Origin of the sequence: Thiomicrospira pelophila DSM 1534, from assembly GCF_000711195.1 — a bacterium.
In the GTDB taxonomy this organism is placed as follows: domain Bacteria; phylum Pseudomonadota; class Gammaproteobacteria; order Thiomicrospirales; family Thiomicrospiraceae; genus Thiomicrospira; species Thiomicrospira pelophila.
This window is the reverse complement of the sequence record NZ_JOMR01000001.1, coordinates 865,071-922,521: the sequence shown is the minus strand read 5'-3', so window position 1 is coordinate 922,521 and position 57,451 is coordinate 865,071. Positions and strand designations below refer to the sequence as shown.

Annotated in this window: 59 protein-coding genes and 1 riboswitch (2 of these 60 only partly in view); of the genes, 23 read left to right on the top strand and 36 right to left on the bottom strand. The window is 44.7% G+C overall.

Annotation, left to right across the window (positions count from 1 at the left end; translation table 11 throughout):
* The 4 genes in view from rsxC to N746_RS0104410 are tightly spaced (each overlapping or abutting the next) and all read left to right on the top strand, a layout consistent with a single transcriptional unit that may run on beyond the window.
* Positions 1 to 1,393, top strand: the 3' portion of a protein-coding gene (rsxC, locus tag N746_RS0104425) for an electron transport complex subunit RsxC (RefSeq protein ID WP_029934272.1). It extends 605 nt beyond the left edge of the window; only the last 1,393 of its 1,998 coding nucleotides appear in the window; its start codon lies off the left edge, out of view; its stop codon occupies positions 1,391 to 1,393.
* On the top strand, positions 1,390 to 2,424 hold the full coding sequence (locus N746_RS0104420; protein ID WP_038125881.1) for an RnfABCDGE type electron transport complex subunit D: 1,035 nt from the start codon (positions 1,390 to 1,392) through the stop codon (positions 2,422 to 2,424). The genes rsxC and N746_RS0104420 overlap by 4 nt, the downstream gene beginning before the upstream one ends.
* Entirely contained in the window at positions 2,421 to 3,041 is a 621-nt protein-coding gene (rsxG, locus tag N746_RS0104415) for an electron transport complex subunit RsxG (protein ID WP_029934268.1), read from the top strand. The genes N746_RS0104420 and rsxG overlap by 4 nt, the downstream gene beginning before the upstream one ends.
* A complete protein-coding gene (locus tag N746_RS0104410) occupies positions 3,034 to 3,741 on the top strand; it encodes an electron transport complex subunit E (RefSeq protein ID WP_051678508.1) in 708 nt (235 codons plus the stop codon). The genes rsxG and N746_RS0104410 overlap by 8 nt, the downstream gene beginning before the upstream one ends.
* A 36-nt stretch (positions 3,742 to 3,777) precedes the next feature.
* On the opposite strand, the gene N746_RS0104405 is transcribed toward N746_RS0104410, so the two are convergent.
* Positions 3,778 to 4,686, bottom strand: coding sequence for a hypothetical protein (locus N746_RS0104405; protein ID WP_029934263.1), 909 nt, complete (start codon positions 4,684 to 4,686; stop codon positions 3,778 to 3,780).
* Positions 4,687 to 4,980: 294 nt separating this feature from the next.
* Here N746_RS0104405 and nth point away from each other — a divergent pair, with 294 nt between their 5' ends.
* The 7 genes from nth (at position 4,981) to N746_RS10630 (ending at position 13,906) form a co-directional block, all read left to right on the top strand.
* Positions 4,981 to 5,622, top strand: coding sequence for an endonuclease III (gene nth, locus N746_RS0104400; RefSeq protein WP_029934261.1), 642 nt, complete (start codon positions 4,981 to 4,983; stop codon positions 5,620 to 5,622).
* A 39-nt stretch (positions 5,623 to 5,661) separates the two neighbouring features.
* Positions 5,662 to 6,276 carry a LysE family translocator gene (locus N746_RS0104395; RefSeq protein ID WP_029934259.1) on the top strand — a complete coding sequence of 205 codons (615 nt, stop codon included), beginning with the start codon at positions 5,662 to 5,664 and terminating at the stop codon, positions 6,274 to 6,276.
* Between the two features lie 71 nt (positions 6,277 to 6,347).
* Positions 6,348 to 6,779, top strand: coding sequence for a DUF1841 family protein (locus N746_RS0104390; protein WP_029934257.1), 432 nt, complete (start codon positions 6,348 to 6,350; stop codon positions 6,777 to 6,779).
* Positions 6,780 to 6,790: 11 nt separating this feature from the next.
* Positions 6,791 to 7,000: a hypothetical protein gene (locus N746_RS0104385; protein ID WP_029934256.1), complete on the top strand. Its 210-nt coding sequence runs from the start codon at positions 6,791 to 6,793 to the stop codon at positions 6,998 to 7,000.
* A gap of 47 nt (positions 7,001 to 7,047) precedes the next feature.
* A riboswitch (cobalamin riboswitch) is annotated at positions 7,048 to 7,256 on the top strand.
* Between the two features lie 159 nt (positions 7,257 to 7,415).
* The gene (locus tag N746_RS0104380; protein WP_029934254.1) at positions 7,416 to 9,221 is read left to right on the top strand and encodes a TonB-dependent receptor plug domain-containing protein; all 1,806 of its coding nucleotides are present in this window, start codon (positions 7,416 to 7,418) and stop codon (positions 9,219 to 9,221) included.
* An 11-nt stretch (positions 9,222 to 9,232) separates the two neighbouring features.
* Positions 9,233 to 10,714 (top strand): cobyric acid synthase, encoded by a 1,482-nt coding sequence (locus N746_RS0104375; RefSeq protein WP_029934253.1) that lies wholly within the window; start codon positions 9,233 to 9,235, stop codon positions 10,712 to 10,714.
* 426 nt (positions 10,715 to 11,140) lie between these two features.
* On the top strand, positions 11,141 to 13,906 hold the full coding sequence (locus N746_RS10630) for an EAL domain-containing protein (protein ID WP_051678507.1): 2,766 nt from the start codon (positions 11,141 to 11,143) through the stop codon (positions 13,904 to 13,906).
* A gap of 33 nt (positions 13,907 to 13,939) precedes the next feature.
* On the opposite strand, the gene N746_RS0104365 is transcribed toward N746_RS10630, so the two are convergent.
* From N746_RS0104365 to N746_RS0104345, 5 genes are all read right to left on the bottom strand, one after another.
* Positions 13,940 to 14,488, bottom strand: a complete 549-nt coding sequence (locus N746_RS0104365) for a DUF2058 domain-containing protein (protein WP_029934251.1) — start codon at positions 14,486 to 14,488, stop codon at positions 13,940 to 13,942.
* 142 nt (positions 14,489 to 14,630) lie between these two features.
* Positions 14,631 to 15,383 (bottom strand): slipin family protein, encoded by a 753-nt coding sequence (locus tag N746_RS0104360; protein WP_211245123.1) that lies wholly within the window; start codon positions 15,381 to 15,383, stop codon positions 14,631 to 14,633.
* 17 nt (positions 15,384 to 15,400) lie between these two features.
* Complete coding sequence (locus tag N746_RS0104355) at positions 15,401 to 16,834, bottom strand: NfeD family protein (protein ID WP_029934247.1); 1,434 nt, start codon at positions 16,832 to 16,834, stop codon at positions 15,401 to 15,403.
* A 73-nt stretch (positions 16,835 to 16,907) separates the two neighbouring features.
* Entirely contained in the window at positions 16,908 to 17,687 is a 780-nt protein-coding gene (locus tag N746_RS0104350; RefSeq protein ID WP_029934246.1) for a M90 family metallopeptidase, read from the bottom strand.
* Positions 17,688 to 17,740: 53 nt separating this feature from the next.
* The gene (locus N746_RS0104345) at positions 17,741 to 17,992 is read right to left on the bottom strand and encodes a GlsB/YeaQ/YmgE family stress response membrane protein (RefSeq protein WP_029934244.1); all 252 of its coding nucleotides are present in this window, start codon (positions 17,990 to 17,992) and stop codon (positions 17,741 to 17,743) included.
* A 329-nt stretch (positions 17,993 to 18,321) separates the two neighbouring features.
* Here N746_RS0104345 and N746_RS0104340 point away from each other — a divergent pair, with 329 nt between their 5' ends.
* On the top strand, positions 18,322 to 19,263 hold the full coding sequence (locus tag N746_RS0104340) for a patatin-like phospholipase family protein (protein ID WP_029934242.1): 942 nt from the start codon (positions 18,322 to 18,324) through the stop codon (positions 19,261 to 19,263).
* 22 nt (positions 19,264 to 19,285) lie between these two features.
* Here N746_RS0104340 and N746_RS0104335 read toward each other — a convergent pair whose 3' ends face one another.
* Positions 19,286 to 19,576, bottom strand: a complete 291-nt coding sequence (locus tag N746_RS0104335; protein WP_029934241.1) for a DUF6172 family protein — start codon at positions 19,574 to 19,576, stop codon at positions 19,286 to 19,288.
* Between the two features lie 158 nt (positions 19,577 to 19,734).
* On the opposite strand from N746_RS0104335, the gene cobO reads away from it, so the two are divergent.
* From cobO to N746_RS0104315, 4 genes are read left to right on the top strand one after another with little or no spacing between them, the layout of a single operon-like run.
* Complete coding sequence (gene cobO / locus N746_RS0104330; protein WP_029934239.1) at positions 19,735 to 20,343, top strand: cob(I)yrinic acid a,c-diamide adenosyltransferase; 609 nt, start codon at positions 19,735 to 19,737, stop codon at positions 20,341 to 20,343.
* A complete protein-coding gene (locus N746_RS0104325) occupies positions 20,343 to 21,425 on the top strand; it encodes a pyridoxal phosphate-dependent aminotransferase (RefSeq protein ID WP_029934237.1) in 1,083 nt (360 codons plus the stop codon). Before cobO ends, N746_RS0104325 begins: the two co-directional genes overlap by 1 nt.
* Positions 21,412 to 22,338 carry an adenosylcobinamide-phosphate synthase CbiB gene (gene cbiB / locus N746_RS0104320; protein WP_038125880.1) on the top strand — a complete coding sequence of 309 codons (927 nt, stop codon included), beginning with the start codon at positions 21,412 to 21,414 and terminating at the stop codon, positions 22,336 to 22,338. The genes N746_RS0104325 and cbiB overlap by 14 nt, the downstream gene beginning before the upstream one ends.
* A gap of 10 nt (positions 22,339 to 22,348) precedes the next feature.
* Positions 22,349 to 23,188: a cobalamin-binding protein gene (locus N746_RS0104315; protein WP_245603337.1), complete on the top strand. Its 840-nt coding sequence runs from the start codon at positions 22,349 to 22,351 to the stop codon at positions 23,186 to 23,188.
* On the opposite strand, the gene cobS is transcribed toward N746_RS0104315, so the two are convergent.
* The 4 genes from cobS to cobU are packed head-to-tail and all read right to left on the bottom strand — an operon-like array spanning position 23,159 to position 26,094.
* Positions 23,159 to 23,908, bottom strand: a complete 750-nt coding sequence (gene cobS, locus N746_RS0104310) for an adenosylcobinamide-GDP ribazoletransferase (RefSeq protein WP_029934233.1) — start codon at positions 23,906 to 23,908, stop codon at positions 23,159 to 23,161. The two genes, N746_RS0104315 and cobS, sit on opposite strands and share 30 nt — an antisense overlap.
* Positions 23,905 to 24,510 carry a histidine phosphatase family protein gene (locus N746_RS0104305; RefSeq protein WP_029934231.1) on the bottom strand — a complete coding sequence of 202 codons (606 nt, stop codon included), beginning with the start codon at positions 24,508 to 24,510 and terminating at the stop codon, positions 23,905 to 23,907. The genes cobS and N746_RS0104305 overlap by 4 nt, the downstream gene beginning before the upstream one ends.
* Entirely contained in the window at positions 24,507 to 25,556 is a 1,050-nt protein-coding gene (gene cobT, locus N746_RS0104300) for a nicotinate-nucleotide--dimethylbenzimidazole phosphoribosyltransferase (RefSeq protein ID WP_029934229.1), read from the bottom strand. The genes N746_RS0104305 and cobT overlap by 4 nt, the downstream gene beginning before the upstream one ends.
* Positions 25,557 to 25,587: 31 nt before the next feature.
* Positions 25,588 to 26,094 (bottom strand): bifunctional adenosylcobinamide kinase/adenosylcobinamide-phosphate guanylyltransferase, encoded by a 507-nt coding sequence (cobU, locus tag N746_RS0104295; protein WP_038125878.1) that lies wholly within the window; start codon positions 26,092 to 26,094, stop codon positions 25,588 to 25,590.
* Between the two features lie 192 nt (positions 26,095 to 26,286).
* Here cobU and N746_RS0104290 point away from each other — a divergent pair, with 192 nt between their 5' ends.
* Positions 26,287 to 26,667, top strand: coding sequence for a DUF6746 family protein (locus N746_RS0104290; RefSeq protein WP_029934227.1), 381 nt, complete (start codon positions 26,287 to 26,289; stop codon positions 26,665 to 26,667).
* 76 nt (positions 26,668 to 26,743) lie between these two features.
* Here N746_RS0104290 and clpA read toward each other — a convergent pair whose 3' ends face one another.
* Genes clpA through N746_RS0104275 form a run of 3 tightly spaced genes read right to left on the bottom strand, consistent with a single transcriptional unit; the run spans position 26,744 to position 30,140 of the window.
* Positions 26,744 to 28,990, bottom strand: a complete 2,247-nt coding sequence (clpA, locus tag N746_RS0104285) for an ATP-dependent Clp protease ATP-binding subunit ClpA (RefSeq protein ID WP_029934226.1) — start codon at positions 28,988 to 28,990, stop codon at positions 26,744 to 26,746.
* A 19-nt stretch (positions 28,991 to 29,009) separates the two neighbouring features.
* A complete protein-coding gene (gene clpS / locus N746_RS0104280; protein ID WP_029934224.1) occupies positions 29,010 to 29,324 on the bottom strand; it encodes an ATP-dependent Clp protease adapter ClpS in 315 nt (104 codons plus the stop codon).
* 30 nt (positions 29,325 to 29,354) lie between these two features.
* Positions 29,355 to 30,140, bottom strand: a complete 786-nt coding sequence (locus N746_RS0104275; protein ID WP_029934222.1) for a DnaJ domain-containing protein — start codon at positions 30,138 to 30,140, stop codon at positions 29,355 to 29,357.
* A gap of 262 nt (positions 30,141 to 30,402) precedes the next feature.
* Here N746_RS0104275 and N746_RS0104270 point away from each other — a divergent pair, with 262 nt between their 5' ends.
* The 3 genes from N746_RS0104270 to hflD are packed head-to-tail and all read left to right on the top strand — an operon-like array spanning position 30,403 to position 32,794.
* Complete coding sequence (locus N746_RS0104270; RefSeq protein ID WP_029934221.1) at positions 30,403 to 30,960, top strand: rRNA large subunit pseudouridine synthase E; 558 nt, start codon at positions 30,403 to 30,405, stop codon at positions 30,958 to 30,960.
* A 28-nt stretch (positions 30,961 to 30,988) separates the two neighbouring features.
* Positions 30,989 to 32,116: a tRNA 2-thiouridine(34) synthase MnmA gene (gene mnmA, locus N746_RS0104265; protein WP_029934220.1), complete on the top strand. Its 1,128-nt coding sequence runs from the start codon at positions 30,989 to 30,991 to the stop codon at positions 32,114 to 32,116.
* Between the two features lie 9 nt (positions 32,117 to 32,125).
* Positions 32,126 to 32,794: a high frequency lysogenization protein HflD gene (gene hflD, locus N746_RS0104260; protein WP_029934219.1), complete on the top strand. Its 669-nt coding sequence runs from the start codon at positions 32,126 to 32,128 to the stop codon at positions 32,792 to 32,794.
* A gap of 66 nt (positions 32,795 to 32,860) precedes the next feature.
* Here the strand turns inward: hflD and N746_RS0104255 are convergent, their stop codons facing one another.
* On the bottom strand, positions 32,861 to 34,756 hold the full coding sequence (locus N746_RS0104255) for a SurA N-terminal domain-containing protein (protein WP_029934211.1): 1,896 nt from the start codon (positions 34,754 to 34,756) through the stop codon (positions 32,861 to 32,863).
* 142 nt (positions 34,757 to 34,898) lie between these two features.
* On the opposite strand from N746_RS0104255, the gene N746_RS0104250 reads away from it, so the two are divergent.
* Entirely contained in the window at positions 34,899 to 35,258 is a 360-nt protein-coding gene (locus N746_RS0104250; protein WP_029934209.1) for a response regulator, read from the top strand.
* Positions 35,259 to 35,326: 68 nt separating this feature from the next.
* On the opposite strand, the gene N746_RS0104245 is transcribed toward N746_RS0104250, so the two are convergent.
* The 9 genes from N746_RS0104245 to mutL form a co-directional block, all read right to left on the bottom strand.
* Entirely contained in the window at positions 35,327 to 36,646 is a 1,320-nt protein-coding gene (locus N746_RS0104245) for an adenylosuccinate synthase (protein WP_029934207.1), read from the bottom strand.
* Between the two features lie 11 nt (positions 36,647 to 36,657).
* A complete protein-coding gene (locus N746_RS0104240) occupies positions 36,658 to 37,839 on the bottom strand; it encodes an ATP phosphoribosyltransferase regulatory subunit (RefSeq protein ID WP_029934205.1) in 1,182 nt (393 codons plus the stop codon).
* Positions 37,840 to 37,856: 17 nt separating this feature from the next.
* Entirely contained in the window at positions 37,857 to 38,045 is a 189-nt protein-coding gene (locus tag N746_RS0104235; protein WP_029934204.1) for a DUF2065 domain-containing protein, read from the bottom strand.
* Positions 38,046 to 38,095: 50 nt separating this feature from the next.
* Entirely contained in the window at positions 38,096 to 38,953 is an 858-nt protein-coding gene (gene hflC, locus N746_RS0104230; RefSeq protein ID WP_029934202.1) for a protease modulator HflC, read from the bottom strand.
* Between the two features lies 1 nt (position 38,954).
* Entirely contained in the window at positions 38,955 to 40,205 is a 1,251-nt protein-coding gene (hflK, locus tag N746_RS0104225; protein ID WP_029934201.1) for an FtsH protease activity modulator HflK, read from the bottom strand.
* A gap of 99 nt (positions 40,206 to 40,304) precedes the next feature.
* Positions 40,305 to 41,603, bottom strand: coding sequence for a ribosome rescue GTPase HflX (hflX, locus tag N746_RS0104220; RefSeq protein ID WP_029934199.1), 1,299 nt, complete (start codon positions 41,601 to 41,603; stop codon positions 40,305 to 40,307).
* 11 nt (positions 41,604 to 41,614) lie between these two features.
* Positions 41,615 to 41,890, bottom strand: a complete 276-nt coding sequence (hfq, locus tag N746_RS0104215) for an RNA chaperone Hfq (RefSeq protein WP_029934197.1) — start codon at positions 41,888 to 41,890, stop codon at positions 41,615 to 41,617.
* A 71-nt stretch (positions 41,891 to 41,961) separates the two neighbouring features.
* Entirely contained in the window at positions 41,962 to 42,936 is a 975-nt protein-coding gene (miaA, locus tag N746_RS0104210; protein WP_029934192.1) for a tRNA (adenosine(37)-N6)-dimethylallyltransferase MiaA, read from the bottom strand.
* A complete protein-coding gene (gene mutL / locus N746_RS0104205) occupies positions 42,936 to 44,774 on the bottom strand; it encodes a DNA mismatch repair endonuclease MutL (RefSeq protein WP_342662258.1) in 1,839 nt (612 codons plus the stop codon). The genes miaA and mutL overlap by 1 nt, the downstream gene beginning before the upstream one ends.
* 98 nt (positions 44,775 to 44,872) lie before the next feature.
* Between mutL and N746_RS0104200 the strand changes: the two genes are divergently transcribed.
* Positions 44,873 to 45,058 (top strand): hypothetical protein, encoded by a 186-nt coding sequence (locus tag N746_RS0104200; RefSeq protein ID WP_029934187.1) that lies wholly within the window; start codon positions 44,873 to 44,875, stop codon positions 45,056 to 45,058.
* Between the two features lie 85 nt (positions 45,059 to 45,143).
* Here the strand turns inward: N746_RS0104200 and N746_RS0104195 are convergent, their stop codons facing one another.
* The gene (locus tag N746_RS0104195; protein ID WP_245603336.1) at positions 45,144 to 46,769 is read right to left on the bottom strand and encodes an N-acetylmuramoyl-L-alanine amidase; all 1,626 of its coding nucleotides are present in this window, start codon (positions 46,767 to 46,769) and stop codon (positions 45,144 to 45,146) included.
* 212 nt (positions 46,770 to 46,981) lie between these two features.
* On the bottom strand, positions 46,982 to 47,476 hold the full coding sequence (gene tsaE, locus N746_RS0104190) for a tRNA (adenosine(37)-N6)-threonylcarbamoyltransferase complex ATPase subunit type 1 TsaE (RefSeq protein ID WP_211245122.1): 495 nt from the start codon (positions 47,474 to 47,476) through the stop codon (positions 46,982 to 46,984).
* Here tsaE and queG point away from each other — a divergent pair.
* The gene (gene queG / locus N746_RS0104185; RefSeq protein ID WP_051678505.1) at positions 47,468 to 48,685 is read left to right on the top strand and encodes a tRNA epoxyqueuosine(34) reductase QueG; all 1,218 of its coding nucleotides are present in this window, start codon (positions 47,468 to 47,470) and stop codon (positions 48,683 to 48,685) included. The genes tsaE and queG overlap by 9 nt on opposite strands.
* On the opposite strand, the gene N746_RS0104180 is transcribed toward queG, so the two are convergent.
* The 10 genes from N746_RS0104180 to flhA form a co-directional block, all read right to left on the bottom strand.
* Positions 48,615 to 49,823 carry an EAL and HDOD domain-containing protein gene (locus tag N746_RS0104180; RefSeq protein WP_029934180.1) on the bottom strand — a complete coding sequence of 403 codons (1,209 nt, stop codon included), beginning with the start codon at positions 49,821 to 49,823 and terminating at the stop codon, positions 48,615 to 48,617. The genes queG and N746_RS0104180 overlap by 71 nt on opposite strands.
* A 178-nt stretch (positions 49,824 to 50,001) precedes the next feature.
* The gene (locus N746_RS0104175) at positions 50,002 to 50,511 is read right to left on the bottom strand and encodes a chemotaxis protein CheW (protein ID WP_029934178.1); all 510 of its coding nucleotides are present in this window, start codon (positions 50,509 to 50,511) and stop codon (positions 50,002 to 50,004) included.
* Positions 50,512 to 50,525: 14 nt separating this feature from the next.
* Complete coding sequence (locus N746_RS0104170; protein ID WP_029934172.1) at positions 50,526 to 52,631, bottom strand: chemotaxis protein CheA; 2,106 nt, start codon at positions 52,629 to 52,631, stop codon at positions 50,526 to 50,528.
* A 112-nt stretch (positions 52,632 to 52,743) separates the two neighbouring features.
* Positions 52,744 to 53,415 (bottom strand): protein phosphatase CheZ, encoded by a 672-nt coding sequence (locus tag N746_RS0104165; RefSeq protein ID WP_029934167.1) that lies wholly within the window; start codon positions 53,413 to 53,415, stop codon positions 52,744 to 52,746.
* 139 nt (positions 53,416 to 53,554) lie between these two features.
* On the bottom strand, positions 53,555 to 53,965 hold the full coding sequence (locus N746_RS0104160; RefSeq protein ID WP_029934165.1) for a chemotaxis response regulator CheY: 411 nt from the start codon (positions 53,963 to 53,965) through the stop codon (positions 53,555 to 53,557).
* Positions 53,966 to 54,001: 36 nt separating this feature from the next.
* A complete protein-coding gene (locus N746_RS0104155; protein WP_029934163.1) occupies positions 54,002 to 54,727 on the bottom strand; it encodes an RNA polymerase sigma factor FliA in 726 nt (241 codons plus the stop codon).
* Between the two features lie 14 nt (positions 54,728 to 54,741).
* Complete coding sequence (locus tag N746_RS0104150) at positions 54,742 to 55,641, bottom strand: MinD/ParA family protein (protein WP_081835977.1); 900 nt, start codon at positions 55,639 to 55,641, stop codon at positions 54,742 to 54,744.
* Positions 55,631 to 55,819 (bottom strand): hypothetical protein, encoded by a 189-nt coding sequence (locus N746_RS10915; protein WP_245603335.1) that lies wholly within the window; start codon positions 55,817 to 55,819, stop codon positions 55,631 to 55,633. The genes N746_RS0104150 and N746_RS10915 overlap by 11 nt, the downstream gene beginning before the upstream one ends.
* The gene (flhF, locus tag N746_RS10400; RefSeq protein ID WP_245603334.1) at positions 55,813 to 56,805 is read right to left on the bottom strand and encodes a flagellar biosynthesis GTPase FlhF; all 993 of its coding nucleotides are present in this window, start codon (positions 56,803 to 56,805) and stop codon (positions 55,813 to 55,815) included. Before flhF ends, N746_RS10915 begins: the two co-directional genes overlap by 7 nt.
* Positions 56,806 to 56,825: 20 nt before the next feature.
* On the bottom strand, positions 56,826 to 57,451 hold the end of the coding sequence (flhA, locus tag N746_RS0104140) for a flagellar biosynthesis protein FlhA (protein WP_029934161.1). Its footprint extends 1,465 nt past the window's final position; 626 of the gene's 2,091 nt are visible here — the last part of the coding sequence; the start codon falls outside the window, past its right edge — the gene reads right to left on this strand; it ends in the stop codon at positions 56,826 to 56,828.

Genomic DNA, 57,451 nt, shown 5'->3' with positions numbered 1-57,451 from the left:
GCCAGAAATCGTACGAGCCGCGCTATTTATGGCCGATCTATTTGAGGTTGAAAACGTCATTTGTGGCATTGAAACCAACAAACCCCAAGCGATTTCGGCCATGCGTCAAGCCAGTGAAGCTACTCGAATTCGAGTGGAAGAAGTCGCCACGGTTTACCCGATGGGTGGACAAAAACAACTGACCCAAGAACTCGTCGGGCTAGAAATTCCCAGCCAACTTCATAGTATTGATATTGGTGTCGTTATGATGAACGTCGCCACCTTACGTGCGATTACTCAAGCGCTCGAACTCGGTCAACCGTTAGTTTCACGCTTTGTCACCGTCTCTGGCATGGGTTTAAAACAACCGTTTAATATCGACGCTCTGCTTGGCACGCCATTTAATGAACTCGTTGAACTCGCCCAACCCGAACCGAAACTAGATTACCCGCTCTTAATGGGTGGACCAATGATGGGCTTTGCGGTGGCGCACAATGATGTACCTGTGATCAAAACCACCAACTGCATTCTAGCGAACCCTCCCGAAACTTCGGATGAACCCATGGCCTGTATTCGTTGTGGCGAATGTGCCGAAGCCTGTCCGGTGAACTTACTACCCCAACAACTTTACTGGCATGCACGTGCGCATGAATACGATAAAACCGAACAGCTCAACCTATTCGACTGCATTGAATGCGGTTGCTGCTCATTTGTTTGCCCCAGTCATATTCCGCTGGTGCAATATTATCGTCACGCCAAAGCTGAAGTGAGAGAAATCAAGCAGCAAGCGAAATTAACCGAAATTGCAAAACAACGATTTGATGCCCGTGAAGCACGTTTAGAACGTGACAAAAAAGAGCGCGAAGCCAAGCTTGCCGCCAAAAAAGCGGCGGTAAAAAAACAAGCCGATGAAGCCCCAAAAACTGAAAAACCAGCCGCCGATGCGCCCAAATTGAGCGCGCGCGAAAAAGCCATTCAAGCGGCCAAAGCTCGCCAAACCGCCGCTAAAAAGACGAGCCCAGAAGACTCGAAGAGCACGAAAAATTCTAGTACAGAATCCTCTAAGTCAGAAATGTCGGCGGAAGACAAACGCAAAGCCGCGATGGAAGCGGCTAAAGCCCGCGCCGCCGCTAAAAAGACGAGCCCAAAAGAACCGAACAACACCAAAGACTCTGACACAAACTCCCCTAAGCCAGAAATGTCGGCGGAAGACAAACGCAAAGCCGCAATGGAAGCGGCTAAAGCCCGCGCCGCCGCTAAAAAGACGAGTCCAAAAGAACCGAACAACACCAAAGACTCTGGCACAGAATCCCCTAAGTCAGAAATGTCGGCGGCAGACAAACGCAAGGCCGCGATGGAAGCCGCCAAAGCAAAAGCCGCCGCGCGTAAAGCCCAACAGGAGACAAGCCAATAATGTCGACCTTTAGCAGTTCCCCATTTGCACACAACAACAGCTCGGTGCAAAAAATCATGTTACAGGTTCAGCTGGCCGCTTTTCCGGCGTTGCTAGCGCATATTTTGCTGTTTGGCTATGGCATCGTTATTCAATGGTTTTTGGCGGTAGCGACTGCCCTATTGGTCGAGTTTGTGATGCTCAAGCTGCGCGACCGCCCGGTTATGCCCAATATGACTGATTTCAGCGCACTCATTACCGTAACAGGCCTGGTGTTCTGTATTCCACCCGAATCGCCTTGGTGGGTGATTGTGACCGGCTGCACATTTGCACTGGTTTTCGGCAAACATTTATACGGTGGTTTAGGTTACAACCCTTTTAATCCGGCCATGTTAGGTTATGCCTTTTTGCTCATCTCCTTTCCAGCCGAAATGACACAATGGACCTTGCCCAAAGATTTAGCGGGTTACACCTTAAGCTTTTGGGACTCCTTCAATCATATCCTGTTTGGCGTGATGCCCAATATGCCCATCGACAGCTTTACTGGCGCGACCCCACTCAGTACCTTACAAACTGGTTTGCAGCAAGGTCTGTCCAGCCAAGACATGCTACAAGCGGCCTACTTTGAATCCAGCTGGTTAAACCTCACCGCTTGGGGTTGGATTAATGTCGCCTTTTTAATCGGCGGCTTATGGTTACTCTACACGCGCACCATTCGCTGGCAATTTCCGGTCGGGTTTTTGGGCACCTTAGCCTTCATGGCTTGGCTATTCCATATGATTAATCCCGCACTTTACGCACCGATCAGCTTTCACCTTTTATTTGGTGGCACCATGTTGGCGGCGTTCTTTATCATCACCGATCCGGTCAGCTCCAGCACCACCCCAATGGGGCGCTTAATTTATGCCGCAGGCATTGGTATTTTGGTGTATGTTATTCGTAACTGGGGTGCGTTCCCCGACGGTATTGCGTTTGCGATTTTATTAATGAACATCGCCGTGCCGATGATTGATCGCTACACTCAACCTCGCGTGGTAGGGCATATTCGATGAAACCAGAACTTAAACTAGCCATGTTTCGTGCCGCAGGCTTACTTAGCCTATTTGTGGTGATTAGCGTCGCCTTATTAATCGCTATCAATGCATTTACTCAACCTAAAATAGAACAAGCCGAACAAGCCTCTTTAATTCAACTGCTTAATCAGGTCATGCCGGCGTCTCGGTATGATAACAATCTATTAGAAGACACCAAGACCGTGACCGAACCCGACTACCTGGGCTCAACCGAACCCATGACGATTTATCGCGCGCGCCTAAATGGTGAACCAGCAGGCCTGGTGGTTGAAACCGTCGCCCCCAATGGCTATAACGGCAATATCCGTCTTATTGTCGGCGTATTTGCAGATGGCCGTGTGGCCGGTGTCCGGGTTGTAAGCCACCGAGAAACGCCGGGCTTAGGCGATAAAATAGAACTGCGCAAAGACGATTGGATTTTAAGTTTTAATGGCAAGGAACTGACTGAAGACAATGTGAATCGCTGGGCGGTCAAACGAGACCGAGGCGAATTTGATCAATTTACCGGCGCAACCATCACTCCACGCGCAGTCGTGGGCGCGGTCAAATTAACACTCGACTATGTCAATCGACACCAAGAGGAACTGTATGACTAAAGCATCCTTTAACCAAACTTGGCGCGACTACCAAGAGATTGCGCAAAAAGGTCTTTGGAACAACAACCAGGCCTTGGTCGCCCTACTCGGCTTATGCCCATTACTCGCGGTGACAAATAACAGTGTGAATGGCTTAGGCTTAGGTTTAGCGACCATGGCCGTTTTGCTGACCTCGAACATTTTGGTTTCGCTGATTCGTCACTGGGTACCGTCTGAAATTCGCATCCCGGTCTTTATTGCCATTATTGCAGCGGCGGTCACCATTATCGACATGCTCATGCACGCCTACTTTTATACCTTACACGGCATTTTGGGCATCTTTATTCCATTGATCGTCACCAACTGCGCGATCTTAGCGCGCGCTGAATCCTTTGCCTCCAAAAACTCGTTGGATAAGTCGATTGTCGATGCTTTGTTTATTGGGATTGGGTTTACGATTGTACTGGTCATTTTGGGCAGTCTGCGAGAGCTGATTGGCAACGGCACGCTATTCGACCAGGCCTGGTTGCTATTCGGCGAAACCGCCCGCAACTGGACATTGCATTTAAGTAGCGATTATACCCCTGTGTTGCTCGCGATTTTACCGCCAGGTGCGTTTATTGGCTTAGGCTTATTGATCGCGCTGAAAAATTACGCCGACCAAAAACTCAAAAAACCAGGCCTGGTGAATATTCCGGTTGAAGTGCAAAGTGCGAGTTAATATAGTTTTGGGTAAGACTCATTTAGGAAGCAAACTTCACTTTAACGCTACATTTAAAGCATTTAACGATAAAACTTTTTCATATCCAGATTTCAATTCTTGTCGCTGTTCGCAGTTTTTCATAATCGCAAGCTGTATCACGGCGTAAAGAGACCAGCAATCTTTTTCTATAGCAGATTCAGAAACCTTTCCTTCTTTAAAAAGATCGCACCTTAGCTTAAATAATCGATAAACTTCCTTATTTATAGCATCAGACCCTAAATCATCTCTAAAAAATTTTTTACGTTTATCGCCATTGCTTTCATCACCGGGGAAGGCGCTGATTATAGCCTCAAAAGCCAGCCACATTAGAACAAAACGTTCAACAGGATAAGTTTGCGAAAATGCTTTATCGAGAAGAATCGTTGACTCCACAGGTACTTCTATAATCTTAGCTTTTTCAATGGCAGGTTCATTAAACATATTCAATGATTGAGTATCAAACATTGATGCAAAATCTTTATCAGATTCACAAGAAGGATCATTGCTATCATTAGAGAAACGTCTAATAAGAATAAGTTCACGTGCAACAGGAACACCAAACACAAGCCTAAGTATATTCACCACGTAAATTGACTGAGTTTCATTATTTTGCTCCTCCTCCTTGCTGCAGTAACAAAAAGTTAGTTTCAAATTATTACTATTTTCAGGAATAAACTCTTCCCTTATTTTCGATATACATTGCCCTGACCTCTCATAGTATTTTGTCCACCTCATACGGGGCGTATCATTGTTATGAGGAATTACTATCGAAACATCTACATTCTTAATATGATTTTGGCTTAAAAAACGTCTAATTCTAGACAAATCCGCTTGTTGTAAAGACGAACTCCATATAGTTTCTTTAAATTCAGAAAATCCATACTTAGACCATTCCTGAATAATTGTGTTTTTAAAGTTATCCATAGAGTATGTATTCCTATTCATTTCCTGTTTCTTTTGGTAGCTTTTCACATTCAAATGAGCACTCATGTGTCAGTCAATGAGTTAACATTTTGGCATATTACTTTAACCCGCTATCCTTTGCTATACACCAGCGTATTAAATCCCAGAGTAAACAACCAGGCCTGGTTGTCATTTGTTTGTGCTATTATTTCAGCCGGTTTATGCGTGGTATGGCCTTGCTGCTAGCTAAGTAACATAAACCAAGCAAAGACTGTTTTATAACTAACCCTAAATCATGACCTCAAGACTCATCTAATGAATAAACTCAAACGCCAACAGATTTTTGACCGCTTAGCCGAAGCGATTCCGGAGCCGGAAACGGAGTTGAATTATTCGACGCCGTTTGAGTTGCTGATTGCGGTGATTTTGTCGGCGCAGGCGACGGATAAGGGTGTGAATATTGCGACGGCGAAGTTGTTTCCGGTGGCGAATACGCCGGAGGCGATTTATGCGTTGGGGGTGGATGGGCTTAAACACTATATTAAAACCATCGGGCTGTTTAATTCTAAAGCGGAAAACGTGATTAAAGCCTGCAAGATGTTAGTTGAATTGCATAACAGTGAAGTGCCGCAAACGCGTGAGGAGCTGGAAGCTCTGCCCGGCGTGGGGCGCAAAACCGCAAATGTGGTGTTGAATACCGCGTTTGGTCAAATTGCGATGGCGGTGGATACGCATATTTTTCGGGTGTCGAATCGCACCAAAATCGCGCCCGGTAAAAACGTGCTGGAAGTTGAACAGAAGTTACTCAAGTTCACACCCAAAGAACATTTAATGGACGCCCATCACTTGCTTATTTTGCATGGTCGCTACACTTGCATGGCGCGTAAACCACGTTGCGGCAGTTGTGTGATTTTTGATCTGTGCGAGTTTAAAGACAAAGACAAGTATGTTGATTAACGCCCGAACCTTGTTAACCACCAGGCCTGGTCGTGCGTTATGTTAACGTTGTACCTAATATATCTAGCCGCTTCCGCTGCCGCGATTATCAGCCCCGGCCCGGGTGTGGTAATGACACTTTCGAATGCGTTGCGTTTTGGTTTTCGTCCTGCGTTTTACGGTATTTTAGGCATTAGTATCGGCACGATTATTGTCGGTTATTTGTCCGTCACCAGTTTAGGTTTGCTACTCGCGGGGTCAGAAACGGCATTTCTGTTGGTGCAAGCGCTGGGCGCGGCTTATTTAATTTATCTTGGGATGAAGCTTTGGCGACGCGGTATTGCGGATATTCAGACTGACCAAGCTCACCGCGGCAAACCCTTGCAACGCTTTATAGAAGGCGTGCTGATTCAATTTACCAACCCAAAACTGATCTTGTTTTTTCTGGCGGTTTTTCCGCCGTTTATGTTGCAATCGCAACAGTTAGGCCTCAGTTTGCACCTGTTTGTGTTAAGTTACGGCGGCTTGTTGATTTTAGTTCACCTAGGTTATGCGCTGTTGGCGAATCGGGCACAACGCTGGTTGCATTCTGATGTTGGGCGTTTGCGTTTAGGCCGAGTCAGCGGCAGCATATTTATCTTTTTCGGCTTGCTCATTGCCTGGTCTGCCTTTTAAAATGACCCATCCCGATCGCCAAAGGTCACCAGGCCTGGTGCTTTTGAATTTAGTCTAAGGAAACGCTATTTATGTTCACATCCGAACGCGACAAACTGCGCCAACATTATGCGGATATTTGGCAAAAAGCGCGCGCCAATCAACCCTTGGATGCGCTGGAACAGCAAATTGCCCAGGTGATTGATCAGCATCCCGAGTATCATCAAATGCTCGAAAACAAACAACATTTAAAAAACGAATACCTGCCGGAAATGGGCGAAACCAATCCGTTTTTGCACATGGGTATGCATTTGGGTATTCGTGAACAAGTTGCCACGGATCGCCCGGCTGGCATTGCGCAGGTGCATCGCGTGCTCACACTTAAGCACGGTAACGTGTTAGAAGCCGAACATGAGATGATGGAATGTTTAGCAGAGGCGTTATGGCAAAGCCAAAAGAATCAGCAAGCGCCTGACGAGCAGGCTTACGGTGATTGTTTAAAACAATTAATTCAACAAAAATAAGGAACGACCTCATGTTATTTAACCCAAACAAACGTGCATTACGTAATGGCCTGCTGTTAAGTTTGGCCGTGGGTGCGGTGGTACTTTGGCAAGGTGAAGGTTGGTTAACCGCTCTGAGCAGCTTTGCGTTTACGTTTGCGATTATCACGCCGGCCTTTTGGTTGTCTTATAAATGGGCGAATCATCTCGCCGCTAAAAACCGCGACCAGTCTGATCAATAACGCCTGAGCACCAGGCCTGGTGCTTGCAATAATTCTTTATGCCACTACAATATACGGCTTCGTTAGGTGCGCGGTTTCAATACCGCGTTAAACGGGAAGAGTCGTACGAACCTCGATTAAATCGGGTTCAAATCGAACGCTGCCCCCGCAACGGTGATGGAGAAGACAGATTAATACACCATTGGAAGCTTGCTTCTGAGAAGGTAATCTGAAATCGCTCCTCAGCCCGGATACCGGCCTAGTGAACTGGCTAATTAAGTTTGGTCAACAACCTATTGCGGTGGGCAATACGGAGTGCTTGTAAAATTTTCGTCCTCCTTGTGAACACGAAAACCCGCTGATTAATGCGCGGGTTAAGTCCGTTTTGCCTTCGTTCATAACAGATATTAAAATCTATGAATTGAAGGAAATTTCCATGAAAACCTATGCTGTTCGTTTTAAACCCAACCCCCTCATTGTCGCCCTATTTACCCTAGCACCAGGCCTGGTCGCACAAGCCGCTGAAACCGATCTTAATAAGATTGTAGTGACTGCAAACCAAGTAGAGCAACCGCTCGACAGTGTGGTTGCCGATGTCAACATCATCACGGCCGCTGAGTTACGTGCCAAACGTTTCGTCAGCGTAAGTGAGGCACTGAATCAGGTCGTGGGGTTAAGTGTCACGCAAAGTGGCCCTTTAGGCGCGGCCACCAGTCTTTATACTCGCGGCTCGGATAACAGCCGTACCTTGATTCTTGTAGATGGTGTGCGCGCACAAAACCCAGGTAATACCAGTGGTGCTAACTTATCTGATCTCATGGTCGCCAATATTGAACGCATTGAAATTATCAAAGGTGCTCAGTCTGGGGTATGGGGATCGGATGCGGCCGCAGGCGTAGTCAATATTATTACTAAACAATCCACTGAAACCCATTTCACAATCGAAAACGGGGCTTATAACACGGCCAAATCTTCGGTTGCTACTGGCTTTAAACTGGGTAAAGCCAAGTTGTTTATTAGCGCTCAACGCTTAAAATCTGAGGGCTTCAGTGCCCAAGCACCGGTAAATGAAAACCCAAACCAGTATGAAAAAGATGGCTATGAAAACACCAATATAGCGACCAAAGCGGTGATGCCGATTGGCCATAATCAGCAACTTAGCTTGTCGTATAACTACACCGATGCATTATCAAATTATGATAGTTTTGGTGATGCCGATGCACTTAAACGCAGTGACAATCAAAGCCACTTAAGCCAGTTAACTTACCAAGCAGCCGATACTCAATTAACCATCGAACAGTCGTTATTTAGAAGCGAACAACTGGATGAAGGCACGCCGGACATTGTGAAAGGTCAAACACGATCCGTTCAGCTTAGCCAGCAAATAAATGGCTTACTCATTGGCGCAAACTACAGCGAAAACATGGCGAGTTCAGACAAATATTCTTGGGCGGCATCCGACAATGTATTTTTGGAAAAACAAACCCAGACTCAATCGGTTTTTGCGACAAACACTCACCGCTGGAAATATCTCAATTTTAACGAAGCCTTGCGTTATGACGACTACAGCACGTTTGGTTCAGAGCTAACAGGTAAGATTGGACTAAAACTTAATATCACCGAACAGCAATCTTTAGCCTTTAATTATGGCACGGCTTATAACGCGCCCAATATTATCCAAATGCTCAATCCATGGGGGTCGCAAAATTTGGATTTAACACCCGAAAAATCAACCGAAGCCAGTTTAACTTACCGTCTACAAGGCTTAAGATTGACCTATTTTGATAAAGAAATAACCGATTTGATCGACTGGGATTTGGGCACCAGTCAATATCAAAATATCGAAGGCACCACTCGTATTAAAGGACTAGAAGCCGAATACCGTCGGTCATTTACTCGCGGCAGCTATGCCTTTAACTACACGCACCTTAACACCGAAGACGCAAATGGTGAGGCTTTGGCTCGTCGTCCAGACAATCAACTTGGCATGGAACTTAACTGGTATGCCAGCGATAAACTGGATTGGAATGTGAACGGCCAATATATCGCTACGCGCGGTGGCGATATGCATAGCGCAACCGAAAACTACAGCGTTTGGAACACGGTGATTAACTATCAATTTGAGCCGTCAATCAGTGCTTATTTAAAGGTAAATAACCTCACCAACGTGTATTATCAAAATATTGAAGGCTATGCCACCGCCGAACGTAGTGCTTACCTTGGTTTAAAAGCCACATTTTAGGTGAATAACCCATGACCCAATCCGCCACGTTGATGATACAAGGCTGCACATCCGATGCGGGCAAAAGCACGCTGGTGGCGGGTTTGTGTCGGGTGTTGGTGCGGCGCGGTTTTACAGTGGCGCCGTTTAAACCGCAAAATATGGCGCTCAATAGCGCCGTGACCGCCGATGGTGGCGAGATTGGTCGTGCACAGGCGTTACAAGCCCAAGCCGCCAACATCGCCCCCACGGTTCACATGAACCCGGTGTTGCTCAAACCCAATAGCGATACCGGCGCTCAGGTGATTCTACAAGGTCAGTCGATCGGCAATTTGAATGCGTTCGACTACCATCAATATAAACCGAAAGCCGCGCAAGCGGTGTTCGATTCTTTTCAAATTCTGTCAAATCAATACCCGATTATTCTGGTCGAAGGCGCGGGCTCACCCGCCGAAATCAATTTACGCGAAGGCGACATCGCCAATATGGGGTTTGCCGAAGTGGTGGATTGTCCGGTGATTTTGGTTGCCGACATCGACAAAGGCGGTGTGTTTGCGCATATTGTCGGCACGCTGGCGTGTTTGTCAGAATCTGAAAGGAATCGTATTAAAGGCTTTGTGATTAACCGTTTTCGCGGTGATATTGCATTATTGCAAGACGGCTTGGATTGGTTGGAGCGCGAAACCGGCAAGCCCGTGTTGGGTGTGCTGCCCTACTTACATGGTCTACATTTGGATGCGGAAGATGCGGTAAGCGTGAATGACGCTCAGCACAAAGCACATGAAGATCACAAAGTTTTGAAAGTGGTGTGTCCGTTATTACCGCATATTTCTAATCACACCGATCTTGATCCATTGACTCAGCATCCACAAGTCGATTTTCAATGGGTGAAACATAACAAGCCGATTCCACCGGCGGATTTGGTGATTTTGCCTGGTTCTAAAAGTGTCGCGTTTGATTTAGATTGGCTCAAGCACCAGGCCTGGCTGCCTTATCTACATAAACACCTGCGCTATGGCGGCAAGCTGATCGGCATTTGCGGTGGCCTGCAAATGCTAGGGCAAACAATTTTCGATCCGCTCGGCATTGAATCCGATCAAGCCAACATACCAGGCCTGGCGCTGTTGGATTACACCACCCGTTTTTCCCCAGACAAACAACTAATTAACCGCACTGGTTTATTACAACTACCAGGCCTGGTCACAGCGGCCAAAATAACGGGTTATGAAATTCACCAAGGCGTAACCGATTTCAGCCAATACGCCCACGCAATCGAATGGCAAAACGGTGACGCTGATGGCACAGTATCCGACGATAACCAAATTTTTGTCAGCTATTGTCATGGATTATTTGACCAACCTGAAGCTCTGCAAGCCCTGCTCAACTGGTCAGGCCTGGTGGATGCGGAACCCTTTGACCTAAACCAACAACGCGAACAACAGCTTGATCGTTTAGCCGACAGCTTAGAAATCCATTTGGCGATGGATAAAATACTAGATTTATTTCACTCATGAAAACACACGCTTAATCACCCAACTTTGGCTGACCATTTGCCTATTCAGTTTTAGCACCATCGTGTTTCACAGAGTGCCAATTACCCTACCAACCAACCCTCGAATTATCACACTAGATAGCCACCATTCGTTACGGCCCACCCAGTTATAATTAAATGAGTGGGTGAGCTAGCAATAAAACTTACTCACTAGCTCGCAAATAAATGATAAAAATAAAATGAGCTCAATCGAACTATTCACTCTTTTTAAGCCTTTTCAAAACCGCTCATTTGCTATAGACTTATGTAGATACAGATAAACCACATTATAAGTATGGTATTTTTTCAGCTAGTTTAGATAGAATCCATGCCTACTTATTGAGTTATTAACGGTAAAAACTTACTTTAAGCTTTAAAGTGATTACACGCTTTGCCGACAAGGAAAATGATGTTTAAACGCTTACTCATCCTACCGTATTTTTTATTGGTACTAGCCAGCTTTACCACCCAAGCTGTTGAAATATCGACACACAGCCAAATTGAGAAGCCAAAACTACAGATTGCGATTTTAGCTTATCGAGACAAACTATCTACGGCACAACGTTGGCAACCTTTATTAAGTTACTTACAAAACGAAATACCGACCCACACCTTCTCACTTAACATTTACTACCACTTAGAACTCGAAAAAGCCGTTGAAAAACAACAGGTTGATTTTGTTTTAACTCACCCATCACATTATGTTTTGTTAACCCATCGTAATGGTTTGTCTTCTCCACTAGCATCTTTAATTAATCAAGAAGGTGCCACGCCTACGGATCAATTCGGTGGGGTGGCTTTTGCCCTAGCTAATCGAAACGATATCAACCAATGGAAAGATCTAAAAAATAAAACCATAGCGGCCATCGCAACCACTTCAACAGGCGCGTATCAAATGCAAGCATTTGAGCTTCTTCAACGAGGTATTCGATTGCCAGATGATGCAAACGTCATTGAAATGGGGCAACCTCAAAGCCTAGCCGTTAATGCCGTATTAAATCAACAAGCTGATGTCGGCTTTGTGCGTACGGGTGTATTAGAATCTTTATCTGATTCAGGCTATTTTGATATGCAACAAATCAAAATCATTAATGCAACCCACCCAAGTAATTTTCCATTTGTTACCAGTACTCGTCTATACCCTGAGTGGCCATTTGCCGCTATGCCACATGTAAATAAAGATGTGACTCGTCGCGTTGCGGCTACCTTGTTAGCGATAGAATCTGGCAGTGATTTAGCACAATCTATGCAAATATCAGGATTTACCATACCGGGTGATTATCGAATATTTGATGAAATGATGCGCCAATTACGTATGAAACCTTTTGCGCAGACTCAATACTTCGATTTGCGTGACGTCATGCAACGTTGGTGGTTTGAACTGGGGCTCGTTAGCAGTCTTACTATCTCCATCTTATTGTTTTTTATAGTTTTATTGCTAATACGAAATCGTACAATTAAACAGGCTAAACATACGATAGAGCAGTCCATGCAAAAAATTCGCCAGTTAAGCTTGGTCGTTGAGCAAAGCCCCGAAGGCATTATGATTACCGATACGCAAGGACGTATTGAGTATATGAACCCAGCTTATGAAACCATTACTGGTTATACCCTAAATGAGTTATCTGGTAAGAATCCGAGCGTGCTGCGGTCACTTGATACGCCAAAAATTATTTTCAAACAAATGTGGGATAATCTTTCACAAGGAAAACATTGGCGTGGTGAAATCATTAATAAACGCAAATCCGGTGAAATCTACCCGAGTGACAATATCATTTCGCCAGTAAAAAACTCAAAAGGCCAAACTAGTCACTTCCTAGCTATCCACAAAGATACATCTACTATCAAAAATCATCAACAACGCATTCAAAGCCTACTTTATTTTGATCAAGTAACGGGCTTACCCAACCGCACTCAACTAATCGAAACCATGGACAAACTGCTCAATCAAAAATCTTCTTTAGGTGCAGTGGCAGGGTTAATTTTGATTAATGTCGACCACTTTAAACTGATAAACGAAATACATGGTTCTTATAGCGGTGATGCTTTATTAAAAGCCATGGCCGAACGTCTTTCTGACTTTGTTAAGGATAGTGGATTTGTTGCGCGCTCAGGCGGGGATGAATTTGCCGTTCTATCCTACCGAGCTGAACATATTGTTGACTGTGAAAGTTGCATTATAGGACTTGAGCAAACCTTATTAGAGGAAATTGAAAAGCCCTACATTATTGGTGGCGAGCGTTTTGCCATTACTTGCAGTATTGGTGCCTCTTTTTTAGGCCGTGAAGAAGCCGAACAAGTATCTGAAGATATTTTAACCCTTACGATTAGTCACGCTAACACCGCCTTAAAACAGGTTAAGGAATCCGGTGGGCACGGCTGGAAACTGTTTCATAAAAACATGTCTGAAATAGCAAGACACCAACACCAAATTGAATCTGAACTGCGTTTAGCTATAGAACGAAACCAACTAAAACTCTTCCTGCAACCTCAAGTAAACAGTCGAGGCGAGTTCATCGGCGCTGAAGCTCTCGTCCGGTGGCAACACCCAGAAAAAGGACTGTTAAGCCCAGGGGAATTTATTGCCATTGCTGAACGCACCGATTTGATCATTGAACTGGGCCACTGGGTACTTAATCAGGCCTGCCTCGAAATTGACAAAGCTCAACAGCAAGGTTTAAGTATTTCGATTTCCGTCAATATCAGTCCACGCCATTTCCGCCAAGCCAACTTTGTGGATGAAATAAAAACTCTGTTAAATCGTCATCCCTTAACCAGCTGCCGTCTTGTTTTAGAAATAACTGAAGGCTTATTTATCGAAAATATTGAAGAAGTGTCTAGCAAAATAAACCCGTTAAAAAAACTAGGCTTAGAATTTTCGATCGACGACTTTGGAACCGGCTATTCGTCACTCAGTTATCTACAACAACTTGAAATTGACGAGTTAAAGATTGACCGCTCATTTATTGAAACCTTAGAAAAAACAGCCGTCACTGATAGCTTAGTCGAAACTATTTATACCGTGGCCAATAAAATGCATTTGCGCGTAGTAGCTGAAGGTGTCGAAACCGAACACCAAGTACAACAGCTACAAAAGCTAGGTGAACTGATTTATCAAGGTTATTATTATGGTAAACCGGATGAAGCGGATCACTGGCTCGAACGCTGGAAATAAGCTGGATTTAAACCCCACTCACTAACAGCTTAATTACCAAACCAAATCATCCGGGATTTCAAATTTGGCGTAGTAATCACGATCTTCTTCAGGAATGGATTCGTCCTCATTCGAAAAGGCAATCAACACACTTGCATCACGTTGTTCGATTTTTTCAACCACGGTATCCGGTACCAAAACATAACCCTCGCCTAAACGAGCGATGCGAATTCGGCCGTTGATTAAACCCTTCTGGGTTTTGGTGTTGACTTGCAAGGTTTTAACCTGCTTGTCGTCAGCAAAATTAAACGTCAATTCACCCTCAAAACCTTTTAACTGATTCGACTGAAGAATCTGTTTTAACTCAGCTTGCTTAGCTTTTTCAGCTTGCTGTTGCTGGCGTTCTAAGTTCAAATGTCGGTCTTTTTCAGCCTTTAAGCGTGCCGCTTCAGCCGCCAGTTTTGCCGCTTCATTTTCTACCGGCTCAGCCTGCTGACCCTTTTGCTTTTTAGATTGCTGGTACTTCTCTTTTTTAATCTGCTTGGCCTTATGTTCATTTACCAAGCCCGACTTCTTCAACTGATCAAATAACGATCCGGCCATAATAACTTTCCTTAAAAAGCGATAAAAACAATGCCGCCTATTCTAACTGAACACTTTGCTCATATCACAAGAAAAGCCAAAACACCCTAATTAACTTAGGAAACTCTCCGCCCTAACCACCAGGCCTGGTGGTCGAGTTAAATCACGACTTTATTTTGTTAAATATCACATCCGCTAAGTCCATCGGCAGAGGAAAGACGATGGTGTTGGAGCGGTCGTTAGCAATTTCAGTTAGGGTTTGCAGATAGCGCAATTGCAAAGCTTGCGGTTGTTGCGATAGGATTTGCGCGGCTTCTAATAGCTTTTGAGAGGCTTGCATCTCCCCTTCCGCATGAATCACTTTGGCGCGTCGGCTACGTTCAGCTTCGGCTTGTTTGGCGATGGCGCGAATCATACTTTCGTCCAAGTCGACATGCTTGATTTCGACATTACTCACTTTGACACCCCAAGCGTCAGTTTGTTCGTCGAGTGATTTTTGGATATCAATATTTAAACGATCTCGCTCGGCCAGCATTTCATCCAACTCATGCTGTCCTAACACCGATCGCAAAGTGGTTTGCGATAGCTGGCTAATCGCTTCGTGGAAGTTTTCGACTTGGATAATCGCTTTGTCGGGCTCAATTACTCGAAAATAGACGACTGCGTTAACGTGTACCGAGACGTTGTCGCGCGAGATCACATCTTGACTGGGCACATCCATTACCACGGTACGCAAGTCCACCCTTTCCATTTGTTGGATCAGTGGAATCACAATGATAATGCCGGGACCTTTTACTTTCCAAAAACGACCCAGCAAGAAAATCACACCGCGTTCGTACTCGCGCAGAATGCGAATTGCGCTGACAAAAAACAATACCACCAAACCGATGATGATATAAATGGCATACATACTCATGTCTATTCTCCTGCCTTTTAGTTTTCTGAGCTTAACGGCTCCACGCTGAGCGTTAAGTTTTTAAGCCCGGTGACCTGCACGACTTGTTCTTTTTTCAAAGGCACACTGGTGGTCGCTTGCCAATGTTCGCCGTGCATCACGACCGAACCTTTATGTTCAAAGTCATCCACCACTATTGCTTCACTACCGATTAGCGCTTCTAAGCCACTGACGACCTTGCGTTGACTCGACTTTAACGCCAATAACACCACACTCGCTAAGATCAAGACACTCAGTAGGGTAAAGGTAATGATCACGGATAAATCAATGCCATAACCAGGGGCATCGGTGTCCATCAAAATCACCGAGCCGATGACAAACGAGGCAATACCACCAAGACCCAATACACCAAAGCTGGGTTCAAATGCCTCAGCGATAATGAGCGCTACCCCCAAGAAAATCAGCGCCAAACCGACATAATTGACTGGCAGTAGTTGTAAAGCGTAGAGAGCCACCAGCAATGAAATCGCTCCCACGGTTCCGGGTAAGATGGCACCTGGGTTAAAGAACTCCAGGATGAGCCCGTAGATGCCAACCAACAGTAAGATATAAGCAATATTGGGATTGGTTATCACGCTTAAAAAGCGACTGCGCCAATCTGGCGCTATTTCGGTCACTTGAGCATTGGCGATATTTAGTGGGTAGGTTTGTTGATGGATGGTGACGCTTCGGCCATCAAGTTGATCCAACAAATCCGCTCGACTGAGCGCGATCAAATCAATCACATTGTTTTCTAAGGCTTCAGTGGCCGACAAGCTCGCCGCTTCTCTCACGGCCTTTTCGGCCCATTCGGCATTACGCCCACGTAATTGCGCTAGACCTTGAATATAAGCAACCGCATCATTTATAGCCTTACTTTTGGATGGGTCTGGCATGGCTTGTTCTAAGACCATTTCAGCTTGCTCGTTTTGATTAGTATCGTTCGGCTTAGATTTTTGCTTGGAATCCGAATTAGAACCTGATTTAGAATCCGGTTGTCGATCCGGTGGCGAAATACCCCCAATTTGCACCGGCGTGGCGGCCCCTAAGTTGGTACCGGGTGCCATTGCTGCAATATGACTGGCGTAAAGAATATAAGTGCCCGCACTGGCCGCACGCGCACCGCTGGGTGATACGTAAGTGGCAATCGGCGTATTGGCATTGGCAATGTTTTTGATAATCGCGCGCATGGCGCTATCTAAGCCGCCCGGCGTATCCATTTTCAGAATAATCAATTCAGCTTGTTGAGCTTCGGCTTTTTGGATACCACGTTCAATATAATCTTGCGTAGCTGGACCGATTCCACCCTCGATATTTAACTGAACCACCAGGCCTGGTGGTGGTTGTGTATCGTTTGCTAATACTGTATTCAAGCCCATAACGGCGGCTAAAAAGCATAACCAGACTGCAAGCCAACTTGTAATTCGCTTCATAAAATCAGCTCCTTACTCAGACAAATATCCTGTTATTCACTTTACGCCTCTTAACTCAAAATTCAAGATAAAGTCAAAGGCTTTGCCGAGCATTAGGGTCTTGCTGGTAAAACAAGCTTAACTGTTCGTAAACCGCTGGAAAGTGATGAATCAGTAAGTTAGGCGCGGTAAAAAAGTATTCAGTACTGACAGCAAAAAACTCAGCTGGTTCAGTAGCCGCATAAGGATTAATGGCGGGATGATGCCCGTGTTCAACTTGGTATTGTAATTGCTCAAATGCCTCGCTAAACGCCTGCGTCCAATGCATACGATTCATAGTTTTATGCAGTGGCGGCATGCCATTGGCGCGCCCATTAAGCATATCCAACTTATGTGCAAACTCATGTAGCACTAGATTGCGACCGGGTTTGAGTTCGTCGGATTCGGCTTTAAAACTTTGCCATTCCAACACCACCGGGCCGGTTAGCCAAGCCTCACCTCCCAAAACCGCCTGCTGATGCGACACAATACCTAATTCATCAGCTTCATCGCGCTCGACGATAAATGCGGTTGGATAAACAATAATATCTTGCCAACCTTGGTAGTAATCCAGGCCCAACTCTAAAATCAATAAACAAGCATGCGCAGAAATCGTCAGCACCATAGGTTTAGTCAAATTAAAGTCATCGCTGGCGCGGAAGTTTTTTTGATGCACAAATAAAGTAGTCAGCTCACGCAATCGGGCTTTTTCCACCGCACTTAAGCCGGCAAAAAGTTGATCCTGTATCATCAACTTATGCCAAAAACTATGGGGGATCGGATAACGTTTCAGAACACGTTTAACTTGCCAATGTTTAATCCAACGAATGATCATCTGTAAGCTCAATTACTTTGGTCATTGAAGCCTTAGCTAAACTGGTTTTTAACCTAAGCTCTTCTAATAAGGCCAATTACAAACACTAAAATAATCGCGCCGATCGTGGCCGTGAGAATGAGGCCAATCAGCCCAGTTGCAACGATACCCAAAAAATTTAATACAAAACCGCCCAGTACAGCGCCAACGATACCAACAACAATATTCCCAATCAGCCCAAAGCCGCGCCCTTTCATTAAGTTCCCGGCCAGCCAACCAGCGAGACCACCAACCACCAACAGTAGGATTAAACTTTGCATATCCATAATTTGCTCCTAAAACTTTTAATGTACAGATACAAATTCACTAAAAGACGAATGGCATTTGTATTGTAGAAAAATATAACCTTATCAGAGCTTGTAGCCGACATCGTTACAATCTCATCTTAACCAACTGTAACAGATAGTTGAAAGCACAAAAAACCAATAAGCATTAAAGGTGAAGTTAATTACGTTTATTTTTTTCTGTTAAAAGAAGGCCAATGAAAATTCATTTTGAACTAAACCCCTCCAAAATGAGCCAAGGATTTCGCGTTTAGTAAACTTTTATAATAAACTTAAAATCTAATAGATAACACATTAGGTTAGCGTATAGCATGAACCATCCTATTAAAGATGATAATCAACTCGAAGAAAAAACCGTTTCGTTGGTATTAGGTAGCGGTGGTGCGCGAGGTTTGGCGCATATTGGGGTGATTCGTTGGTTGGAAGAAAACGGTTACAAAATTCGTTCGATCTCTGGCTGCTCAATGGGTGCGTTAATTGGCGGCTTATACGCCACCGGCAAACTGAATGACTATGAAGAATGGTTAAAGCAGCTAAGCAAAACTGAGTTATTGGGCTTAATCGATGTATCTTGGAACAGCAGCGGACTGATCAAAGGCGAAAAACTGTTTAGCAAGCTGGCCGATTTTTTAGGGGATGTTCAAATCGAAGAGTTAGACATCACTTATACCGCTGTCGCGACCGACATTTTCCACGAAAAAGAAGTCTGGCTGCAAAGCGGGTTGTTGCATAAAGCAATTCGCGCTTCGATATCTTTGCCGATGATTTTTACGCCGTTTAAACATCACGATATGACATTAATTGACGGCGGCGTACTCAATCCGGTGCCCATCGCCCCCACCTTTAGTGAAAACAATGATTTAATTATTGCCGTAAATTTAGGTGGTAAACCTCAAGAAAACCTCAGCAACACATCTGAATCTGACCACAAAGAATCGTCTGAATCACCAGATTGGTTAGGCCATTTAAATGGGATAACGGAGACGATTAAAGATTTTTTTATCGAAAAATTTGGGCCACAAAAAGACAAGTCTGTGGGACTGGACTGGGATGCGCTGGATATCAGCAATCGCGCCTTCGACAGTATGCAAAATACCATCGCACGCCAAAAGTTAGCGAGCTATCCGCCGGATATAACTATCAACATTCCGCGTAATGCCTGCGGCATGTTGGAATTTAATCAAGTAGATCGCATGGTGAAGTTGGGTTATAAAAAAGCCCAACAAGCTTTAACCACCAGGCCTGGTGATTAAGATCGGTTTATTTAACCAGGCGTTAGACGCTTTTTGGCGTGCGATAGCCGGGCTTGGCGATAATTTCGATATAGCAGGACTCTAGTTTTTTTTCTTCCGCTTGGTTTAAAGCCGCATCTATTTCAGCAACGTGAACGACTTTACTATTAGCGGCATCCGCACCAAAACGGCAATCGAAATCCCAAAAATCCGCGCCTTTTGGTAAGGCTTTGGCGCGTTCGCGCTTTAGGTATTTACGCACATCGCTTTTAACTGATTCAATTAATCTGGCTGGCGCAATTTTTTCATGGGTTAAGCTAAAGGTTTTTTTCATGGGATTCTCGATAGATCTGAAATAAGTGACAAGTCTGTAAATTATAGAGACTTTTGTAAACTGGGTTGATATTTAATGCAAAGAAAGCGGATTTATTAGGAAACAATCGATCCAAGTTTTGTAAACTGTTCACTTTATTTTAAACAGTGACCATTAGCATGAGTTCAGACGATAAAAAATCCCAATATCACAAAATCCGCATGGAACGTAAAAAAGCCCAAATTGATGCGGCGATTGCCCGAGCCGACCAGAAAAAAGGTCTCTTGATCGTGATCACCGGCCACGGCAAAGGTAAATCCACCTCGGCCTTTGGCACAATCGCGCGCGCATTAGGTCATGGTTTGAAAGTTGGCGTTTGCCAGTTTATTAAAAGCCGTACCGACACCGGCGAAGAAGCTTTTTTTAAGGCCCAACCCAAATGCGAATGGCATGTTTTGGGCGATGGTTTTACCTGGGACACGCAAAATCGTGAACAAGATATCGCCACCTCAGAACGCGGTTGGCAAGTCGCCCGCCAAATGCTACAAGACCCAAGTTACGATTTGGTGGTACTGGACGAATTAACCTATTTACTCAGCTATGATTATTTGGATAAAGACACCGTACTGAACACCATCATGGAGCGCCCTGAGGGCCAGCATGTCGTTGTTACCGGTCGCTCGGCGATTGCCGAATTACGTGAGCTGGCGGATACCGTCTCTGAAATTCAAGACGAAAAACATGCTTACAAAAGTGGCATTCAAGCCCAGCCGGGTATTGATTTTTAATGACTCAACACGGTGGCCAATTTTTTGAGTTTGCTCAACGTCAAGGCTTGAGTCACACGCAAGCCTTGAGCCAAGTTTTGGATTTTTCAGCCAGCATTAACCCAAACCAACCGGTCGTCTCTTTAAATCTGGAGCCGGCTTTATGGGCGCACTATCCGCCGCAACAAGCTCAAAACTTGACCCGCTTGCTGGCCGATAAATTTCAATTACCGGCTGATCATATTCAATTAACCAATGGCATATCGAGTGCGATTTTAAATTTATTTGCGCACTTGCGCCCCCACACCACCCTGCTTTACACGCCGTTATATGGCGAATATCAGCGTGCGGCCCAGCTCTATAGTCAAAACACGATTGAACTGAATCGTGCGCTTCAGCAGCCCGACCACCAGGCCTGGTGCTATCCTGATTTGCCACCCAATAGCTTAGTCGTGTTTGTCAACCCAAGCACACCGGACGGGCATTATCATGCGCCCGAAAAATGCGCTGATTTAATTCGTTACTGGCAACAACAGGACTGCTGGGTGCTTATCGACGAATCTTTTTTACCTTTTATTGGCTTTGACGAATCGCTAAGTTTCAGACAATGGCTTCATGACTGGCCCAAACTCATTATTTTGCAATCCTTAACCAAATATTATGCCTGCCCGGGTTTGCGGGTTGGCGCGGTTTTTGCCCAGCCTGGGTTTTTAGGCGCTTGGCCGCAACCTGCTTGGCCGATTTCTCATCTCGATAGTCTGTTACTACAACAAGCTTTGCAAGATCCCGAGTTTGACTCCCACAACCAGGCCTGGTTGTTCAACGCCAAAGCCGATTTAGTGGCACAATTACAAACCTGCGCGTTGATAAAACAGGTTTACCCAAGCTCGGCCAACTTTGTCTTGGTGCAAACTCACGCACCTGCCAAGCAGATCGCCCAAGCGTTGGAGGATCATCAGATTTTGGTCAGACCTTGTGACAGCTTTGAAGCTGGCTTAAACACGCATCATCTGCGCATAGCGGTCAAGAAGCCGCCACAACACCAGCGCTTAATACAGGCGCTCAACACACTTTATCAGGACATTCAGCATGCTATTATTTGACCCAACCTGGATTTTAATCAGTGCTTTATTAGCGATTCTTTTCGATCGTTTTTTAGGTGAATTTATGGGGCGAGCGCACCCGGTGATTGGCTTGGGAAAACTGATTAGCTGGTTTGAAACACGATATTATGCGGATACGATTTTGCGCGGAGCAGGCCTGGTGGTCGGCTTGCTAATCATCAGTTTTGTTATCGCCAGCGTGATCAGTTTGCTGCTTTTTACTTTGCCGTTATGGTTGCATCTATTGATTAACGGGCTATTGGCTTCAACTTTAATCGCACATCATATGCTTTACCAAAAAGTAAGTGAACTGCTCACTCATCCGGCTCCGCAGCAAGCGCTCGCGATGCTGGTCAGTCGAGATACGGAAGAACTGAGTCAAAGCGAATGTTTCAAAGCTGGCGCTGAAACCTATGCCGAAAATTTAAGCGATGGTGTGATCGCGCCCTTGTTTTACTTTTTATTATTCGGTCTACCAGGCCTGGTGGTTTACAAGGCTATCAATACAATGGATTCAATGGTTGGCTATCGTAACGCTCGATACGAGCGCTTTGGCAAGGTTGCGGCTCGTTTAGACGACGTCGCTAATTGGCTACCAGCTCGCATCACGGCGTTATGGATTGGCTTATTGAGCTGCAAAATCAACCTGTTGAGCTGGTGGCGTCAAGCACGTGGCCATGCCAGTCTCAACGCGGGTTATCCGATTGCGGCCATGGCTTGGCGAATGGGTGTGCAATTGGGCGGCCCAACGCGCTATTTTGGTGAGATGACATCGAAACCTTATTTTGGCGATCCACAATCTCCTCGCGAATTGGAAGCCGATCATCTAAAACGGGCGTTAGCTTTAAGTTTGCCGCTGGACTTAAGTATGATGTTATTGATATTGCTCGGGTTGCTTTACTATGTGGTTTAAAGCCGCGAACTTGAAAATTTCCATAATCTATAGTGTTGCAATGGGCTTAATGCTGGCCGGCTGGGCCGTCATGGCCGAACCCGCGAAGCGCATAATTTCACTTGCCCCCAGCTTAACCGAGTTGGTTTATTCAGCCGGCGCAGGCGACCAATTGGTGGGCGTGGTTAACTATTCGGATTACCCGCCAGCCGCCTTATCCGTGCCCATTGTGGGCAGTTATAATGCACTCAATTTTGAAGTGATTATGCAACTCAAACCGGATTTAGTGCTCGCTTGGCAATCCGGTAATCGCCCACAAGATTTGGATCGTTTAAAACGCCTGGGCTTAAATTTATTAATTCGCGACACCCAGCGCTTAGATGATATTCCCAATTTAATCGAAGAAATTGGCGGTTTTAGCCAGCAAACCCAGACCGCCAGCACCGAAGCGAAACGACTACGCCAGCAACTTGATCAATTACGCCAACGCTACCAGGATGCACCAAAAGTGCGGGTATTTTATCAAGTTTGGCACCAACCGACCATTACGATTAATGGTGAACAGTTTATTAGTCAAGCCATTGAAGTCTGCGGTGGTACAAACGTGTTTGCTGATCTCAGTGCGCTCGCGCCTCATGTGAACCGCGAAGCCGTGATTCAGAAAAATCCCGACATCATATTGTTAGGTGGGTTAGACCATGTTCAGCAGAAGTGGCTAAAAGACTGGCAGAAAATTCCACAACTCAACGCGGTCAAAAATGCACAGATTTATGCATTAAACGCCGATCATTTTCAGCGCCCCACCGCTCGTTTGATTGATGCGCTCGACAATTTATGTCGGTTAATGGATCAAGCTCGCGCTCAAAATTAATAAAGCGCTGATTTCTAACACCTCGGTCATCATACCGGCGCCATCTCCGTTCATACCCCCCAGGTGACGCATCAACAGCCAACGCACCCAAAACCAAGCCAGTACCATCAACACCAGGCCTGGTGCTAGCACCAGCATTAAGCCAAGGGCGAAAACGAGCCACAGCCAACCAATTTTACGATTGAGATGGCGAAACATGGTTTCAGCCATGCCATTTTGTGAGGCATAAGGCGTTGTCATCATTAACACCAGCGAGCCGATACGCGCCCAGAATGGAATCAACACTAATAAAACCAGCCCATCGGTTTGCAACAACTCGGTTAACAACACCCACTTAGCCAATAAAATCAAACCAATCGCCACCCCGCCCCCGGTGCCGATTCGGCTGTCTTTCATAATGTCTAATGCACGTTGCTTATGGCCACAGCTGCCTAGCCAAGCATCGGCAAAATCCGCCGCGCCATCAATATGCAACGCCCCCGTGATCCAAACCCAGGCGAGCAATAAAACCAACGCCACCACCGGTGTTGGCAACCAGGCCTGTAAGCCTGATAACGCCCATAAAACCAAACCAATTAATAAACCAATCAGCGGAAACCAAGCTAAGGACCGCCCCATTTCTTGTTCGTTCACCGAGGCATATTGCGGCGTAGGCCAACGTGTAAAAAACTGCACGGCCAACCAAAAGGATTTAAAAAAAGAGTTCAAGGAATGGGTCATAAATTAGCGGGCCTAATCTCAATCAGTTGCACAAATGGTTGGGTTGGGGTGGGCGTAACTTCCAACACAAGCTGCACACCATAATCGAGTTTGAATTGAAATAAAGCATGATCGGATAAACCCAATATTTGCTGCATCAGCAAGCGTAAAACGCCACCATGCGTGACACACAAAAGATTTTGTGCCGGATGGTTTAATAGCGAGCACCAGGCCTGGTTTAAGCGTTCACGCATTTCGTTCCAGCTCTCAGCTTGCGGTATCGAATAATTAAATGGATCATCGTAGTAGGCCTGTAAATCCTGCGGGTTAATCTCAGCCGTGTTTAAACCATCCCAGCTCCCCCAGTCCCGCTCTTGCAGAGAATCTAGGGTTTCGACCTTGAGGCCTTTATATGCGGCAACTTGTTCGGCTAGAGTTTGACAGCGTTGCAGAGGGGAACTCACGAGCGCATCAAACTCAGTGTTCTGAAAGGATGTCGCTAACTGCTGAGTGGATGTCGGACAGGCCTTGAGTTCAGTACGCCCAACAAATAATCCGCTAGGATCAACTGCCAGCTTTGCGTGGCGAACCAGTTGTATTCGCTTAGGTTGCAGCGATTTCATGCGCTGCTACTCACCGACGCTTCGGCAAAAGTGGCCATTTGGTTATGCAAATCGCAGGCCTGTTGCAATAACGGCCAAGCCAGCGCCGCGCCCGAGCCTTCACCTAAACGTAAATCGAGTTGCAATAAAGGCTTTACGCCTAAAAAATTCAACGCGATTTGATGCGCGGGTTCGACCGATAAATGACTAAAAATCCACCAATCTTTGGCTTGCGGTGCGATCGCATTCGCCACCAGAGCGGCCGAAGTCGTAATCACCCCGTCTACCAAAACCGGCAGACCCAATTGCGCACAGCGTAAATAAGCGCCCGCCAACGCCGCGATTTCAAAACCGCCCACACAGGCGAGTATGTCTAAGGGGTCGGCTTGCTTTAAACTCGATGCGTGAACATCTAAAACCTGTTTTAAAATCTCAATCTTATGCTCTACACCCGCCGAATCTAAACCGGTACCAGCGCCCACTAAAGGCGCGATCTCGGTTTGCATCATACAAGCAAGCAATAAGCTGGATGAAGCGGTGTTGGCAATGCCCATTTCACCCGCAATAAAACACGAAGCACCTGCTTGATAAGCCCGTTCGGCGGCGCGTTTGCCGACCGCCAACGCCTGCTGGCATTCAGCCTGAGTCATCGCGGCTTGGGTTAAGGCATTGGCGGTGCCATAGCCTACTTTATCCACCACCAGGCCTGGTTGGTCAGTAAAATCAGCTTTAACGCCGACATCCACCACTTCAAACTGGGCTTGATGTTGACGGGCGAGCACCGTAATCGCCGCCCCACCCGCGATAAAGTTTTGCACCATTTGAGCCGTCACCTGTTGTGGAAACGCCGACACGCCTGCCTCAGCCAAACCGTGGTCGGCTGCAAATACACTAATCCAGGCCTGGTGCATGCTGGGCTTATGCGTGCCTTGCATTGCGGCCAAGCGAATCGCTAAACCTTCTAATGCCCCTAACGAGCCCGGTGGTTTGGTTAATTGATCTTGGCGTGATTGAGCCTGTGCTTGCGCCGACTCATCCAATGGTTTAATTGGCTCATTTAGCCACATAACATGTCCTTTTAAAATTGGGCAAATGCCTTTACTTAACCGTCATAGGCAGACCGGCCACCATCAACGTGACCCGATCTGCGCGAGCCGCAATCTGTTGATGCAAACGACCCAGCGCATCCACATAGTCACGAGACAAAGCCCCCATCGGCACGACACCCATCGAAATTTCGTTAGAAACCAATATCAAATCGCCTTCAAACGAGTTTAAAGCCTCGACAAACGCATCAATCGCTTGAGTATTCAGCTTAGGATGCTGGGCAAAACAATTCATCATCCACAAGGTCAAACAATCGACAATCACGCACGCATCCGCTTTAAGTTTATTCAAAACTAGGCCTAAATTTTCCGACACTTCCAGCGTCGCCCAATTTTCTGGTCGCTGTGCTTGGTGATGTTGGATTCGAGCTTGCATTTCAACATCATCCGCACGCGCCGTGGCAATGTAGGTGACGGGCTGGGTTTGTATTTTAGCTAACTGCTCGGCATAAGCGCTTTTACCAGAGCGTGCACCGCCTAAAATAAAATGGATTGACAAAATCCTACCCCTTTCTAAATGAACGCATAATGATAGCATCGGCTTAAGACTTTTTCAGACTGGCTCTCATCAAACGCAAAACTTTGAACGCGATAAATATTAAACAAATGTAATGTTAGTCAATACCGCTCATAATCTCTAAGTGTTTTTGCTAAAATAATTAATATAGGTTCTTAACAATGAGGATAGACCATGATAAACAAAACCACATTAGCCGTTGCGTTTGTATCCACGCTTGCTTTACAGGGTTCCGTTGTTGCCAGCGATGATATGCCACAACATTTTAAAGGTGTTCCATCACATACACTGGCGGAAGCGGTTAAGAATTTTTCTGAATACAATAAAAAGCTATCCGTGATTATGCTCAAGGATGAACTTAAGCCAGTGGATATGGCAGAAATTCATCAACTTACTTATACGCTTGAAAACGCCTTAGATGTCATTGAAGACGCAATAGACAATATTGAAGACAACCTAGAAGACCTGCATAAAGCAAGTGAAAAAGCTCATTATGATAAAGCCCTTAAAGCAGGGCGAGAGTATTTAGACGAGTCTAGAAAAATCATTCCTTAAACCCTCGTTTTAACCACAAAAAAAGCGCCTCAATGCTATTGAAGGCGCTTTTTTTATTGATAAAATTGACTAAAAGTTAGCTGTCAGACTTAACTTTAAACACTAGGTCATCAGCTTTTAAGTCAATCGTTACTTGCCCACCATTTTGCAGTTCACCAAACAAGAGCTTTTCGGCCAAAGGTTGTTTAATTTTATCTTGAATCAAGCGATTCATCGGACGTGCGCCCATTTGTGGATCATAGCCTTTTTTCGCCAACCAAGCACGCGCTTTGGTGGTTAAGACCAAGGTTACCTTTTTATCCGCCAAACTTTGCTCCAGCGCATAGATAAACTTATTCACCACCGATTCCATAGACGGTTCGGACAGTTTATTAAACTGAATCACCGCATCTAAGCGATTGCGGAATTCGGGTTTAAACACTTTCTTCAGCTCGGCGTCAAAATCGTGCGTATGATCTTGCTCGGTGAATCCGATGCTGGCGCGGCTCATGTTTTCCGCCCCCACGTTTGAGGTCATGATCAGCACGACATTACGAAAATCGACTTTACGACCGTTGTTGTCGGTTAGCGTACCGTGATCCATCACCTGTAACAACAGGTTGTATACATCGGGATGGGCTTTTTCAATTTCATCCAACAACACCACTGAATGCGGCTGACGATTGACCGCCTCAGTCAATAAACCACCCTGGTCATAGCCCACATAGCCCGGCGGTGCGCCAATTAAACGCGATACCGTGTGGCGCTCCATATATTCCGACATATCAAACCGAATTAACTCGACACCCATGTGTTTGGCCATTTGCTGGGTTAATTCAGTTTTACCCACCCCGGTTGGACCCGAAAACAGAAAGCTGCCGGTAGGTTTATCTGGACTGGCTAAACCTGAACGAGCCAGTTTAATCGCCGAAACCAGCTGTTTAATCGCGTGGTCTTGGCCAAACACCACCCGCTTGAGACTGTCTTCCAAATCAAATAGTTTGTCTTTTTCTTTTTGGGTAATATTGGCAATTGGAATACGTGCAATATTGGCGACCACCTGTTGAATTTCTGGCACGCCAATTTGTTTGCGGCGTTTGCTCGCTACCATTAAACGCTGTTTAGCACCGGCTTCATCAATTACATCAATGGCTTTATCCGGAAGATGGCGATCGGTGATATAACGCTCCGCCAACTCAGCGGCCGCTTTTAGTGCAGGCTGGGTGTATTTAACATCGTGATGAGATTCGAATTGCTCTTTTAAGCCTTTCAAAATTTGAATGGTTTCCACCACCGAAGGTTCACGTACTTCAACTTTCTGAAAACGTCGGGCTAAGGCGCGATCCTTTTCAAAAATACCGCGATATTCTTCATAGGTGGTCGCGCCAATGCAACGCAATTTGCCATTAGCTAACGCCGGTTTCATTAAGTTAGAGGCATCCATTGCCCCACCCTGCACCGCACCGGCACCAATGATGGTATGAATCTCATCAATAAATAAAATCGCATGTGGTTGTTTTTCAAGACTGTTAAGCAAGGATTTAAACCGTTTTTCAAAATCCCCACGGTAACGTGTGCCAGCCAGTAACGCGCCCATATCTAAGCTGTAGACGACGGCATCGCCTAAACTTTCTGGCACTTCACCATGCACAATCTTATGAGCTAAACCTTCCGCAATTGAGGTTTTGCCCACACCTGGCTCTCCTACTAATAAAGGATTATTTTTGCGACGCCTGCTCAAAATCTCTAAAGTTCGGTTTAACTCCCAGCCGCGGCCTATCATGGGGTCAATTCGCCCCTCCAACGCTTGCTTATTTAAATTAAGCGTAAAATTCTTGAGCGCATCATCACTAGTCGATTCAGACACTTGTTCTGCCGCTTCATCATCTTCTTGTTGATAGTATTCATGCTCTTCTGACGACACCATGCCATGCGACAAATAACTGAGTACATCGACACGCTGAATGCCATTTAATTCTAGGATGTAGGCGGCGTGCGAATCGGGTTCAGCATACATAGCGGCTAATAAATGCACCCCCATGACCTCATTGTAACCATTTGATTGCACCATATAAATTGCACGTTCAATCACACGCTGAAAACCCATCGATGGGTGGATTTCTTGACGCTCCGGGTTGGCTACAACCGGTTCGGATTCTAGGTATTCTTCAAGTGCCGCTTCAATCTGTTCTAATTGACCGCCGCAGGCCATCACCACCTCTTGCACATCCGGCAAGCTCAGTAGTTCTAATAGCAAATGCTCTAAGGTAACGAACTCATGTTCGTATTCATGCGCCATACCAAAGGCATTGCTGAGTGACATTTGCACTGGTTTACTTAACATATTCTGGTTCTCAATCGCTTTATTCGGCTTCGATTTGGCACATTAATGGGTGCTGGTTTTGACGTGAAAATTGATTCACTTGATAGGCCTTGGTTTCAGCCACATCTCGACTATACACACCACAAATTCCTTTACCTTGCTGATGAACAGCGAGCATGACTTGCATGGCCTTGGCTTCATCCATTGCAAAAAATCGCATTAAAACCTCCACCACAAAATCCATCGGCGTAAAGTCATCATTTAATAATACAACTTTATAACGTTTAGGTGGTTTGGCTTTTTGTGTTGCCTTATCTAACAACAGATTATCACTGGTTTCATCGAAATGAGACATAAAGTTTTAGCTTTCAAATTATTTGACAAATTAAGCGGCAATTAAACGCGCGTAGAGGTGACCAGCCAGGCCACGTTCATCGGAAGGTAAGCCTTTATTATGAACTTTGATAAAATCATTTTGACTATAATTAATGGGTATAACCACGGTTAACGCACCGACCGGAGACTCAAATTGTACCTTAGAACCTGGTACGAGCAAACTTTTCGGCACTTTAACTTCGCCATACAAGTCCGCCCCTTTTAGCTTCCAGCTTAAACTGTCTTGACTAATTTTGAAACTAACTAAATAGTCACCCGGACGACCACCAAACAAACCCTGATACCCTTTTCCCTTTAAACGGAAGGTTTTGCCTTCAAACGCTTGCCGAGTAAACTTCATTTTGACTTTCAAACCCGGAATGTAAAAGAAACCTTGATGCAATAAACGAATCGCATAGCGAAGCGTTAACGGGTAAGCAATCACTCGATCTTTGCCATTCACTGGCGAACGTTGCCATTGACGGTGATTTTGATAGTTTGTTTTGCTTTGTTGGGACTGCCAGGAAGATTGATGTTGATTAAAGCCGGCATGGCTCGAACGATTTTGACGACGTCGATGTTCACGACAATAAGCATCACGGTGCTTACTCAAAACCTCATAAGCTTCTGATATCTCCTGAAATTTTGTGGTGGCATCGGGCATTTTGGACACATCGGGGTGATACCGTCTCGCCATACGCCGATAGGCTAGCTTAACAGTTTTTTCGCAGGCCTGGTCATGCAACCCTAGCACAGCAAAGTAATCTTTAGTGACATCAAAGTGTTGCGATAACATGCTTTGAGAAAGTCCCAATTAATAACCAAAATTTGAAACCCAACTCAGTTGAGTTCCCCGAAATGCGGCTTTTAGCCCAAGCACAACTAGCAAAGTTAATGCCACTTCAACACACAACAGCATCTCATTAACTTTTAATTTAATGATCTAAAGCGGAATTGCCTGAGATCCAATCCAGTAAACCAAATTGAGTTTAAAACTATTGCACAGCGGTTCGAGTTAAAATAGTCTAAATTTTAGCATTTCAAACCAAGCCAAAAATATGTCTAGCGTACTTTTATTTAATAAACCTTTTAACGTATTATGCCAGTTCACCGATGACCTGGGTCGTGAGACCTTGGCTGACTTCATTAAAAACCCCGGTTTTTATGCCGCTGGACGATTAGATCGGGACAGTGAAGGCCTCTTGGTTCTAACCAATGATGGTCAATTACAGCACCAAATCAGTGACCCCAAACATAAATTGCCCAAAACTTACTGGGTACAAGTGGAAGGTCAAATAGATTCGACAGCCATAGATAAGCTGTGCAAAGGTGTGGTTCTAAAAGATGGCCTAACCAAACCCGCACAAGCCCAAGCCACTAGTGAACCGGACTGGCTATGGCCACGTAATCCCCCAATTCGTGAACGGCAATCTATTCCTACTAGCTGGCTTAAACTCACCATTACTGAAGGCCGAAACCGCCAAGTTAGACGGATGACCGCCGCGGTAGGTTTTCCGACTTTGCGTCTTATTCGAACGCAGGTTGGGCCGTTTAAGCTAGACGGATTAGCACTCGGGCAAAGTCAATTAATTAAGCAAACCAATCTGTTAAAATAACCGCCACATTTATTAAATTGAATTAACTATGAACTCAAATACCAAAGTCATTGTCGGTTTATCCGGCGGCGTAGACTCATCTGTCACAGCTCTATTACTAAAACAGCAAGGCTACCAAGTCGAAGGCTTGTTTATGAAAAACTGGGAAGGCGATGACACCGAAGACTATTGCCCGGCTGCAGAAGATTTACAGGACGTCTTTAGTATTTGCGAACAGCTCGACATCCCATTGCATGTTGAAAACTTTTCGAATGAATATTGGGATCGCGTTTTTGAACACTTCTTAGCCGAATATAAAGCTGGACGGACCCCTAACCCAGACATTTTGTGCAATAAAGAAATTAAATTTAAAGCTTTTTTAGATCATGCCTTGGCTTTGGGGGCTGACAAGATTGCAACCGGACATTATGCACGTGTTGGTCAAGCAGATAATGGCGATTTTCAGCTATTAAAAGGGCTAGATAATAATAAAGATCAAAGCTATTTCTTATATACCTTGCAACAGAAGGCACTCAGCAAAACTTTATTTCCGGTCGGCGAATTGCAAAAACCCGAAGTCAGAAAGCTGGCAGAACAAGCCGATTTGATTGTGCATAATAAAAAAGACAGCACCGGCATTTGTTTTATCGGCGAGCGGAAATTCAAAGATTTTCTGCAACGCTATTTGCCGGCTCAACCCGGCGATATTATTAATGAACACGGCGATATCATTGGCCGTCATGAAGGCTTAATGTATTACACTTTAGGGCAACGTAAAGGCTTAGGAATTGGCGGCGGCCACGGCGAGCTAGACAGCCCTTGGTTTGTCGCCGATAAAAATTTGGACACCAACCAGTTAATTGCTGTACAAGGTGAAAATCACCCTCTGCTACACCATAAAGCATTAAGCGCGTCACAGCTAGATTGGGTAAAAGGTGAATGCCCGGCTCTTAATACCCCACTCAAAGCTAAAATCCGCTATCGTCAAACCGAGCAGCCTTGCCAGATCAAGCAATTAAATAATGGCCAAATTCTGGTCGAATTTGAATCCGTTCAAAAAGCAATTACACCAGGTCAGTCAATCGTATTTTATGACGGTCAGGTATGCTTGGGTGGCGGTGTGATTGAACAGCGTGCTAATTCTGTCGATGCGCTTATGGCAAACTCAGTTAATTAAAGGAATCTTATGTCGAACTACACAGATCAAGATCGCGCGCTCGCTTTAATAGGAGTTTACCAGGCCGCCAAGTTGGTTTTTGATTTGGCGACCACTGGCAAGTTGGATGAAAAAGCTTACCAGACATCCATCAACTCTTTGTTTGTCGACAACCCTAGTTCGACATTAGATGTCTATGGTAATGAAGCGGAGAATATACAAGCCGGGGTCAAAACCTTATTGTCACAAATGGGTGCGAGTGATGCAGAAGAAATTCGTAACTTAGAAGTGACCCGCTATGCCCTAAACCTTATTTTATTAGAACGCAGTTTAGCTAAAGATAGTGATGCTCTTTCAAAGGTAGCCAAAACACTTGATACCGCGAAAAACCAGCGTGCGCACTTTGATGATTGGCACGAAAACGTGATTGCATCCATTGCGCGCGCTTATACAGAAAACGTCAGTCAATTAAGCCCACGCATTATGGTTAAGGGGCAACATGGTCACTTACAAAAGCCTCAGAATGCCAACAAAATACGTGCCCTATTATTAGCTGGCATTCGCTCAGCTATGCTATGGCGTCAAGTAGGTGGATCTCGCTGGGGACTACTGTGGAATCGTAAGAAATATTTACAAAATGCACAAGCTTTATATCGAGCTAGCAACGACTCAAACCAGAATCGTTTTAAACCAAATTAAGTTTAACTAAGCTAATAAAAAAGCGCCACTAGGGCGCTTTTTTATTAGCTCGCAGCACAACTCTTGCTATTTTATAGTTTGGTAAATGCTCAGCTTTTTAACCTTTGCTTCGGCTTTAATAGAATCAATACGAGCCTCAACTTCTGAAGCACCATAAATTGAAACTAACGCTTGCTCTATTTGCCCCATTTTCGAGCGGGTCTCTTCGTTTTCAACTACATCTACCTTATTGATACGAATCAACACAGTATCACCTGTCGTTAGCTGAGTACGTGTCCAGGTCGGTTGATCGTCAACCGGTTTTTTGGCTTTGAAAGCGGCTTGAGAAATCTGTGGCAAGACCTGCTGGTTTTGGCGTTCAATAAAACCAACTACATGCCACTCAACGCCTGAACGCACCAACGACTCTGGATCTTTGCCTTCTTCAAGTTGAACCATCACTTCATCCGCTAACTTAGAAGCCTTTTCAATTGAAGCTTGGCGAACTAAACGCGCATTGATCTGATCTTTTACTTCCGCAAAAGTTTGCTGATACTCAGGCGTATAATCTTTAATACGCAATACAATCGAGGTATTCGGTTCTACTTCAATCGCCGCTGAGTTTAAACGTGATTTAAACACATCATCTGAGAATGTCGCTTCCAATACTTTTGGTAAGGCCATCCAACCTTCCGAGGCACCTTCACGAGGGAAAGCTTCAGAGATCTGAATATCACCATCTACAATTGACAACAAAGGCTCTAAACTATCTGGTTGCTCGTATGCGACCGTATTTAAAGTTTCAAGCTGTTCGAAATAAAGGCGCTCAGCCATTTCGAGCTTAAGCTGTTCCTCAACATCTTGTTTTACGTCTTTAAAATCTAATGCTCGCTGTTCATTAATATCGGTTAATTGGATTAAATGCCAACCAAAATCAGTTTTAACGACATCGCTAATATCGCCGACTTGCATATTAAATACTACTTCATCAAACTCCGGCACCATCATACCGGCTTCAAAGAAGTCTAAGTCGCCACCATTCATTGCAGATCCTGGGTCTTGAGAGTGCTCCTTTGCAAGTTCAGAAAAATCTTCACCTGAGTCTAACTTAGCTTGAATATCTTTAATTTCAGCTAAGGCCACCTCTTCATCTTCAGCACGAATTAAAATATGACGTGCACGACGCATTTCAGGCTGTGTAAACATCGAAATATTGGTTTCGTAAAATTCTCGCACGTCTTGGTCACTAATCTGCAAGCTGTCTGCAATTTTATCCATGGATAAACTGACATATTCCACTACGACTTGCTCAGGCGTTACAAAAGAATCTTTATTGGATTCATAATAAGCTTGCATATCGTCTTCATTGATTTTAATTTGATCACGATAAACGCGCTGATCTAAACGGATATAATCAATGTCACGACGCTGATTTTGTAACTGAAAAAGTGTTTCTAATTCTGAAGGTGTGGCAAACACTGAGCTTTCAGTTAACCCTCTAAACTGGGTTTCAATCAGAAACTGACGTTGCTCATACTCAAAACTCGACACCGTTAATCCATTACGCATCAATAAATCTTGATAAACCTGCTCAGAAAACTGGCCATTTTCATGGAAAACTTCCGCCGCCTGGATCACCGATGCAAGTTGTTCGTCGCTGATCAATAACCCTTGTTTTTCAGCCCATTGTTTAATCAAGCGACTTTCAATTAGTGAATCTAAAACCTGGTCACGCAACTGCTGATCTTCAACTACTTGATCATACATATCGCCAAACTGCTCTTGCAAACGCATACGCTGGCGATTATAGAAACGTAAAAATTCGGTGCCCGTAATCGATTCGCCGTTCACCTCTGCAACGACCTGTTGTCGTTCACCCGTTGAGTACTGATCAATCCCCCATAATGCAAAAGGAACAATCAACACCAAAACAATGGCCCAAGCTATCCAGCCCTGAACTTTTTCACGAATCGCTAATAACATCCAAATTCCTTTAATCAGCTTATTTTTCAATCGCCATATCATACCAAGCCCAAATATGACTTTGCATAAAAAATTGAATTAGTTGCAGGCTTTTATAGGTTTCACATAGAATGACAACAAAATTTATAACCAAATGGTAAACATGAAAAAAATACTTTACGTTGATGACGCCCATTCATTACGGCAATTAATAGATATGGTGCTATCCAAGCATTACCAAATAAGTTTGGCGGAAAATGGCGCAGTCGGACTAGACATGGCGCAAAAATCAAATTTCGATCTAGTGATATCGGATATTAATATGCCGGTCATGAACGGTTTTGAAATGCTTAGCTCGCTTCGTCAGCTAGAGGAATATAAATTCACCCCTATTCTGATGTTAACCACCGAAGCTAGCGCAGAAATGAAAGAGCGGGGGAAACAATCTGGCGCTACTGGTTGGATTATTAAACCTTTTGATCCAGATAAAATACTCAAAGTGATTGAACGAGTACTTGGTTAAGCAACTCTTTTCAGAAACGATAAAAAAGGCTCAATTTGAGCCTTTTTAATGCCGATAACATCGGTGAATTAAGCAAATACATCCTGCAAAATAAGTGTTTCTGCACGATCAGGACCGGTTGACAGAATTGAAACCGGCACCCCTACTTGTTTTTCTAAATAATGAATATAAGCCTTAGCCTGTTCGGGCAAGTCATCCCAGCATTCAATACCTACGGTAGACGACTGCCAACCCGGTAAAGTTTCATAAACTGGCTGGCATAAATCATATTCATCCGCACTTGCAGGCGGAAAATTTATAGTTTTACCTTGGTATTCATAGGCCGTACAGACTTTAATTTCAACCAATTCATCCATCACATCAAGCTTGGTCAAACACATGCCAGTTAATCCATTAACTTGTGCCGAACGTCTCAAAGCCACTGCATCAAACCACCCGCAACGACGTTGACGACCTGTGGTCGCACCAAACTCACGTCCACGCTCACCCAATTGTTTACCAATTGCGTCTCCACTGTCCTCAGCTACACTGTAAACTAATTCTGTTGGGAAAGGTCCACCACCCACGCGTGTTGCATAAGCCTTAGTAATACCTAACACATAATCCAACTGGCAAGGACCAATGCCGGCACCGGAAGTTGCCCCACCAGCTGTCGTGTTCGACGAGGTTACATAAGGATAGGTTCCGTGATCTATGTCGAGCAAAGTACCCTGAGCCCCCTCAAACAATAAACTTTTTCCTTCTCGATTGTAACCATCAATTAAAGACGGTACATCCGCTAACATCGGCACAATCAAGTCCGCATAAGCTTGGCATTTTTCCCAAACGGCTTCAAAACTAATCGGCTCGACTTTGTAATAGTTTTGCAGCATAAAATTATGATAATCGACAGTTTCAGCCAAGATATTTTTCATTTTTGGAAGATTTTTTAAATCACCCGCACGTAAGCCACGACGAGCTACTTTATCTTCATATGCTGGCCCAATTCCGCGCCCTGTCGTACCAATCGCCAGATCACCGCGTGCTCGCTCACGCGCTTGATCAAGCGCAACATGGTAATCAAGAATCAATGGACAAGCTTCACTTATTTTTAAACGAGACTTAACACTTAAGCCTGTCAATTCTAGTTGTTCAACTTCTTTCTTGAGCGCATCTGGTGCCAATACCACACCGTTTCCGATAAAACACTCTACGTGCTCACGTAAAATACCCGAAGGGATTAAATGCAATACCGTTTTTTTGCCGTCAATCACCAAAGTGTGACCCGCATTATGGCCGCCTTGGAAACGAACCACCGCAGCTACACGATCGGTTAATAGATCAACAATTTTGCCTTTACCTTCATCGCCCCACTGGGTACCAACTACCACTAAATTACGTTTTGACATAAGTATTCTTCTTACAACCCACTTGATTTAACTGTCCACGCACCATTCAAGCTAATCAAACGGTCAGCTTGGTCGGGAATGGTTGATTCTTCATAAAACCGAATCACTTGCACACCTTGAGCACGCAAGCTCTTAATTTGTTCGTACAACTGAACATCGTCACTAAACGGTGCATAAATCTGACGCAATTCTGAGTTTTCAGGCTCAGGAATAAAATCCAGAATACTACGCAAATCTATACTAAAGCCGGTCGCAGGATGTGCTTCACCGAACGCGGCACACACTTCATCATAACGCCCGCCTTTTGCTACTAAAACACTGGTATCCGTTACGCTGTAACAGGCAAAAATAACACCTGTATGGTACTGAAAACCTCTTAAATCGCTTAAATCTAAGTGAGGTTTAATGGACTGCGTTTTAGATAAATAGTCGACTAGCTGATTTAAATGTGATAATGCTTCATCCAACTCAGTGCTTAAACCGGCTAGTACTGATTTAGCTTGTCTTAGCACATCATCCGCTTGACCACATAAAGAAGTTAAGCCTTCAAAAGCCATGCTTAACTTACTATCTGAAAAAGACTGGCTCGAGCACCAGGCCTGGTACTCAGGTAATGCTTTGCGCTTTAAAATATCAACCAATGTGGCCTGCTGTTCTTGAGTTAATTCAGCCAGGTTCATTAAGCTTTGCACAATCCCTACATGACCTAAACTCATCTGCAGGCTTGGCAATTTAAGTAAGCGTGCACTCGACAACATGACATCTATAATTTCAATATCGCTTTCAATCCCGCTATGGCCAAAAATTTCAGCTCCAAGCTGAATCGGACTGCGAGAGCCTTTTGCCTTATTGTTGCGAGATTTTAGAACCTCACCGACATAACATAAACGTTCGATTCCAGCAGGTTTGATGCGCGTACTAACAATACGTGCAACCTGAGGTGTCATATCGGCACGAACACCCATCATGCGACCACTTTCATAGTCGGTAAAACGACAAGTATCTAAGGCTAACTTCCTTCCTGCACCAGTCAATAGGGAATCCGTAAATTCTGCAATCGGTGGTAAAACCATCGCATAACCGGAAAGTTTAAATTCCGCCAATATAGCTTGGCGATATATTTCAAGTTTTTCGGCCTGTGATGGTAGTAAATCTTCAATACCTTCTGGGGTAAACCATATGTCTTGTTGCATAGCTTTCATCTTTATTTTTAACCCCAAACCCATAATAAAACTAGCCCGATTGAAATACTAATCAATCCGGTTAGCCTAAGTTGGTTTTCGGGCATCTGTGTGGCTTGAGTCATGACGCGACGCCAAAAGTTTGGAAACAGAAATGGCAATAAACCCTCGAATATAAATACTAGAGCAATCGCGCTTATTAAAACTGTTTCAAACATAAGTTGCTTCCATAAAAAAGGTGGGTTACCCCACCTTAGTGTGTGACTGTCTAATTGGATGACCGGTTAAAGTGCTTAAAGAAGTCCGTGCTAGGGTCTAAGATAATCATATCCGACTTGTTCGAAAACGACTCTTGATAAGCATTTAAGCTTTGATAAAACGAGAAGAACTCTTTATCAGCACCGTAGGCTTTTGAATAAATCTGTGCAGCTTGCCCGTCGCCTTCACCTCGGGTTTGCTCGGCTTCACGATAAGCCTCTGCAATGGTGACAGTACGCTGTCTATCAGCATCCGCTCGTAAACGCTCAGCAGCTTCCGCCCCTAAGGACCTTAAGTCAGCCGCGACACGATTACGTTCAGCTTCCATTCGACGGTAGACTGAATCACTGATATCACGTGGTAAGTCGATACGTTTAATTCGAACATCCACAATCTCAATACCAAATTGAGTTGCCTCGACATTGGCTAAACGCGTGATATTTTCGGCCACCTCAACGCGATCACCTGATACGACCTGCTTAACAGTACGGTTACCAAACTGAGCTCTTAAACCATCCTTGACGATTTGTGACAAACGCTGATCTGCTAAAGCAAAATCACCACCCATCGCGGTATAAAAACGCTCTACATTCGAAACACGCCATTTAACGTAAGAATCTACTTCCAAGTTTTTTAATTCACCTGTTAAATAACGTTCTGGCTGAGAGTCCATCGTTTGAATACGTCTATCAAATGTGCGTGCGTTGTTGATAAACGGTGTTTTCAGGTGCAAACCTGGTTCTAGGTCAGATTTAACAATCTCACCTAAACGAAACACCACGCCCGTTTCCCATTCGTTAACAACAAATAACGAGTTGCTGCCAATAAATAATACCGCAGCGATGAATAAACCTATAACCGCTTTCATATTAACGTAACTCCCTTTGTCTTAGGTAGTCGCGAATATTCGTTTCCGACTTCGCTTGATTCGCAGGAGTGCTAGTAGTTTGTGAGTTATTCGAGTTGTTACTCGAATTTTGCCCTGTACCTGTAATAGGAGATAAAGGTAAAGTTGACTGGTTTGAACCAGTTCCTGACCCCATCATTTTATCCAAAGGCAAATACATAATATTGTTTGAACCTTCAGCTCCCATCAACACTTTACTGGTGTTGGAGAGTACTGTAGACATCGTATCTAAATACAAACGTTCACGCATAATCTCCGGGGATTTTTTGTATTCGGTCACGACACTGGTAAAACGGTCCGCTTGACCTTCTGCTCGTGACACGACTTGATCTCTATAAGCGCGCGCTTCTTCAACAATACGTGCCGCTTGACCACGAGCCTGAGGTAAAATTCGGTTGGCATAAGCTTCCGCTTCGTTGATTAAACGTTCGCGGTCTTCTCGTGCCTTAACAACGTCTGCAAAGGCCGATTGGACTTGCTCTGGTGGCTGAGCATCTTGCAAATTAACACTTGTAATAAATAACCCGGCCTCATAATCATCAAGATTTTTCTGCGTCAATTCTCGCACCAATGCCACAACTTCGTTACGACCTTGGGTTAATACGAAATCCATACTATTTTTACCCACGATTTCACGAATCGCACTTTCAGACGAAGCACGAAGCGATTCATCAGGGTCTTTAACATTAAATAGGTAGTCTCCGGCCGATTGCACGCGATACTGCACAGCAATTCGAACATCGACAATATTTTCGTCTCGCGTAAGCATCAAAGATTCAGCTAATACACTGCCAGAACGGTTCTGTGCATCAGAACGGTAACCAATTTCAGTGGTACGAATGCGGTCTACATTAACCTTGGTAACCGATTCAATTGGATAAGGAATATGCCAGTGCGGCCCTGGTCCGGTTTCAGTCACTAGCGCACCAAACCGTGTAACCACGCCACGCTCAGCTGTATCGACGATATAGATACCAGACAACAACCAGACAACGAGAACTATTAAGAAAATTGCACCACCGCCGATTCCGCCGATGCCACCATTAAACTTACTACCCGCTCCGCCAAACATCTGCTGAGCTTTCTTTAACAACTCATCGATATCTTGATCTGAGCGTTTCTTTGGCTCTTTTGGCTCATCTTTCTTGCCAGAGCTACCGCCAGAGTTGCCCCAGGGGTCTTGCCCTGGTTTTCCTGGTTCATTCCAAGCCATATCCTTCTCCAAAATTTTAAGGTTGTGCTATTTTAGGGTGTTGATTACGAATTGTCATCCCTATTAATTAACTTTATAGCTGTTTATGAATTATTGATCCTAATCCAGTAGATTGGCATCCAATAATTCTGGCCAGTTTTGTACCTTCTGCCATTGCTGCTTGGTTAAGTTCATGGTGATCAACGCATCACCATGCTCATTAAACTCTTCTGCATCGACCTTTCCAAGCTGATGCAACTGCGCACGGCGCTGTCCAGCATGTGGCGGCAACACAACTTGTGCCTTAACAAATTCACCTTTAAAAAAGGCCGCTAACGCATCGTTTAATAAATCAATCCCTTTATTATTTTTGGCCGACAACCAAACACGTTCCGGCAAGCCCTCATCATTAAAATCAATATGCGGCTCAACCGCAGGTTCCAGAAGATCAATTTTATTAAACACCAGTAAATTTGGTACATCTTCAGCTCCCACTTCGGCCACGACTTTATTGACCTCGTGAATTTTCTCTTCACGTAAAGCATCATTCGCATCCACCAAATGAATTAACAAACTGGCTTCACTGGTTTCTTCTAATGTAGAACGAAAAGCGACAACCAAGTCATGTGGAATATGCCGAATAAAACCAACCGTATCTGCCAGAATCACGCCACCCGCTCCTGGAAGGTGAACCTTACGTAAGGTTGCATCCAAAGTCGCAAACAATCGATCTTCAGCATAAACATCCGCTGTCGTCATTTGATTAAACAAGGTGGATTTTCCGGCATTAGTGTAACCCACAATTGTAATCGTAGGCACTTCGGATTTTTTGCGTGTGCGTCGACCCAAGGCACGTTGCTGACGTACTTTATCAATTCGTTTTAAAAGGAACTTTATGCGTTCTTGCAGTAAACGGCGATCGGATTCTAGCTGAGTTTCACCTGGCCCTCTCAAACCGATCCCGCCTTTTTGACGTTCAAGGTGAGACCAGCCACGTACAAGCCGGGTTGACATATGGCGAAGTTGTGCAAGTTCGACCTGCAGCTTACCCTCATGAGATCGAGCGCGCTGGGCAAAAATATCTAGAATCAAACCCACACGGTCTAACACTCTACATTCAACCAATCTCTCTAAGTTACGTTCTTGGGCAGGTGTTAAGGCGTGGTTAAAAATAACCACGTCGGCCTCATGAAGTTTGACCGCATCGGCAATTTCTTGTGCTTTGCCTGATCCAACAAAATACTTTGAATCTGGCGATGAGCGTTTGGTGGTTAAGACTTGTGTGATTTCTGCGCCGGCTGAGTCAACCAACTCAAAGAATTCGTCTAAATCTTCTCGATTTACTTCATCTTCAAAATCAACGTGCACTAGGACAGCACGGTCAATTTCTTTGCGTTCTAAGCGACCAAAGATTTCCATGAAAGTGGCGCTTACTCCTCTGTTTCGGCTTTATCTGCGTCGGTTCCGTTAGCAAACTCATAGGCTTTAGGATCACGCATTGGCACAATAGTTGAAATGGCATGTTTATATACCATTTGAGTTACATTACTGCGTAGTAACACAACAAACTGATCAAACGAATCGACACGTCCCTGCAACTTTACGCCATTTACCAAATAAATCGACACGCTAATGCGTTCTTTTCTTAAGGCATTTAAATAGGGATCTTGTATCGGTAGCGCCTTGGTCGGTTTTGCTTTTTCCATTTTGATTTCCTTATTATTTTTAATGGTATTTTTAGGCTAAAATATTTTCAAAGGATAACATAGGCAAAACCTTATAGGTTAGTATTTTTCTGCAAATACGCCCGTACCAATTCGCACTGTTGTTCACCTGACAATTCAAACGGATCAAGCATTAACATATCCTGCTCTTTACGCAACCAAGTTAGCTGACGCTTAGCCAGTTGACGCGTGGCAATAAGGGCTTTTTGCTCGAAAGTGCTTTGGTCATATTCACCATTTAAATAGCACCAGGCCTGGCGGTAACCTACACTTCGAATGGATGGCAAATCGGCCTGTAAATCCGAGCGTGCAAATAAGTTTCTGACTTCATCTAAAAACCCTTGTTGATACATGGTTTCAAGGCGGCGCTGAATTTGCTGATGTAAACGTTCGCGCGACTTTGGAATCAAACCGATTTTTAATAAGTTTACATCCCAATCCACATTTGATTGGCGTGCTTGTAAGCTTGTTAAGGCTTCCCCAGTAATTTCATAGACTTCAAGCGCACGAATCAAGCGCTGCGGATCATTATAATGAATACGCTCCGCAGCCACTGGATCGCAAGATTTTAAGCGTTGATGCACTGCTTGAGGGTCTTGCTCATATTGCGCTTGTAAGCGCGCACGAATAGCCGAGTCGGCGCTGGGTAAATCGGCCATACCTTGCTGTAAGGCATGAAAATACATCATCGTACCGCCCACCAAAACCGGCAAACGACCACGCTGTAAAATCTCCTCAACTAAACGTTTGGCGTCCGCCACAAAGTCGGCGGCGGAATAACTTTGCGCCGGATCAATCAAATCAATTAAGTGATGCGGCACTTGTTGACGCTCAGCTTGACTGGGTTTGGCAGTGCCAATATCCATGCCCTTGTAAATTAGCGCTGAATCGACACTGATAATTTCAATCGGCCACTGCTTTGCCAACCTTAAAGCCAACGCTGTTTTACCGCTCGCAGTCGGTCCCATAATGGCCAGCACGGTTTTGGCTTGCACAAGCTTTTCAATAGTTGCATCCGCGACGGTCATTACTGCCCTCTCATAAATAACGCATCCAATTGCTTCATCGATAATTGTACCCAAGTAGGACGTCCATGATTACATTGGGATGAAGCGGGTGTGGCTTCCATATCACGTAATAACTGATTCATCTCGGCCACCGTTAACGGACGATTCGCCCTCACCGAGCCATGACAAGCCATGGTGGATAATAAACTGTTTATATACTCATCAATCCGCTGCGAGTCGCCTTCGGCGGCGGTATCAGCCAACACATCTTGCACCAATTGCTCGATGGAGGCTTTCGCTAGAATCGAGGGGACGGCCGTGACTTTGAGTTGTTGCGGCCCTAAGGCTTCAAATTCAAACCCTAGCTGCGACCACCAGGCCTGGTGGTTCTCCCAAGCCAACATATGCGCCACATCCAAGGCTATAACCATCGGCACCAACAAAGGTTGGGAAATTAAACGTTCCGTTTGCCATTGTTGTTTCATACGCTCATACACAATGCGTTCGTGAGCGGCGTGCATATCCACCAAAATCAATCCTTGCGCATTCTCCGCCAAAATAAACACGCCATGCAATTGCATTTTGGCAAACCCCAACGGCGGCATCGCGCCATCACTTGAAGCAAACTGATCGACTTGGTTGGACGGTTGGGTTTGATAAGTATTTGAACTATCTTCTACTCGATCTGGCCCTGGCTTTTGAAAATCAAAATAAGCCTGACTATTTAAAGCGGATAAGCTCGAATCTTGTTGGCCAGCAAAAGCACCAGGCCTGGTGCTTTCGAACTGGGCTTGCTGATCAGACTGCAAGGCATCGGCCTGAGTCAAAGGCTGACGCACCGCTTCTTTAACGGATCGACGGATAAAATCGTAGACCCAGCGTCCATTGGCAAAACGTACCTCATATTTTGCCGGATGCACGTTCACATCCACCTGATCAACCGGAATTTCTAGAAACAGTACATACACCGGGTGACGACCGTTATAAAGTACGTCCGCATAAGCTTGTTTTAGCGCATGGAATAACAAACGATCCCGTACAATCCGACCATTTACAAATACATATTGCATGTCGGTTTGCGCACGATTAAATGTCGGCAACCCAACCCAGCCACGTAAAGTTAGGTCTTGCGCGTCATAATGAACATGCATGGATTGGTCAACAAAGGCCTCACCCATTAGCTTGGCTAAACGGCGCGCCTGATCCGACGGAGTTTGCGCGGCCTCAACATGTCGCACTACTTTGTGGTTATGAATCAGCTTAAAGCTGATATCCATTCGACTTAGCATCGCGCGTTTAACAAACTCATCAATATGACCAAATTCAGTGCGTGCTACGCGTAAAAACTTTTTGCGAGCGGGCGTGTTAAAAAACAAATCATCCACTCTAACGCGAGTTCCGGACTTACCCGCGATAGGTTCAGGTTCGGGCCAAATAGCACCACCATCGGATTTTAAACGCCAAGCATTCGGTTCACTTGTTTGGCGGCTGATAATCTCAAACCTCGAAACCGAACTAATACTGGCTAACGCCTCCCCTCTAAAGCCTAAAGTGGCGACTTGAGTTAAGTCTTCATAACTGGAAATTTTACTGGTTGCATGTCGACTAACTGCCAAAAGAAGCTCATCTTTTGCAATACCACTCCCGTTATCAATCACCTGGATAGATTTTTCACCGCCTTCCTCAATCGAAATTTCAATCTCGGTGGCTCCTGAGTCCAATGCGTTTTCTAATAACTCTTTAACGACCGAAACCGGACGCTCAACCACCTCACCGGCTGCAATTTGGTTGGCTAATGCCTCAGATAAGGCTTGTATTTTTGCGGGTGAGCGCTGTGCACTCTGGGTCGGATCAATCACACACTTGCCTTAAAATTCAATAGGTTCTGGTACAAAACCTGCTATAGATCAGGAAAAATTAGACGTTTTAAATTCACACACTTAAAGGTTATCAATCCATGATGTATCAAAAACACACGCCGCAAAACCAGGAAGAGCAAACGATTTATTTGCAGATTCCGCGACCTTTTGTGTTTAACGGCCAAATTTGTTGGTCCAACCTACAACTGGATCAAATGGAAGGCTATTCTAACAAACATTCGTCGCAGGATGAGCGAACTCAATCGGGTCAGTGGTTGCAATAATCTATTAGTTTATGCCAAATACTCTGAAAATCAGACGTAAAAAAACCCTGACAAGCAGGGTTGCATATGGCTAGGTATTGCAATTTTAATGAGCGGCGGCCAATACACTTTCTCTAACCGGTACGGTTAGCTCTTTGCCGACGTAGAGTTGATTAGCATTTTTGATTTTATTCACCCGCATCAATTCATTCACATCCACTTTATGAGCATGTGCGATTTGCGACAGGGTATCCCCGCGTTTTACCGTGTATTTAAGATCATATTGAACGGTTAATTTATCGGTCACCGGCACTTTTAACTTGCGACCAACATAAAGCTGGTTGGCATTACCGATATTGTTGATACTCATCAAATCACGCGAACCTACGCCGTAAGCCTGCGCAATATCAGACAAAGTATCACCGCGTTGAACCTCATAATTAACATATAGGGTTTCACCCCAACGTGGCGCATGACCGGTTTGATCAATAAACTTATTTAAGCCGCGCGTTACCGCTTGAGCAAAGGTTTGATGAAAACGCGGATCTTGCAGCTTTTTCTCTTCAATTGGGTTCGAAATAAACGCTACTTCTAATAACATTGACGGCATATCGATTGATTTCAAAACGGCAAAATCTGCCGATTGAATCGCATGCTTATGAACTTTTACCGTGCGCTGCATTTCTGACAAGACCGACTGACCCAGTTTTCGGCTTGCTCGAATATTGGCTTCACGCGTTAAATCACTTAACACAAACGCCACATCTTTATCACGTCCCGCCAACTGCAAAACCCCTAAAGCTGCATTTTCTTGTTTTGCCAAAGTTCTCGCCATCACACTACTGGCCCCGGTATTGGATAACACGTACACCGAGCCCCCCTTCGGCGCCGCCGAAGAATAGGCATCCGCATGCACCGAAATGAAAATATCAGCATTTTTCTGCTTCGCAATATCCACACGCTCATGTAACTGTAAATACACATCACTATCACGCGTTAAAATAGCTTTCATACCAGGTTGAGCATCAATTACTTTCTGCAAAGCGCGCGCTTGAGCCAATACCACATCTTTTTCATAGGTACCGGCTGGACCAATGGCGCCGACATCGTGCCCACCATGACCTGGGTCAATCGCTACTATAAATTGTTTGGTTTGCACAAAGTCACGGTTGTTGTTTAACAATGATTCGGTAGCGGAGTTGGCTTGTAGACGTTCGTTGGTTGCCTGTTTGGTGCGCGCCACAATACTAGGCGTTGGTTTACGTGCAACCACTTTTTTAACTTCTTCTGGCGCAGATTGTACGCTTGGCTTAGACTGCTCCTTTTCTGGCTTTTGCGTAGAAGCTAGCTGAGTGGCAGAATCCGTTTTTGCTAACATAGGCTGCGTTAAGTCAATCACTAATCGCTCAGGACGAGCGCCATTTTTCCCCAGCGTAAAATACTTGTATTGATAAGCATCACGCAAATCCAACACCACACGAGTTCTTTTTTCATTAGAAGAGATTCGCATAGAGGCCACACGCTGGTCCTGGAATCGCTGGTTTTTAAAAGATACCGCATTACGCGCATGATGGAAGTCCACCACCACACGTTCTGGATTACTCAAGCGCATGACATCAAAACTCTGATTATTTCTAATTTCAAACACCACACGTGTCTGATCGGGGGTTTGACCCAAACGAATACCGCTTAATTCGGTCGCTTTTGCAACAGTCACTTGACTAGTTAGCATTAAAATCAACGCTAAAAAGAAGCGGGAGTTGTATCTGAGGTTGCGCTCATTGTTCATAATTATTAACCATTGTTGAACTGCCTTAAGGCTATTGTAGAACATTTTTTTACAATTTTTCAAGCAATCACAACAACTTGTGAGCACTTTTTAAAAAACACTTCACGTTAAGTATATAACATTGAGTGTTCTAAATTAACAAATAATGAACAAATTCAACTCTCTAATTTAGCGAGCAATGCCTCTCCTTGCACCGAGCACGCCTGCAAAATAAGCTCTCGCCCTTCATCTATTAGGTTTAAATTCAATACCAAGTCAGCTTTAGGCAGTACACCCTGTCCTTTGGATGGCCATTCAACTAATGCAATAAATGGCGTCACTAATAAATCACGAATGCCTATATATTCAAGTTCTTCTGGTTCACAAAGGCGATACAAATCAAAATGGAAAAGCGTCATGTTAGCTGTCGCATAACTTTCAACTAAAGTATAAGTTGGGCTTTTTACGCGCTGTCCCGGCAAAAAAGTTTGAATAAAAGCACGAGAAAACGAGGTTTTACCCGCACCTAATTCACCCTGAAGATAAACCACCAGGCCTGGTGTTGCCACGTCTAGTTTGTCGCATAGTTTTGCTAAGCTTTGGGCAAACATGACCGTCTGAGATTCATCTGTCAGATGTCGTTTTTTGCTAGAATACTGTTTATGAATCACACACCTTCTCCACAAGACTTAAGCCAACTGGCTGCTGCCATTAAAAACTGGGCTCACGAGCTTGGTTTTGCTGACACTGGCATCACCCACACTGACCTCGCTCAATTTGAGGCAGGGTATTTTAACTGGCTGGAGCAAAACTTTCATGGCGAAATGCATTATATGCAAACCCATGGCACTAAACGCACTCGACCTACTGAACTGATCCCTGGCACCGCTAGCATTATTAGTTTACGCATGAATTATTTTGATACGAGTGCTGCTCAAGCAACTGAGCAGTTGCACACACCCGATCAAGCTTATATTACGCGTTATGCTTTGGGACGCGATTATCACAAAGTAATACGTCAACGACTTAAACAACTGGTCAGCAAAATTCAGCAGAAACTTCCTGATTCATCACATCGAATTTTTGTCGACAGCGCACCGGTATTAGAACGCCCGATTGCGCAACAGGCTGGCTTGGGGTTTATTGGCAAAAACAGTTTAATCATTCATCCACGGGCGGGATCATGGTTTTTTTTGGCCGAAATTTATACCGACTTGAAGCTGCCAGCTGATCCACCCTTTGAAAGGCAAGGTTGTGGACCTTGTACAGCTTGCATCCAAGAGTGTCCGACTCAAGCTATCTTAGCCGATGGTATTGTGGATGCCCGGCGTTGTATTTCTTATTTAACCATTGAACATTCAGCCTCGATTCCATTAGAGCTTCGCCCAGCTATCGGCAATCGTATTTATGGTTGTGATGACTGTCAATTGGTGTGCCCTTGGAATCACTTCACTCAAACCCAAACCGAACCTGATTTTGAACCTAGACATCATTTGGACCAGGTTTCTTTACTAGAGCTGTTTAATTGGAGTGAATCAGACTTTAACGACAAGTTAGCCGGCTCGCCGATTCGGCGGATTGGCTATGAACGCTGGATTCGAAATATTGCGGTCGCGCTAGGGAATGGCTCGGCAACTCCAAACGCCCTACTAGCCTTAAAGAAAAAACAAGGAAAAGTCAGTTCGATGGTGGATGAACATATTGAATGGGCGTTTCAGCAGCTAAAATCTAGAGCTACGCAAAACCTACACAACGTATCGAATATCAACACTAAACCTTGGTATGCGCCTAAATACTATCTCCCCCGATTTAAGCGATCTGATCAATCGCATTCACATCGCGTACCGCTTGAAGATACAAATGGCGGTAGTGCGGACTAATTTCAGCATCATCTTTTGCTTCAAACGACTTTACAACCATTAATAGACGTCCAACATCACCGCGTTGATAAAGCATGCCATCAAGCATCTCATCGCTCAGCGGCAGTTTAGCTAAGGCCTCTTCCAATGAACAACCCAAAACAACATCTAACATGGAAAAAAGCCCTGACAGATAAAAGCTATCTGGACGATTTAAGCCATCTTGTTGAGCCGCATGACGCAAAAACAAGGCTCTAATTCTTGCCATATTAAATACTTCATCCGCCACATCCGATTGGGTATCCATCGCAATCATCGACACCCAAGATTGAACCCGCTTCAAACCAAACAGCATCATGGCTTCTTTTAAACTATTAAACTTCGGCATCCCCAGGGTGCGATAATAAGTCGCCACCTTCAGCAACTTATGGGATAAACCCATGTCTTTCTCAACAATAGCTAACAAGCCGTCAATAGAGACCGATTCATCGCTAATTTTGGCCAAGAGTTCAAGCAAATTAAGTTGATTAACCGACAGCTTTTTGCCCGATACAATCTGAGGCTTGGCAAAATAAGCCCCCTGAAAAAGCACACAACCCGCGTCTAAACATATTGAAAACTCATCTTTTGTTTCCACGCGCTCGGCTAATAATTGCGCCGATGTTACTTTTTTTATCCGTTCAAACACAAGCCCAAGGTTTTCAGGTTTAACAGTTGAAATATCGACCTTTATATAATCTGCCAAGCGTAAAAATGGAATAAATTTTTCTTTAAATACAAAGTCATCCAAAGCAATTTGATAACCCAAGTCTTTTAGATATTTAAGCCCTCCGATCACTTCATCGGTCGGCTCAATGGTTTCCAATACTTCACAAACAATCGCATTACAATCAAAAAATGGTGGCGTACGTAATTTGAAAAAAGACTCAGGAAAGTTGACAAAAGCTTTCGCTTTGCCAACCAGCTCGTCGAGGTTAAACCCCATTAAGGCGTTGTGTAACACCGCCGCCGTCGCTTGGTCATCCGATTCAAATTCAGCATAATTATGTTCATATCCATTTCTGAATAACAATTCATAACCATAGACTTGATTTTGTGGATTTAGAATAGGTTGACGACCAACAAAAACGTCAACAAAAGAAGGTTCGTGTAGATTCATAACCGTCATTAGAGCGCGACTCGGCAGTAGGATAGGACTTGCTACTCTATCAAATTGGTAAAAATACGCAAGCCATTAACACTAAAAAATAATCTTATGTAACTGGTTTTTTAATGAGTTAACAAACCAGCAAGATGTAAAGCACCAGGCCTGGTGCTGAGATATGAGGCGCTTTTGACTAGCGCTCAACAAACATGTTGTCAGTATCAACTAGGATAATAACGTTATCCTGATAATGCGCAATCCCTTGAATATAACCGGATGCGCCTTCACGCGTCGCCGCCATCAAATCGACTCTCGACTCAGGAATATCTTTAACCTCCTGCACCTTGTCAACCATTAAGCCGACTGCACGATCCTCGTCCAGTTCAACAATAATAATACGAGACAGGTCATCCGACGCCTTTGACGGCAAGCCATAAACTCGGCGCGTGTCGACCACGGTGACAATTACGCCACGCACGTTGATCACGCCAATCACATTGGGTGACGAACCCGGTACTTTTCGAATAACACCCACTCGCAAAACTTCACGGATTTTTTTTACATTGATACCGAAGTTTTCATTGTCCAATCTAAATAACACGCAACGTATTGTAGGGCTGATGTAATCATCATCGTCTAGATCAGCTCCATCCGAAAACAAACCGGTATTTTGATATTGGCGCTCGCCTGCTTGTACAGCCATAAATGATGCCCCTCTTATTGAAAACGTTCCACCAGGCCTGGTAGATCTAAAATGAGCGCAATACTGCCATTGCCTGTAATGGTCGCTCCCGCATAGCCGCTGACCTTATGAAGCATTAAACCTAGAGGTTTAATGACCACTTCCTCTTGACCATTCACCTGCTCAACTACCAGACCAACTCGCTGATTACCAATTGCAACAATCACCACTTTATCACCCTGATAATTTTCTTTTTCTATCCCAGGAGCTAACCAATCAGATAAGAAAAATAATGGAATACTTTGTTCACGCAAACGCACCATTTTTTGGCCATCAATGTTATTGGTCTTATCAGAATTGTAATCAAAAATTTCTTGCACACTGGTTAATGGAATAGCATAGCTATCCTCACCGAACGACACCATTAAAGTCGGTAAAATAGCCAAGGTTAAGGGTACGCGAATCCGAATTTGAGTACCTTCTCCCATCGCTGAATCGATATCAATACTGCCATTAAGCTTTGTGATCATGCTTTTGACCACATCCATGCCTACACCACGTCCAGAAATATCACTTACCTTCTCGGCCGTCGAAAAACCCGCCGCCATAATCAACATAAAGGCTTGTTTATCGTCCAACTGTCTGGCCGCAGCCTCGTCCATCACGCCTTTTTCAACCGCTTTGCGACGAAGTAAGTCAGCATCCATACCTTTGCCATCATCCGTAATAGACAATAGAATATGGTCACCTTCCTGCTCGGCGCCTAATACAATTTTTCCGACCTTAGTCTTACCGGACGCAAGGCGTTCTTCTGGCATCTCAATACCATGATCCACCGAGTTACGAACCAAATGAACCAGCGGATCAGCCAAGGCTTCCACCAAGTTTTTATCTAGGTCGGTTTCTTCACCTTTTAACTCAAGCTCAATATCCTTACCTAGCTTACGAGCCAAGTCACGCACCACGCGCGGAAAGCGCCCAAATACTTTTTTTACCGGCTGCATACGTGTCTTCATTACTGATGACTGTAGATCGGTGGTGACGTGGTCCAAGTTGGCTACAGCATTCGAAATTTCTTCGATACTGGCGTCCGCCGATCGCAGGGTTAGCAAGCGGTTACGCACCAATACCAGCTCACCTACCAAATTCATAATCTCATCAAGACGACGTGTATCCACTCGCACTGTTGAATCACCCGACGACTTAGGCTTTTCAGCTGACTCAGCTTTTTTAGCTTCGGCAGGTTTAGCAGGCGTGGCAGGTTTGGCTTTCGGCTTAGGAGCTTCAGCTGGTTTTTTAGGAACCGGCTTAGCCTCAGATTTAGGGGAAGATGTAACGATTTGTTCACGCTGCGCCAATAACGCATCGAATTCTTCGTCCGTCATATCGCCATCAGGGTCAACCCCTTCTGGCAAGGTTAAACTGGGTTCGGCTTGCTGAACGGATTTTGACTGCGCTGGTACCGAAGTTTCGGCCGTAAGTTGCTCACGCTGAGCTAATAAAGCATCAAACTCTTCATCCGTCATATCACCATCGGGATCCACACCTTCTGGCAAAGTTAAGTTAGGCTCGGCTGGTACGTCAGGGTTAGAAACTTCGGCGGTTATTTGAGCGCGCTGCGCTAACAAGGCATCAAACTCTTCATCCGTCATATCACCGTCAGGGTCCACACCCTCAGGTAGACTCAGCTCAACGTCAACTGGCGCAGCCGATTCTGCAGGCATCTCTTCCGTTGCTTCTTCAGAAGCCGCGGGGGCAGAAGCGGGTTTGTAAATCGCATCCAACTCATCTAACAACTCGGGTTCGGTCTCTTCGATTTCGCGTTCGCCATCGTTTAACAAACCAATAATTTGACTGACTTTATCGAAAGCTCTGAGAATGACATCCGCCGCGTCGGCATCATAAGCCACTTCGTGATTACGAATTTTATCGAAGACATTTTCAGCACGATGACAAATTTCAATTAATGGGACCACGCCCAAGAAACCTGCGCCACCTTTAATCGTATGAAACCCTCTAAAAATGGCATTTAGAAGATCCGAATCATCCGGTGAATTTTCTAGGTCAACCAACTGCTCATTCAGTTGGTCTAAGAGTTCAGTGGCTTCGACTAAAAAGTCTTGTAAAATTTCTTCATCCACGGCAGGTTCCTCATAAAAGCTAAAACTAGCTCAAAATTATCTTGCTCGTTTTAAAGCAATGATTATGCCATTAAATTCAAAAATCCCGTTTTAGAACAAGGCAACTTAAGGTCTAAAAACCTAACTGGCCCAGTAAATCATCGACATCGTCTTGGGAGGAAAGGTTATCTTGTTGACTGGATTTGGTGACATTGGGGCCTATGCCTTTCAACTCGTCCTCTCGTTTTGAAGACGCGCTGCGTTCTGGCAAAGTTGATAAATCATGACCGGATCGAGAAATTAACTCTAATAAACTACGTTCAAACGCCCCCATGACGATCATAACGCGATTCAAAACTTGGCCCGTTAAGTCCTGAAAGGATTGTGCCATCATAATATTCGTTACTTGACTTGATGCCTCATCCAGCAAAGCCTTTATCGGCTGCGATTGGTTAGATGGCAACGTAGCGATAAGTTCGTTTACTTGATCAAGACGCTCTGCCAAGTCTTCAGCCGCACTTAAAGTTTTAGCACTGGCTTCCTCGGTGGAAGCCATAACATATTCTAAACGCTCAGATACATCGGGCAAGTCATGCTTAACTTGCTGCAACAGTTCGGTATCATCCAGCTCTTTTAATGTGTCATGCAAATTACGCGTCATTCGGCCTAACTCTTGATAAAGTTCATGCTCTCGTAACTGGGTTAATTTATCAAGCTGCGCACCAGCGGCAATCAGATCACCCGCCTCCAAATCAGACAATAATGTTTGTACGTCAGAAATACTAATTTGGGTTAATAATGACACGTCACACCTCGAAATATAAAGTAATAAGCTCGGCCATTATTAGCTAGCTAAATTAGGCTGATCAATATGGCGTAGATTAATAGAAAGAAAGGATTAGATATAAAAAAAGAGCTTAGTTTCCAAAGCTCTTTTTTATTGATCACTCGGCGGCCTGAGCGCGTTTTGCTACGTTTTCAAAGATTTTTTGAATCTTTGCATTGAGCGTGGCTGCGGTAAAAGGTTTAACAATATAACCATCAACTCCGGCTTGCGCTGCTTCTAAAATTTGACTGCGTTTCGCTTCCGCTGTGATTAACAAAAATGGTGTTTCCTTTAACTTTTCATCGGCACGTACATTTTTTAACAACTGCAACCCCGTCATTTGAGGCATATTCCAATCACTTACAATAAAGTCATACTTGCCTGTTTGCACCATTGGCCAAGCCGTTGAGCCATCATCGGCTTCATCGAAATGACTAAATCCTAATTCTTTTAACAGGTTTTTAACGATTCGACGCATAGTAGAAAAATCATCTACCACTAAAATTTTCATATCTCGATTGATTTGCATTCCATATTTCCTGAATTTTTTTATTATTTTAGCACGCTAAATCCAGTCTGATAACCTAGATCGTAATCGTTTTATGGCTTGACTGTGAATTTGGCTTACCCGTGATTCACTAACATCTAATACTTGACCAATTTCTTTGAGATTAAGCTCTTCATCATAATAAAGTGCCATAACCAAGCGCTCTTTCTCTGGTAACTGTTCGATCGCCTGAGTTAAACCTTCTTTAAATCCTGAGTCCGCCAAATCCGCCAAGGGGGACTTTGTATGACTATCGAGTTGATCTTCCGATAAGTCTTCATGATCCGGCTCATCAATTGACAGAAGCTGTGCACTACAGGTATCGATCAGAATTTGATGGTATTCATACAATGTAACCCCTAGTTCTTCAGCTACTTCCCCATCATGAGCTTCGCGTCCCAGCCTGGCCTCGACACTCGCCATTGCTCCACTCACCTCACGTGACTTGCGATGCACCGATCGAGGCGTCCAATCACCCTTTCGGATCTCATCCAGCATCGCGCCTCGAATACGGATACCAGCATAGGTTTCAAAACTCGCGCCCTGGGTTACATTATATTTTTGGAGTGCCTCCATTAATCCAATCACGCCAGATTGGATTAAGTCCTCGACGAAAACACTGCTAGGCAAGCGGCCTTTCAGATGATAGGCAATTTTTTTAACTAAGGGCAAGTATTGCTCAATGTCCCCTAAAGGACCGTCTTGCGTCGACTGCACCTGGTTATATAAACTGGCTCCGTTCATCCGTTTTGACTCCGTCAATGACTGTTCCGTTTAAACAAATTTTCTACAAAAAACTGTAAATATCCTGTCGCATCACTTGGCACAGGCCAAGTCTGTAGTTTTTTGGCCATATCTCTAAAGGCCTTAGCAGATGGGCTCATCGGTTGATTTAATGTCACTGGCACCTGCTTTTGCACCGCATCACGTAAAGCTTGATCAAACGGTACCGTACCAAAATAATCTATATGAACCTTTAAAAACTGCTCACATACGCGTGCAAACTTCTCATATAAACGCTGACTATGGGCCGCTGAACGACTCATATTAGCGACTAAGCGAAAACGGGTCACCTGATAGTCTCGGCTTAGCACCTTTATAAGTGCGTATGCATCGGTTATTGAAGCGGGTTCATCACAAACCACAACAATGACTTCTTGGGCGGCTCGACAATAACTCACGACACTATCGGCAATACCCGCGGCTGTATCCACAATTAGAACATCTAATTCATCCGATAACTCTGCAAAAGCATTAATGATGCCAGCATTCTCTAAAGCACTTAATTGAGCCATGCGTTTTACCCCAGAAGCCGCCGGAATAATCTTAATACCGCCAGGCCCATCAACGATTACTTCGCGCAAAGTTTTTTGGCCGTCCAATACGTGAGACAAGTTATATTTAGTTTGCAACCCCAACATAATATCCACATTGGCAAGACTCATATCCGCATCCATCAATAATACACGGCCGCCAAGTTTGCTAAGCGAAATGGCTAGATTAACGGATAAATTGGTTTTGCCCACCCCACCTTTTCCGCTCGCCACCGTGATAACACGAACTGGTTTCTGTTGAGTTTTTTGATTCTCTACCTTCACACTTGAAGTTTGTGGAGAACGCCGCATTGCGCGAAGACCGGCCGCTTGATCATTGCGCATTTGACATCTCCTTGCCCATACCGATCCGGTATAACAAGTCATCAGTGGTATTATTAACCTGCTGGCCCAATACGATCGCACGATCAATCAACTCAGTGGCGGTCATTTTTTGTAAGTCTTCTGGTACACGCTGGCCGACCGAAACATAAGCCATAGGCAATTCAGTTTCAATCAACACACTAATACATTGCCCAATTGCAAGGCCTCATCCACCTTGGTCAGAATACACCCCTTCAATACAACCTGGCCGAAAGAATTAACAATATCACGCATCACATTTAACTGGGTAGCCGCAGACAAAACCAGATAATTTCTGACCGAGCCAGCCCCTGCATGACCTGATGTAAGCTGCTGAGACAACTGTAAATCACGCTGACTCATGCCAGCGGTATCTATTAACACCAAACGCTTCATATTTAACGAAGAGAGGAGCGCATATAATTCACCTTGAGTATTCGCTACATAAACCGGTACGCCAATGAGTTCTGCGAAGGTGCGTAATTGTTCCTGCGCACCAATTTTATAACAGTCTGTTGTAATCAACGCGAGCTGGTTCGCCCCATAACGCATTACGAACCGACTGGCTATCTTAGCAATGGTCGTGGTTTTACCTACACCTGTCGGCCCAACTAAAGCCACAATGCCACCACCATCAATAATGTCGCGTTCATGCTTGGGAATTAAACTTTCAATATCTTGCAATAAGAAGGACCAGGCCTGCTCTTCATCTTGCTGAACATCTTTAACTAACTGTTGACTAAGCTCCCAACTTAACCCTAGCCCCATTAGACGCTTTAACAAACTGACTTTATTCGGCTGTGCAATTTCAGATTGCCCCCAAGCCAAACCAGATAATTGCTGTTCGAGCAGGTTACGCACGGCTTGAAGCTCTTGCGACATTCTATCAAGCTCCGAACCTTGCACACTGGGCGTAGTCGGTGGCGTTGCAAAATGCTGGTCTAGTGGTGCTTTATAAGTGGCATGCTTATGTTCGTGCTGACTTTTTTGATAGTGTTCAATGGCTTCTGGGTCAATCGCAGCCACTACCTCAACACCTTCTGACAAGGTTCGGGTAGACAAAATTACAGCTTCAAGCCCTTGATCTTCACGAACCTTCACCATAGCCTGTCGCATTGTTGGTGCAACATAACGCTTAATTTTCACTAAGAAACTCCTGATTCATCTCAACCATTCCCAACGTTTGCCACCACACTAATCTGCCGGTTTTCCGGCACTTCCGAATAAGCTAAAATATGCAAACTCGGTAAGCTAAATTTAAATAAGCGCGCCAATTGCGCTCGAATCTGAGGCGCCACCAATAACACAGGAGCTTGACCGTCCATTTCAACTTTTTGCGATTCTTCTTTTAACGTGCCATGCAAACGTTCGGCCAAGCCCGGTTCAATCGCTAACTGACCATCCGGTGCCCCTTGAGTAGCCTGCAATAATAATTGCTCTAATGAAGGCTCAAGCGTAATGACTTTCAACTCTGAGTTCATTCCCACAATATCTTGAATAATTGAACGTCCTAATGCAGCCCGGACATGCATGATGAGCTGACTCGGATCGCGTGTTTGACCCACTTTTTCTGAAATAGCTTCAACGATCGTACGCATGTCACGAATAGAAACCTTTTCTTCCAGTAAGCTTTGTAGGACTTTCACCAGTACCGCCAGCGATAATTGATCTGGAATTAACTCGTCCACCAACTTAGGAGACGTCGCTTTTAATTTATCAAGTAGTTGCTGGGTCTCATCAAAACCTAATAGCTCAAATGCATAGTCTTGAATAACCTGACTGACATGCGTAG

What these genes read in the sequence shown, in the direction of transcription:
- rsxG (WP_029934268.1), top strand. Translation starts at nt 2,421, where the DNA reads ATGAAACCAGAACTTAAACTAGCCATGTTTCGTGCCGCAGGCTTACTT.
- N746_RS0104410 (WP_051678508.1), top strand. Translation starts at nt 3,034, where the DNA reads ATGACTAAAGCATCCTTTAACCAAACTTGGCGCGACTACCAAGAGATT.
- N746_RS0104405 (WP_029934263.1), bottom strand. Translation starts at nt 4,686, where the DNA reads ATGGATAACTTTAAAAACACAATTATTCAGGAATGGTCTAAGTATGGA.
- nth (WP_029934261.1), top strand. Translation starts at nt 4,981, where the DNA reads ATGAATAAACTCAAACGCCAACAGATTTTTGACCGCTTAGCCGAAGCG.
- N746_RS0104395 (WP_029934259.1), top strand. Translation starts at nt 5,662, where the DNA reads ATGTTAACGTTGTACCTAATATATCTAGCCGCTTCCGCTGCCGCGATT.
- N746_RS0104390 (WP_029934257.1), top strand. Translation starts at nt 6,348, where the DNA reads ATGTTCACATCCGAACGCGACAAACTGCGCCAACATTATGCGGATATT.
- N746_RS0104385 (WP_029934256.1), top strand. Translation starts at nt 6,791, where the DNA reads ATGTTATTTAACCCAAACAAACGTGCATTACGTAATGGCCTGCTGTTA.
- N746_RS0104380 (WP_029934254.1), top strand. Translation starts at nt 7,416, where the DNA reads ATGAAAACCTATGCTGTTCGTTTTAAACCCAACCCCCTCATTGTCGCC.
- N746_RS0104375 (WP_029934253.1), top strand. Translation starts at nt 9,233, where the DNA reads ATGACCCAATCCGCCACGTTGATGATACAAGGCTGCACATCCGATGCG.
- N746_RS10630 (WP_051678507.1), top strand. Translation starts at nt 11,141, where the DNA reads ATGTTTAAACGCTTACTCATCCTACCGTATTTTTTATTGGTACTAGCC.
- N746_RS0104365 (WP_029934251.1), bottom strand. Translation starts at nt 14,488, where the DNA reads ATGGCCGGATCGTTATTTGATCAGTTGAAGAAGTCGGGCTTGGTAAAT.
- N746_RS0104360 (WP_211245123.1), bottom strand. Translation starts at nt 15,383, where the DNA reads ATGAGTATGTATGCCATTTATATCATCATCGGTTTGGTGGTATTGTTT.
- N746_RS0104355 (WP_029934247.1), bottom strand. Translation starts at nt 16,834, where the DNA reads ATGAAGCGAATTACAAGTTGGCTTGCAGTCTGGTTATGCTTTTTAGCC.
- N746_RS0104350 (WP_029934246.1), bottom strand. Translation starts at nt 17,687, where the DNA reads ATGATCATTCGTTGGATTAAACATTGGCAAGTTAAACGTGTTCTGAAA.
- N746_RS0104345 (WP_029934244.1), bottom strand. Translation starts at nt 17,992, where the DNA reads ATGGATATGCAAAGTTTAATCCTACTGTTGGTGGTTGGTGGTCTCGCT.
- N746_RS0104340 (WP_029934242.1), top strand. Translation starts at nt 18,322, where the DNA reads ATGAACCATCCTATTAAAGATGATAATCAACTCGAAGAAAAAACCGTT.
- N746_RS0104335 (WP_029934241.1), bottom strand. Translation starts at nt 19,576, where the DNA reads ATGAAAAAAACCTTTAGCTTAACCCATGAAAAAATTGCGCCAGCCAGA.
- cobO (WP_029934239.1), top strand. Translation starts at nt 19,735, where the DNA reads ATGAGTTCAGACGATAAAAAATCCCAATATCACAAAATCCGCATGGAA.
- N746_RS0104325 (WP_029934237.1), top strand. Translation starts at nt 20,343, where the DNA reads ATGACTCAACACGGTGGCCAATTTTTTGAGTTTGCTCAACGTCAAGGC.
- cbiB (WP_038125880.1), top strand. Translation starts at nt 21,412, where the DNA reads ATGCTATTATTTGACCCAACCTGGATTTTAATCAGTGCTTTATTAGCG.
- cobS (WP_029934233.1), bottom strand. Translation starts at nt 23,908, where the DNA reads ATGACCCATTCCTTGAACTCTTTTTTTAAATCCTTTTGGTTGGCCGTG.
- N746_RS0104305 (WP_029934231.1), bottom strand. Translation starts at nt 24,510, where the DNA reads ATGAAATCGCTGCAACCTAAGCGAATACAACTGGTTCGCCACGCAAAG.
- cobT (WP_029934229.1), bottom strand. Translation starts at nt 25,556, where the DNA reads ATGTGGCTAAATGAGCCAATTAAACCATTGGATGAGTCGGCGCAAGCA.
- N746_RS0104290 (WP_029934227.1), top strand. Translation starts at nt 26,287, where the DNA reads ATGATAAACAAAACCACATTAGCCGTTGCGTTTGTATCCACGCTTGCT.
- clpA (WP_029934226.1), bottom strand. Translation starts at nt 28,990, where the DNA reads ATGTTAAGTAAACCAGTGCAAATGTCACTCAGCAATGCCTTTGGTATG.
- clpS (WP_029934224.1), bottom strand. Translation starts at nt 29,324, where the DNA reads ATGTCTCATTTCGATGAAACCAGTGATAATCTGTTGTTAGATAAGGCA.
- N746_RS0104275 (WP_029934222.1), bottom strand. Translation starts at nt 30,140, where the DNA reads ATGTTATCGCAACACTTTGATGTCACTAAAGATTACTTTGCTGTGCTA.
- N746_RS0104270 (WP_029934221.1), top strand. Translation starts at nt 30,403, where the DNA reads ATGTCTAGCGTACTTTTATTTAATAAACCTTTTAACGTATTATGCCAG.
- mnmA (WP_029934220.1), top strand. Translation starts at nt 30,989, where the DNA reads ATGAACTCAAATACCAAAGTCATTGTCGGTTTATCCGGCGGCGTAGAC.
- hflD (WP_029934219.1), top strand. Translation starts at nt 32,126, where the DNA reads ATGTCGAACTACACAGATCAAGATCGCGCGCTCGCTTTAATAGGAGTT.
- N746_RS0104255 (WP_029934211.1), bottom strand. Translation starts at nt 34,756, where the DNA reads ATGTTATTAGCGATTCGTGAAAAAGTTCAGGGCTGGATAGCTTGGGCC.
- N746_RS0104250 (WP_029934209.1), top strand. Translation starts at nt 34,899, where the DNA reads ATGAAAAAAATACTTTACGTTGATGACGCCCATTCATTACGGCAATTA.
- N746_RS0104245 (WP_029934207.1), bottom strand. Translation starts at nt 36,646, where the DNA reads ATGTCAAAACGTAATTTAGTGGTAGTTGGTACCCAGTGGGGCGATGAA.
- N746_RS0104240 (WP_029934205.1), bottom strand. Translation starts at nt 37,839, where the DNA reads ATGCAACAAGACATATGGTTTACCCCAGAAGGTATTGAAGATTTACTA.
- N746_RS0104235 (WP_029934204.1), bottom strand. Translation starts at nt 38,045, where the DNA reads ATGTTTGAAACAGTTTTAATAAGCGCGATTGCTCTAGTATTTATATTC.
- hflC (WP_029934202.1), bottom strand. Translation starts at nt 38,953, where the DNA reads ATGAAAGCGGTTATAGGTTTATTCATCGCTGCGGTATTATTTATTGGC.
- hflK (WP_029934201.1), bottom strand. Translation starts at nt 40,205, where the DNA reads ATGGCTTGGAATGAACCAGGAAAACCAGGGCAAGACCCCTGGGGCAAC.
- hflX (WP_029934199.1), bottom strand. Translation starts at nt 41,603, where the DNA reads ATGGAAATCTTTGGTCGCTTAGAACGCAAAGAAATTGACCGTGCTGTC.
- hfq (WP_029934197.1), bottom strand. Translation starts at nt 41,890, where the DNA reads ATGGAAAAAGCAAAACCGACCAAGGCGCTACCGATACAAGATCCCTAT.
- miaA (WP_029934192.1), bottom strand. Translation starts at nt 42,936, where the DNA reads ATGACCGTCGCGGATGCAACTATTGAAAAGCTTGTGCAAGCCAAAACC.
- N746_RS0104200 (WP_029934187.1), top strand. Translation starts at nt 44,873, where the DNA reads ATGATGTATCAAAAACACACGCCGCAAAACCAGGAAGAGCAAACGATT.
- N746_RS0104195 (WP_245603336.1), bottom strand. Translation starts at nt 46,769, where the DNA reads ATGCTAACTAGTCAAGTGACTGTTGCAAAAGCGACCGAATTAAGCGGT.
- queG (WP_051678505.1), top strand. Translation starts at nt 47,468, where the DNA reads ATGAATCACACACCTTCTCCACAAGACTTAAGCCAACTGGCTGCTGCC.
- N746_RS0104180 (WP_029934180.1), bottom strand. Translation starts at nt 49,823, where the DNA reads ATGAATCTACACGAACCTTCTTTTGTTGACGTTTTTGTTGGTCGTCAA.
- N746_RS0104175 (WP_029934178.1), bottom strand. Translation starts at nt 50,511, where the DNA reads ATGGCTGTACAAGCAGGCGAGCGCCAATATCAAAATACCGGTTTGTTT.
- N746_RS0104160 (WP_029934165.1), bottom strand. Translation starts at nt 53,965, where the DNA reads ATGCAAATCAATCGAGATATGAAAATTTTAGTGGTAGATGATTTTTCT.
- N746_RS0104155 (WP_029934163.1), bottom strand. Translation starts at nt 54,727, where the DNA reads ATGAACGGAGCCAGTTTATATAACCAGGTGCAGTCGACGCAAGACGGT.
- N746_RS0104150 (WP_081835977.1), bottom strand. Translation starts at nt 55,641, where the DNA reads ATGCGCAATGATCAAGCGGCCGGTCTTCGCGCAATGCGGCGTTCTCCA.